This is a genomic window from Brevibacillus sp. 7WMA2 (assembly GCF_010748895.1).
GTDB lineage: Bacteria > Bacillota > Bacilli > Brevibacillales > Brevibacillaceae > Brevibacillus_B > Brevibacillus_B halotolerans.
Map to the genome: position 1 here is coordinate 2,502,501 of NZ_CP048799.1, position 57,671 is coordinate 2,560,171.

Genomic DNA, 57,671 nt, shown 5'->3' on the forward strand with positions numbered 1-57,671 from the left:
TTAATAACCCTGATATTTTACTCTCTAAATATAAATGGCGCTTTATTTTTCGGAATGATTCTTACTGGTTTAATCGCCTTTCTAACCGGTCAGCTTCAATTTACAAACGGTTTTGTCTCTATGCCGACTCTTCCTGAGGGAATCCTAGTCTCCAATCCTGTAACGGCCTTTGGAGAAGTCATCGAGTATGGTCTATATTCAGTAGTATTCTCTTTTTTACTAGTGACGCTATTTGATACGACTGGTACAGTACTTGGCGTAGCTGAACAAGCAGGACTAATGAAAGGTAACAAGCTTCCAAGAGCTGAACGTGCCCTACTATCAGATTCTGTCGCTACTCTATTCGGTTCCATGTTAGGAACATCGCCAACTTCTGCTTATGTAGAATCTGCATCTGGTGTTGCTGCTGGCGGTCGCACCGGGCTTACTGCCGTGTTTATTGCTCTGTTGCTAGGAATTGGCGCTTTTTTTGGTCCACTAATTAGCGCCGTATCAGGATTGTCTGCCATCACCGCTCCTTCGCTCATTATCGTTGGCTCCTTGATGGTTGGCAGTGTCCGCCACATTAATTGGGAACTACCAGATGAAGCTTTTCCTGCTTTCTTGGTTTTGTTAAGCATGCCGCTTACCTCCAGTATCGCTACTGGGATCTCACTAGGGTTTATTACATACCCACTGATGAAAATTTTAAGAGGCAAATGGCGCCAGGTGCATCCTTTAGTCTATCTCTTTGGCGTTTTATTTGCTATTCAACTGATCGCTGTTCCTCATTAATAGAAGCAAAAATAAAGACAAAAAAAGAAGTCAGGATTAATTCTGACTTCTTTTTTTGTAGATGCCATACTTACAGCCTGCATAGGAGCGATCCAGCAATCTAAAGATTTGGCAGCCACTGTATTCTTATTTTTGTATACCCCATTCATTTTGGAAAATTAATTCCTGCAAATTACGTCGTTTCTCCCATTGAAGAACTTCCAATAGCGGGCGATCAGGATATTCATTTGTATAGCCTAATGAAAGCAAGGCTACTGGCTCAATGTGCGGAGGTATTCCCAAGATTTCACGGACATCCGCTTTCTTATAAAAGCTAACCCATCCAAGGGCAATTCCTTCTGCACAGCTAGCCAGCCACATATTTTGAATCGCGCATGCCACTGACAAGACATCTGTCTCTGGAATCGAATTGCGACCAAGGACATGGGCCCCTCCCCTAGTCGGATCATTTGTAATACAGATAGTCAGAGGAGCTTCTTTTAGCCCTTGAACCTTGATTCCCATAAATTGATCACTGCGGTCTGTACCTTCATAATGAATAGCCAGCGCGCGTCGTTCTTTGTCTGCAGCATAAGCTAGCTTATCCTTTATTTCTTGATCTGTGACCATAATAAAATTCCATGGTTGCATAAAACCCACAGAAGGTGCATGATGCCCCGCTTCTAAAATTCGTTGAATAGCATCTTCAGGCAATGGTGTATCCAAAAAACTACGAATATCCCGTCTCCCTTCAATCGCTTTATACACGCCTTGTTTTTCTTGTTCAGTAAATTGAAGCATTTTGCTTATCTCCTTAGATGTTTTTTTGTTCAAGTTACCCATTGTTAGAAAACAGTTGGAAGTCGAGCCTCATCAAGCAGTGTTTTATTCCTCTTCTAATCGTACAAAAAATCTCCCACCAACAGTAGGAGATTTTTTGTGACATTTTTTATTTTCCGTAAGAACCGTTAGCAAATGTACTAGGGTCCCACCACTTATAACCAGCGGCTGGAGCTGCCCAAGGCTCTTTTTGTGGTTCGATTGTTTGGGACGGAATTTCATTTTCTGGACCAGTTGTAATGAGAGGAGTCGCCGTATCCAGCTTTAAGCCTTGTACCTGCTGAAGGTTTTCGTAATTCTCTTGTTTTGCTAGCCAATTGATTAGGTTAATAAGTAGCACAGCATCGTCTTGTTCTTTGAATCCGTCATAGGTTTTCTTCTTTTGGCCATTCTCTTCACGCAAATACTTCGGGGTAGCATCTTCTACCGGAGAAGAGTCACCGATAAAAGCAGCCTTTCCTTTTCCAAGCTTAGCGATAGCTACATACGGGCCTTCCTCCACTCCACCGCCTTTATATACACCTTTATCAACAGAATGGGCCCATTTTGCATTTGTTTTTGGCAAATAAACGATTCCCTTTGCTTTTTTCGGCTCAACAATGGCAAGTGTGCTACCCGCGTGCATTGCCACGCTGGATACGCCCTCTGTAATTCCCAACGCCTGAGCAGGACTCACAATGTTGGTTGCATTTATGTCTCCAAGCGCATTGTAGCGGAACCGGATACCAAAGTTGTCAGCCAGCCAATCAGAGCTTGCTACCCCTTGCATAGCTTCCGAGTTACGCTCCTCCTCGCTCATTCCCTTAGCTGGATCAGCCCACGCTCCACGACGATATCCGTTCATCACTTCCGAGGCATCCCAACGATTCTTGTTACGATCCGCATTGTAGTGATCCCCGATAAAGAAGATGCTACCGCCATTTTTTACAAATTCAATCATTGCTGCTTGTTCAGATACCTTATAAGGAATGTTGGCCTCTCCAATTACAAACACGGTATATTCTTTCAGATCGTCATAGACAATCGGTGTTGATTTGCGTAATTCCTTCACATCATAGCCGGCTTGAGCGATCGCATTCGCAAAGTCAGAGAAGCCTCCATCAATAACCCAGTCTGCCGCTCCTGCTGTTTGTCCATGCGTATTGTCAAATAACACCTTTTTACCCAGAGGGGTACCTTTTGCAGAGATAAACGGAGCCGGATCGTGAGGACCTTCAGCCCAGACTGAGCTCGTGAATAACGTGGAAGCTGCTAGTGTTACAACTAGAGCGCCCTTCCAAAGCTTTTTAGCTACCAAATAAGATGAACGAAACATCGTAGACCCCTCCTTATTCTTATGGCACAAGTTGAATATGTGTATAGGTGGCAATTCCTTTTTTGCTAAAATACGCTTTATCATGCAAAACACCGGTGATTTTCACTTTTTTACCGGCTGCATTTGCTACGGCATATGGTCCATTGCGGTCTGCATTCGCAAATTTTACGATAAGCGCATCTGTAGTTTCGTCCCCTGGCTGATCAGCAAGATAAATACCATAGCCTGCAAATTGGGCATTTGGCTCTACCGTCTGTACATAAGCTTCGAGTGTAATTGTCGTTCCTTGTGGCAGGGCTAGGGCTTGAGCTACTGTCAGTCCCGCTCCCTCCTTGGTTACCTCCAAGCTTAAACGTACTTTTTGCGCATATCCTTCGACTGTTCCTTCAAAGCTGAATGTACCTTCACTGCTTGTATCTGCTACATTCGGATTCCAGCTATCTACTGGTACCTGCTGTTTGGTCCCATCGCTCATGGAAGCCAATACAGTTGTAGGTAAGGTGTAATTGGCTCCTTGTCTCACAGAAGCAGTAATATCGCCAACATTAATAATGCTTGGTGCCCCTGTTGATTCCGTTACCAATACATAAGCTGCTTCACTTTGATAATTAGTCGTTGGATTGCTAGCAATGACTTCGAGTACAGTTCCTACTGACTGTGCTGGAATTTTTACACCGAAAGCTCCTACCTGATCTGCCTTGTCAGTCCCTACTAACGTCGATCCTGTACGAACATGAATGTCTGTTCCAAGCTTAGCTGTACCTGTTATATGCGAGTCTGTCACTGTAATTGGATGAACAAGAGGTACATCTCCCAAAGGAAGTACTCTAATCGAAAATGCTTTCTGTGACTGGGCAGACCCTAACTTGATTGAAGCGATTAGCACAATATCAGTTACCTTGGAAACAGCCGATCTGTTTACATGTCCATTATCAAGCTCTACGATGGCTGAATGGGCTTGGTCCTGCAAGCTCCATTGGATCGCAACATGGTTTGCACCCATTTTTGGTAGAGACACGCTTGTTGCCGTACCATCATAGGTAACCTTCAAGCTAGCTTTCACTGCCTCTACTGCTTCCTCGTCCGTGATTGTTTGGGCAGGTACAGTGAGCAAGAACACTTTCGTATCCATGCTAGTCCCCTTTTTCAGAGTAGCTGTTAAGGTTACTTTTGCATCTGCCGAACCTTTTGCTGGACGAATTACTTTTCCCTGCTCCGAAATAATGGCTGGTTGATCGGATACCCAGGTAATTGTCGAGCCATAAGCACCGTTGGTAGGCAAAGTCAGATCAGTCCGGGCTGTGCCACTCTCATCCCCTACAAAAAGAGCTGCTTTATCCGCTGCCACCCGATCTGCATCGGTAAGTCCACTGCGTAAAATAACAATATCTTTTACAGATCGTGGATAAACCTGAGCCGAGCCTTTAAAAATAGAAGCTATTCCAGTTACATCCACCACATCTTTTTCACGTAATTCCGGCAGGCTAACCCCATACTTCCCTAAAAAAACTTCAATCGAGCCCGTCGAGGTCTCCGCTACAAGCTTACTAGGAGTGACCTGTGAAACCGTTGCTTCCGCCAAGCGAATCAGCATTCCTTGCTTCTTGATTAGCTGGCTTGCCTCTACAGAAATAGCTTGAGGTTCATTGACCGTACCTGTGATCGAGAATTCGGCTTGCATAATTTCTACTTCTCCGTTGTACGTATCTTTCAAGCCTTTTGTAATGGTAATCACATCTCCTGGCTTCACCTGTGTTTGTGTAGTAGGTTGGAATACCAGAATACCTGCTTTGTCATCTTGAATATAAAAGCTATTCCGACTGTCCGAGACTGTACTTACTACCCCTGTAGCTGTTACGATCGGGGTTTTGTCTGGCAATTGCCGTATGGTTGACAAGCCATGCTTTTCTTCAGTAGGCGCTAACGTATAACCAGCTTGTTCAGCCTCTTGTGTGCTGTTAAAGAACACACGATTTTCTACAGCAACCTTTTGAAATTCAAGAGGCTGTACATAGAATTTTGTACCAGCATCCCCAACAGGACTGCTTAGTACCTTTTTCTGTTCACGAGCCCGGAATTCAAACGGCAATTCACTCAATGGGTCTTGGGCATTCCAAATTCCAATTCCTGCTTGCTTCGCTTCCTTGACGGTTTTCGCGTATTGCTTAAATGTCTCATCCTTGACTGGCCAGATGATATACATGCTGGCATATCCGTCTTTCACCATTTCCAAATTAACGTTACGGCCATCTGGAAGAATTACTTCTGCTAAAAGGCGACCGTATGCATCAATAGGTGTAGAAGCTGGTTTAATCGTAATCGAATCTCCTGGAGCTATTAATTTTTTTAGATGCTGTTTGGCACGTTCGCCATGAGCTTTTTGGTTTTTATCTTTACTGCTATTGTCCGTACCGTTGTATACCTGGGTATAGTCAAAATTAGGATCTTTTATATGATAGGTTTCCGCCGTATCCATATTGACAAATCGAACCGTATCTACCCCAAGAACTGGCTGAGATAAATGAATCGTATCGCCATCCACCACATCCTTCACAATGGAAGGGTAAGCTTCTTTTGGCTGAGGGGTTGGCAGTTGATCCTGTAACAGGAGCAAATCCGTTTGTTTACGCGGAAGTATTTGATACAGATCATTATATTGTGCTAAAACACCCTCTACCTGATACCACTTACCTGCCGTAAGCTGTGCTACGTCAATGCTCTCTTTCATAACACGGACTGTCATGCCTTGGAAATGCTCATCAATCATCCGTAGGTTATAGCCACCGCCTGATTCACTGCTTGGAACAGATAGTAAGAATGCCTGCGAGGAGATTAGCATTCCTTCATATTTTTCTGCTAGTGCCGCTTGGTTTAATTGGGCTACTGTCAAGAATTTTGCCTCAGGCACCTGATTCCCCGTACTTACCACGACGATATCTTCTGATGTTTCCGGAATGATTTCTGTCAAATTTTTATAAACAACAATCTTTCCTGTTACTTGAACCAAATCTCCCTCTTTTAGATCTGGATAACTGGTCCATTTACTTGCAAACAAATTAATCCCTGCTGTCTCATCCTGTATATACGTAGACAGCTTTCCACCGCCAAGCGAGGCGTTATCCGCCGTGACGATCCCTTGAAGCGTTACGACTTCATTTACTCGTTGTTTCAAGTCTGCAATGGAAGCGATACTAGCCGCTAATGACTCCGAAACAACTGTCTCTGTTAACAGGTTACCGGCTGTATTTTGAATCGTATTGGCTTGTAAACGTATCTTATTATCGTTTCCACGCAGCCCTTGAGCCAATGTAACGATTAATGACTGTCCTTTAATGGAAACAAGATCGCCTTCCGTAAGAGAAATGAAGTCACTGCCATTCCTAGCTATTTGGATCGCGTCGCGCAGTGCTTCTTCAGAAACCGCCAAGGCAATTTCGTCATCAAAACGTAAGGTAATTCGCTTATTGTCTTCATCTAACTTCGCATCCAAATACACAGGTGCTTTCGTGTTTTTGGAATCTTTGAAATTTATGGAAAATTCTGGTGAAACTAAGTGAGAAAGAGCGCCAAATACCATATCATGCTTCACAATTACGTACACATGATCAACGCTGTCTTTCGCCTCATGTTTCACTGCTTTTCCCAAGAAAGTGATTCTAAGTCGATCCTCGCTCTCCAGCTTAGCTGTGTAGCTGAGTCCCTCTGGTAATCCTTTGACTTGTACGCTTGATTTCAAAAACAGAGGCAAAAACTTGGCATGATGAAGCTCCACTAGAAGTGAGTCAGAAATCCCCCCATCATTAGCATCCGATTCATGTAAGCTACTAACGGACAAGCTTAGTGATGGGCCAGGCTTCTTTACAAGGACTGGGAACAGTGCTATCCGATGATCCACTTCCGCTTGGATAACGGCTAGCCCAATTGCTTTAGCTGTAACAACACCCTCCTCATTCACTGAAGCGACTCGTCTATCAGAAGAACTCCAATTTACAGCTTTACCTTCCATCTCTCTTCCGCGGATATCATATGCAATCGCTTTCAAAGTTAGGCTTCCATCTAAAGCAGAATCGATTTCTAGGATATTATCGTCTGCTAGGTTTTCTATCTTTACAGCAAACACTTTGCTAGAAGTAGCCTGTACCAGAAATGATTTTGCTGTTTTTTTCGAGCCGTACGCATCCACGCGTACAGTTACCCGTTTATCCAGCTCTCCACCTTTGATTGGTTCAAATTGGATACGAGCGGTTTTACTTGATTCATCCCAAGCGAAATCAGTTGCTTCTAGTGAAGACCATCCTTCTAATAGGCCCCCTTTGACTGAAAGCTGAAAATCCTCTGGTTCTGGTGTATCCTCTGGAATGTCAGATAACGTAATGGTTACCTCTCCATTGACCGCAGATATATCCTGCACTTTTAGCTTCTTTTGTTTTACACGCTGAGTCACGTCTTGTGGTGCTAATGCTTCTTGTGGTGCTAATGCTTCTTGAACTTCCGATGTTTCTGCCGCTTGTACAACTACAGGTAGGCTAAATGAACATACCATACAGAGAATCATGAAAACATTCAACCATTTTAGATACCTTTTTCGCTGCGACAATTCAGTCACTCCTTTTTACGTAATTTTTTGAAAAAGAACGAAAATGAGACCTGCCAGTATATTCCCTATTTCAGAAAAATAGGAAAAAGTATTCTGGCATTTTCACTATATGGTAGAGTTTCAATTTTTACATGATCATTTAGTAGGATTTTTTCAAGAAATGCAACTTTTATGATCACTCTCACTGTTAGTATAAAATAATGATGTGAATTTTAGACTAAGCTTATACTAGATAATTGTAAAAATATTCTAATTTATTTTCCGTAAATTTTACAATTGGTTCAGGTAAGACTGGCTAACTATTACTCTCAAGAATATAGACTGCCTCTTTGTTATAGAGTTTGCCTGTTTTTTCGGAATTTTTTAATTGGGTGTAAATTAAATCTGTTCGATGATGAACACAGAAAAGGAATGCACTACGCTCTTTAACAGCCGGGTGATATAGTTAAAGGGGAATGGAATCCGTGCCTTACGTGATAAATGATCACTGATTTGTTTTAGCAGATATGCCTGTCTTCCTTACTCCTTTAAGGCAAAAATAGTTCATTTTAATCGCAGTTGATCTACAGCATGTACAAATCGTGTAGTATGAAATCACACTCTCATATAGCTCAACAGTAAAGCAGTCCGTTTTCACTCAACATCGACTGGACCCATCAGATAAATGCATTTTACTTAACAGGGTGGTTCACTACGCAAGGGTATTATCTTCTAAGCTTTATAAAAGAAGCGATTTCCCTCATAAGATAGACAGTTACGCGGAAAAATGTGAAGCTTTTCCCGGGAAAGGATGATTGGTACATCATGAAAATCAACGTATATTACGACTACTTGGAAAATCGGTTAGCCCCCCTCTGGTATGTCATTACCTTTCGGGAAACCGAGCTTGATTGGAACAAGGAGCGAGCTTATATACCGATCACAGCCCCTTTTCAAAGAAAGGATGCAGAAGACTTCGATCCAGACTTATTAGGGCTTACAGTCACGTTAGGAGAATTAATGGTTCATCCTAAGAAGCCCGGCAAGTTCGGGATTAATCTCAAAGCTCTGAAGGAACAGGCTGAACGGCATGGGGTTGATCATCAGGAGATTAGACAGTTCGTACTTCAGGTCGGGGATATAGAAGAGGTGTTGCAAATGAGTTTCATACGTGATAATAACAAAGGCGCTACTCGTTAAAAGAAGCGCCTTTGTTTCTTATTTATTTGATTTTCGAATCCATTCCAGTACGCTATCTCGCAGGTTTTTCGTATATTTTTGGCCTGGCTTTTTCGCATCAAACCCATTTAGATACTTGATGGCTTCATCAATATATTTATTGGCATCCTTTTCATAATCACGGATGTCTTCTAAATCATCTTCATCAGAGCTTTCTAGCCAATCCTCAAAAGTGCGTAATGATTTTTGTTTATATTTTACTGCATCATTGAGCAGTTCAATAACGTCATCCATTCTACGTCTGTCACTTTTGCTTACTTTATCACCAATTTCATCAGATAAAGCCTCCATCCGATCTCTCATAATTTCGATCGGAACTGTAGCATACGTGTATGTCTGCTTTAGCATTCCCACATTAGGAGTGACGTTTTGATTTAATTTACTGTAGATCGCTTTATTTAACGTATCCGTTGTCTTTTTCATCTGGGATGCTAGCGAGGCAATGTTCTGTATATCCTGAAGCATCATGCCTGAATGATAACTCTTTGATTCGTAGGGAATGCTTTGCATTAAGGTGTTTAGAACATCTTTATTCCCCATTACGCGTTGGGCTTCCTGAGTAAGAGCCGAGGAACCCCCTGTTCCCCCAAAGAACAGATGTGTGACAAAAGAGGCATCATCCTTCATGTAAGCTAATTTACGCAAATTTTGCAACGGTTCAACCGGAATATATACCTTGCCGTCTATTACAATTCCACGCTCGTTAATGGGGGAACGATCTACCGTCAAGGCTACCTTTTGGTAGTTTCCCTCTTGCCCATATGGACTCACTACTTGAGTTGCCGCGAAAACGGTTGTGCCTCCAATCGCAAGCAATGCGGCAGATAAGGCAACTAACTTCAATCCTTTCATACAACGTCCTCCCCTGTGATTAGCAGAAAACCTTCCTTGTAACCAGAATGGCCAGGAAGGTTTTCGCTTTTATTTCATCCAGTTCCTACTTGACTTCAGCAACAGCTGGAATCAGTTTTTGCATTGCCATGACACGAGCCATTAAGATCGCTGCATCACCGCGAAGCATGTTAGCTTTTGGCTCAAATATATAGCCTTGTTTCGGGTCATTCGGATCTACTGGAGAACCGATGATCAGTTTTTTCTTGGCGATTTCCACTACAGCAGGAGCTGCATATCGATCAACCAATGGTGCATCCTTGAACAATTTTGTTAAGTTTGCAGTTGTTTTTGCTGCATTGGTTTCCGTTTTTAATTTCAACGCACGCGCTAAAATAACGGCAACCTCTTCACGAGTAATTTTACTATTTGGTTCGAAAATCTTTGGTTCTTTACCGCGAACGATTCCCAAACGCGCTGCTGTTTCAATGTGACGGTAGTCGTACTTCTGAGTACCATTGTAATCAAACGGTACATCCACAAACGACTGACTTGGCGGCTTTTCTACTAATGGAAGCTGCAAGGCACGCACGATCATCGCTGTAAATTCACCACGTGTCGTTTCTGTATCTGGCTTAAATTCCACTTCGTTATCCGCTTTAATAACTCCTTTAGCAAACATTGCTTCTACTTGGTTGCGTGCATATTGATGAGTCACAACATCTACAAAGGAATCGTTTAGCTTAGCTACTACATAATAGCCAAACTTGTCAAATGGAACAGTGATCGTTTTCTTGCTCACATTCACCTTACCGCCAAGATTTTCCCAGAAGAACTTGTTCGGGTCATATCTCATTACGGTTAGATGATTAGCTGCATCCGAAACAACATTCGCATCGTATGCAAGCTCTAGCGTACCGCGTTTGTTTGGTACAAGCACACGATTTACAGGAACATCGTTAAAGTTATACAGCTTCAGACTATCTGTTAACGCACGTGGCATGATTGGCAGCATACCATATGGATACGGATCATAGTCTTCCTTTGTACCTGGATCATCAGCTAAACCTGCATCCATCCAGAATACATTCGATGCTTTTACAAAATGTGTATCAAAGGAATGCTCGAAATCACGACCCAAGTCCTTAATCACATCATCAAAGTTTTTCGGTCTTTCTTGTAGATAATCAAAACGGTCAACAACGCCATCCTCTTTGTTAGCAATTCCGTATAGGATGTTATGGGCCTTGAAGACTTGACCTCTCAAATTCTCTGGTACGTTATAATCGTAGCGAACCAGATACGTATCTTTCGGGAATGTCAGGTTTAACTGCTTTTCGAAAATATTCGTTTTCGCAGTCATTGGTGCCATATGTTGCGCGCCTGGGATAGTACTTAGTGCATAGAATACCTCGAACGAATCATTTACGACATCGCCGTTAGCACTCTTCACCGTAAAGCTAATTTTGTTCGCCTTGTTAGGTTTTAGATCTGTAATGACCGCTCTAAAGGCGTTCGGGTAATCAATTTTCCCGTCCATATCGCCGTCGTAGTCTACTTTTGTCGCAACATTATTTTTGCCGAATGTAATGCTGTCCGCACCTGGTGCATCAATGATTACTTCAACAAAGTTTTGATTCAAGGTAGCTTGACGCGGCAAAATAGGACGAACAATGTCGTACATTAAGCCTGGCGCACGAACTTCCAAACGAGAAGTTGATTTGGAAGAGCCGTTTACCCCGTTATTGTAAACGGTAAAGGTATAAACTAGTTTTGAACCATCTTTAGGTAATTCAATGTTGGAAAGAATGAAGGTAAAGTATTTTTTGTCCTTCAAATACTTCACTTCCAAATTGTCGACCTCTTGGCTTCCCCAAGTGTCTTTTCCATCAATTAACAATTTGTTTTTACCTAAAATCCATTTTTTATCATACTTATCATCAGAAGACTTGATTTCAAGTACATATTTCGGCTCATTACCAGCCTCAATATCTTTCTTCATATCGTTAAGTCTTCCTTCGATAGCGGAAGTTGAATCTGGCAGATCAATAAAATCAAAGGTACCAAAGACATTCATTTTCTTTTCTTTGGTTGTATACACTCCGTCTTTACCAGTAAAGCGGTTGTCCTTAGAAGGCTTCTCTGTTGCATAAGGATAAATTCCTTCTGTGCCGCCTTTTGGAACTTCAGGGTAGTTGTTGGATAGTAACGAAATTTTGTACGTTTTTTCGTACAGAACGTTACCTTTTTTGTATCTGAAAACCAAGGTGTTTTGACCTTCAATAAAATTAACCTTTGTACCGGGTTTCATTTTAAAGTGATAGTTGTCACCTTTTGGCTCTAATGGAATATCGCTGTTATTCAAAGTCAGCTTGATCGTACCGTTTGTATAGCTAGCTGCCTCAAGCTCCACATTGCTAACAGTACCCTCAAATTCTCCCATGCTAGTAACAAGCTTTTTCTCGTAGTCAGTAATCGTTGGATCATAATCAAAAACCTGACCGTCTTTGATCTTGGCAAATTCTTGAACTGGTCCAGAAGCTGATGTAATTTGTAGAGAATATTCATCTTTACCATTTGAGCTTTCAACCTCAAACTCTAGCTTTTGCGTTCCATTAACTGGAAGTTCCCTAATGGTGAACCAGAGACGTTCACCGCGAACGGTTCCAGTAGCAGGACTAACGGTAACAGGAATCTTGCCACCGCCTTGTCCAATCGCATGAACGGTGATTTTGTTTACCGTACCTGTATTTTTCGTTAGCAGAGCGATAGAGAATGGCAATTTATTAATGGTAGTATTCGCATCAAATTTATTGCCTTCTTCATTTCCAGCCGGTATTTTGTCCGATTGGATATACTCTGCACCTGTAATTTGGAACTTGCTGTCATCCTTGATGGTGTAGCCAAAATCGCTGTTTGTATCGTATACGCTAGAAGACTCTTTATTTGACTGCACTGGATTAAATCCATCCATCGCCACCGTATAGCGTTTCCCAATCTCAAATGGGAATACTGCTGGTGCTCCTGGCTTTGGTGCTGCTGGATCATCAGGTGGATTTCCATCAAGTAACTTATCACCTTTAAAGCTATAGCGGTAATGATGATACTCAGCACCGTCTGGCTGCTTGGTTAACTCTGCATCCTTGAACGTGATATTCGCCTTTGCAGTACCAGATAGGCTGCCTTCAAAGAAGCGAACCTTCATGATTTCTACTGTACTTGCAGCTGGAGTAAAATTACTGTCTACAGGGATCATCAAATCACCTGAGAAGGTAAAGTCAGCAGCATTTGGTGTACCTTTAGACAAGAGCATTGGAAAATCTTTTAAATCATACTCAGTTGCTGAGCCATTTACGGATACCTTTGTATCAAAAAAAGTAGCCGTTCCGTCAAAGTAAATAACTTCTCGTTTGGATTCAATAACCTGATCTTTATTGGTCAATTTGAATGTAAGGACGTTCTTTCCTTTTTTCAAATTCAACTGACTGATAATAAAGTAGTTATCTGCTGATTCATTTACAAATGCTGAACGTGACTCTCCGTCGCTTTCCACGATTACCTTTGTAACGTTAGGAGCGTTCCCCTCAATTGTAAAAATGCCACTACCACTTGTAAAACGCTGTGTTACAACTGTTGCACTTTGTTCATTCAAAGGTAGCTTTTGTGCACCTGATTTGAACTGTAGGTTATACAAAAGCGGCGTATCAATATAGTTCACTTTAAACGAAGAAGTTATCTCGGAAGCACCATTCTTCCCGCGAAACGTAATTGTATTTTCACCTGGGAACAATTCAATGTTTGCAACACGAATCCGTCTTCCGTCATCTGAAACGATAACTCCCGTTGTCTTCTGTGGACCTTCTTTTCCGTTTTTCGGTGTTACCGTATAACTAATGCCTATGGAAGAAACCTGATTTAAAGATCCCTCAAGAGATAGATATTTGTCATTAACAATCTCAGGGAGATTTTCAAATATAAAGTTATTCCCGCTACCAGCTGCACCTGCGCCCATCGGATAAAACGGGATCACGGTCAGCATCATGACTAAGGCCAACAGTGCATGCAATATCCTTCTGGTCATTCGTTCCCCTCCTCTAATTTTACTGTGTGTTTCTCCTCAAAGAAAAACATACCCATTTCTTTATATCGGTAAGAACGTTGTAAATATTAAGGTTTTTAGCTTTATTTTTGACAGAGAAAAACTTTTATCTTCCATAATTTATTCCAATAATAGCATCCAACCATAGAAAGCAATCCTTTGCTGCCTACATATACCTCACCAGCATGAAAGCATTCATCGTAACATGTAGTACGTCTCATGCGTATCAAATCCCGTTTTCCTTTTAAGTGGATATCTGACTTCTTATGACAAGAAAACATAACCAATCTGTAACTGATCGTTGACATCATGCGATAGATTATTTACTTTAAACATAAGATTTCAAACAGAAGCGACTTTCTGAACATTAAAAAAAGACTTAGGGTCATCGTGTCGTCTAAGACGGTCTCAGCAGAATTTGGCTGTTGTCGTGTTTTATGTAGGTCGTATTAGCACAGCCCCGTACTATCTGCTTGCGTGGTTGTCCTAGATCTAGTAACTCCCCTCGCTTAGCTTAGTGCATTCTAGCACTTCTTACAAATGCTAGCCGGAGCAAAAATGAAGCCTTATCGGTATTGATGGTAAGATCAGACAAAGCACGAAACATCAGATGATGAACAAACTCAGGAGGAACTCTCAACTATGAATCTACTTTGGCCTTATTTGATCATTTTCCTGTTTGCCGCTACTCCCATGTTTGAGGTTATAGCAATGATTCCGATTGGAATTTTTGCTGGGCTGAATCCCCTTTTAGTTTCCTTGGTAGCGCTAGTGGGTAATGCCATTACTGTTTTTCTACTTATTTTACTAATGGAAAAAGTACAAATATGGTTACAGAAAAAACGTGGTGACAAGGAACCAAGCAAACGTCAGCAGCGTGCAAGGCACCTCTTTAAAAAGTATGGATTGCCTGGGCTAAGTATTTTAGGCCCTGCTCTAGTCGGAAGTCATCTTACTGCGATAATGGGAATGTCTTTTGGGGCAACCCGACAAAAAATGTTGTTGTGGATTGGGATTAGTATTGTTGCATGGACGGGGCTTGCTATGGTCATTGGATACTTTGGAGCTGATCTTATGAATATAGGTGAGCAGAATGGATTTTTGATGCGAATGCTACAAAAATAGTTCGTTACATAACGATTGCTCTACAAATCAAAAAGCCTGGGGAATATCATCTTCCGCAGGCTTTTGACTATAGTGCTTAATCAAAGCATCTTTTTCCATTTACATAATAGCTATTCGTCTCAAACACACTAAAAGCTATCTCTACTTCCGGTATACCCTGCGCCAAAACGTGTCTGGACACACATTCCGCAAAACGATCCCTTACCTCTGTTCCTCGCTCAAACCAATACACGTGGATAAAAGGATAGGTCTCTACTTGCTTTCCTTCAAAGATAGAGACCGTCGGTATGCACTCCATGATAAAATTATCTGTTCCACAGTCACAAATCTCTGCTAGCTCGCAAAGCAAAGACTCGCTCATGTTGCATGCCTGTTCGGTGGAAATCCCACGCAATAATAATTGAGGCATGTTTATTCCCCCTTTTTGCTGTTACTTCCCGTCTGCTATAAAAGCAAGGAATACTGCGCTATCGTTAATTTCGGCTTACAGCTTTTCTACACGGAAAGTATGTGTAAAGACAAATTGCTCCCCCGGCTCTAGACCACGAGCACCTGTCTGCTCTGCTGCTACATCTAAATTAAAAGCATCTGTGACAGCCGTGTATGGCTCAAGAGACACACTGTTATTCCAGCTTGGTTGGAAGACTAGCATGAATGGGAATTGATCTCCAAATTCATAAACAATTTTATGACTTTCTTGCTGGTCAATCAGTTCGCAACTGGTGGTTCCATTCCCTACTGTAACAAAAGCATGATCTCGTCCTTTTGGCATGTCAGGATAGGCTAGCCCCTTGGTTAATTGCTGACACAAATCAGTTGAGGTCGGTGAACCATCTACGAACCCTTCCTCATTTACGGGCCACTCTAGTTTTGAAGAAACCTGCATGATTGTTTGCTGTTCGTGCCCCTGCTTCACATGGAAATAAGGATGGAATCCTAACATAAACGGAGCCGCCACTGCGCTCTCGTTCTTCACTTCCCCTTCCAGACGTAGAACGCCATCTTGTAAAACATAGGTAAAGCGAAACACCAGACGTGCCTGAAATGCCTCCAATAAATCAGGGTGATCGGCAAAATCAAACTCGGATACGACGAACGCACCACGATCAGCTTTTGCACCGCGATCTATCACGTTCCAAGCGCGTACACGTAATTCTCCGTGAGAATGATGCTCCCCTTTGTTTAATCCGAGTTGATATTTCTTTCCGTTAAAGGAAAAGCTTCCATGTCTAATTTTATTGGGCGGAAACAAAATCGGATTTCCAAAACGGGCAGAAGCATCCCTGATCATGGAAATTTTTTCAGGTGATACAAATACCTCTTGATTATTCACTGAAAAACGAAATAAATTATTTCCAAGCCCTGGCACTAGATGAGCTTCCGCTGGATATTCTGCATCAGTTAGGACATATGTTATGTAATCGTCTACTTTTCGTTCCGCTAATTGATATCTTGTCATGACAATCTCCTTTCCCTCTTACCGCATCATAATTGAGCAATGTCTCATTTACATGATTCATGCATGTTCTTTCATTTTGTAGTGTAACGCAATCCGAAATTGAAACACAAGCAAATGCGCTTAATGAACCCATTCTCTAAAAGGAATTGTTAGCTGGAAACCACATGATTTCATATGGTACGATTTCCGATAGAGAACTTGTGTAAAAAGACAGGAGGGAATGACGGCATGGGTTACACTACTTATGCCACATTGCTTTATCAGATAGATAAAGATCATGTGCAAACGATTGTAAAGCAGCATAACATCAAATCCTTTCTTTATCCAATAAACCAAAATTGGACCGCAGTCATGCTAGCTGAGGAAGAAGAGGGAAGTGATGAATTCGCTGCTTACATCTCGGAAATTACGGGGCAACTCAGTATCTATGTGGTTCATTTGCCCGATGACGCTTGGGGATTTTCCAGCTATGTGAACGGTGAAGCTTTGGTTTCTTTGTTCGTTCCTTATAATGATTTCACTCCTGAGAGGCATTTGGAAGGTACCTTATCGGCTTTGTCTGATTGGGTGGCATGCTCGACAAGCTTTGAGAGGTTTCTGAACTACATGCTATTACATGAACAAGAGCAGAACACACATGAAAAAGCTAGGGCGCTCTTTCTTCAAGCCTTCGATATAACTGGTGTGGAAGGCTGTTCCTACGCATTCTTATCTAGCCAAACAGCTCAATTTCTGCAACAGCATCGCATCCTTGTAAATAAGTGTCGGCGTTCACCTGTTCGAGTAAACAAAATGGTCAGGGCTTGCTTGCAGGAGCAATTGCTTAAAGCTGGTTTTATTCTGTCTGAAGCCGTCTTTCCCCCAACTGAAGCAGTTGCAAAAACAGGTAGCAGAGCCCTCGAACAGTTTGCTTTTTATTGTACAACTCCTGCTATCACGAATACCGGCTTGCTCTTATCGTTTCATAAAAGGCAACGGAGGTTCACTGCTTCATTGCAACATGAGAGCTACGGCAGTATTGATCTATGGACCTGGTCTGAAGGAAAATGGGGTCGCACACACGGCGTAGCCCAATGGAGGAGCTATGCAGATGAACAAGAGCTGTCGGAATGTTTATATGAGGTGCTCCATTTATTTTTGGAATATGGTCCCGCTTTCTTCCAGCAAATCGATGGTAATCTGGAGCTATTTTCATCCCGTGATCTCTTGATCGAGATTGCAGATCCACCTTTGGCAGCTCGCGGATTCGTACGTGAATCAACCAAAGAACAAACCCGTTATGCAAATGATCAATATGAAATATCATTTACGCATGCATCCTACCCGCGCCAGCTATTTGGACGCTTTCGTCATGTAGCGGGGCCAACAGTTTGGCATAATCTTCATCCATTTTGGCTCGATCAATGCTATTATTGTAAAAAAGCAGAATTTATTTACCTTTTAGAGCACATGCTTCAGACCTTTGAGCGTCAAACAACCTAAGTGCTATCTATAAGTAATACACATTTCTTACATACAAAGGTGGTTCTTTTTATGCAGGCTTGGTTGCTTTTTGCATTATTATCTGCCCTGATGGCAGCATTGGTATCTATTTTCGGAAAAATTGGGTTAAGTCAAGTAGATGCAAATACGGCAACTGCTATTCGAGCTGTTATTATGGCTTTATTTTTACTTGGTGTGGTTCTTTTTGAAGGAAAATGGAGTGCCTTTGGCGAAGTTATTGCCAACAAAAAGGCTCTTTCCTTCATCGTGCTAAGCGGTGTAGCTGGAGCATTATCATGGTTATTTTACTTTGTGGCCTTAAAATATGGAAAGGTCGCTCAGGTTGGGCCCATTGATAAATTAAGTGTCGTGCTGGCTGTTGGTTTAGCTTTTGTATTTCTTGGCGAACGCGTTAGCCTCATTGGCGGTATCGGCATTGGACTAATTGCCGTTGGAACTTTATTAGTGGCCTTTGGTTCGTAGCCATACCTTGTTAATGCCTGATGTTTGTCAGGCCTTTCTTTTATCACCTAACAGAACGTATATTCCTATCCCCTTTCGCAATGAAAAAAAGCGATCTTGGCTGGCTAGCACAAGATCGCTACCGAGTACGAAGCGCCTCAGTTTTTTAGCTCATACTTTCTCCACGCGGCCACTGCGTATAAGCCACAGATGCAAGAAATACTCGGTTAGACCGAAAAAAACAGCGAAAAAGAAAATACCATCCATCCCCATTTTTGTTCCACTAAAGATAAATTTAGTAAAGAAGACGACAACCAAACACATGAGCATATCAAGAAAAGTCGTTAACCATAATGTACCTGGCTGCAAAAACATTACTTCCATTAACTGACCAAGGAGTGCTACCACTACACCTGCTACTACAGGTTCCCACCAATAAGGATAATAAATGCCACCATACACATTATCTAGTAGCAGGAATAAAAAAGGAGTCAGAATTAGCTTTATCCAGAATCCACTCAACGTTTTCATACCTCCTCTATCTACTTTCATAGCCTTGTTATAAACAAATTTAAGGATTGTATACCTTATTTGGGCTACTTTTTGGTAAAAATCTGTGAGGAAAGAAGGGGTCAACTCATGAGCACTTTATTTCAAGATAGTATGCATTACGTCACTATCGGCGAAATCATTCGCAATTATCGGCAACAAGCCAACCTTTCAATCACACAGCTTGCCTACATGACTGGGATTAGTAAGGGCGTCATCTCCAAAATTGAAAATGCTGATACGAAGCGTCCAGAATTAAAAACATTAAAACCCCTCGTCGAACACCTGCACATCCCCTATGCAGAAATTATCGAAGCGTATTTATTGGTGGAACCACGGCTTGAAATAGTTGAGGAGCTGTTGGAGGATGCCCTCCTCATTGGCAATATACAGCTCGTGCGCAAAGTTGCACTTAGTTATTTAAAGTCTCCTCAGGAAGAGACCGACCGCCTGCTCAATAGGTTATATGAACAAACTCAACAAGTAAAAGACAGTGTGTTAAAACAAACGCTGTACGATCTCATGGCTCAGTATGCGAGAGACCACGGCTTGCTACAGCATTTGGCTCAGCTTTTTCTTCAATTATATGTAATGGCACAACAAAAAGAAGCGGACTTCGAATCCGCCTTTTACCTAGGAAAAAACGTTTTATTTTATGCTGATCTCCTGCCTGCTGAGCAACAAATCCAGCTATACCAGCACATTAGCATGCATGCCTATCTATTAGGCCGCTACGACGAATCCATCTTGTATAGTAAGGAGCTATTGCAGATTGCTCAACGCAAGCCTGCTGACACGATAGATGCTTACCGCACCTTATTTTATTCATCGTATGCATTGGAGGATTTCCAGGGAGCAAAAGAGGCTTTTATTTGCTATAGTCAAATCTCCCGCACTTCCTCCTCTGAGCATTACAGACTAATGAGAGCATTGCTTGAGTATCGAATAGGTAATAAAGCAACCGCTATTCGGCAGTTTAAAAAATGTCTAACGCATGCTAGCCGTAAAACCATTCTCGCAGTGGTCAATCAGCTCATGGAGATATACTTAGATTATGGCCACATTTCGAATATTTCCTCTTTACTTGAGGATAAAGATCTTTGGAGCATCCAACCCGAAACTTATCTTGAAAAAAGAAGCTACGGTCATTTTTATCGTTTACTAGGTCAATATTATCAGCAGTTAGGTAAGTTTTTGCAAGCGGAACAAAGTTATCTACACAGTCTCATCTGCTATGGCGATTACCATCCACAGGGCAAGCAAGAGTCCCTTAATCGACTGCTGTATCTTTATCAGCACCGCTAAGCGTAATGACTCGAAATCCATAATCAGTCTGCTGGCTTCCTGTTTCCTGGAAAATCTGTTCTCCCGCTCGTCTGATTCGTTCCTGGCCTAGCTCACAAATGGTTCGGTAGCCTTGATGATAAGCTGTAGAAGTAGCTGGTATGGCTTCTGGTAGCTGAATCATGATAAATTTACGTTTTCCCCCATCTTCTGCATTAAGCTGCATAACAGCATGGGCGGTAGTAGAAGACCCTGCAAAAAAATCTAAAACAATGGATTCTTTTTGCGTGACAATCTCCAGCACCTTTTTCATTAAGCGTTCGTCCTTTGGAAAGGGAAAAAGTTGACCATCCATGAGCTTTCGCAAGCGTTTCATCGCCCTTCTGCCATCATGATAAAACACGCTGTATGGAACCTGATGCTCTGTGTCATGGAGATATCGCTTTATACAGGGGATCGTTGTTTCATCTATACCAAAATGGATCAAATCTGCCTGTAGGAATTCTTTCATGCGTTGTTCGGTATAAGCCCAGCCTCTCGCCGGAACCTTAACAGGCTTTTTAGTAACGGGATGCAAGACATCATAGACAGGTCCCCCACCGCCCGGCCAAGAGATGTCTCCTGGAAAGTAAACTCCTTTTTCATCAATTGCGGCATAATGGCTGTGCTGCTTAGAGGGGTGGTTCTCTGGCAATGTGCGAAACCATTTTTTTAATTCCCGACTCGCCTCACGATATTGTCCGTTATATTTTTTGGCAAGATGCTTACCTTGCTTGTAAATTTCCGCCAGACCTGTTTTTTTCTCACGCCAAACTTTTCTGTGTTGTTGCAGATAGCTTACATTTTTTCCATATACCAAAATAAATTCATGCGAGATCGATATAAACTTGGCGTCATTTTTTCTGCCTCCGCTCCAAATAAACTCACCTACATAATTTTGCTCACCATAAAGCTCATCACAGATAAGGCGCAGATTTGCAAATTCCTTTGAATCAATACTAATGAGGATAACGCCATCCTCTGTCAGTAGCTGTCGTGCAATTGCCAAGCGGGGATACATCATCGTAAGCCAATCGTTATGCATGTTTTCTCGCCATTGCTGATCAAATGCAGAAGAGTGTTTATGCAGGATTTTGCTCTTCATTTTCCTGTGGTAGTTATCTTTATAAATGAAGTTTTTACCGGTATTATAAGGTGGGTCTATGTAGATGCATTGTATTTTACCTGTATGTGTGCTACATAGAAGTCGCAATCCATCTAAATTGTCCCCTTCTATATACAGATTTTCTGTTTCACTGGCATTTTTAGAACATGCTACATTAAGTGTGGGAGTGGGGAACGCTGGTTTCAGTGATGCCTCTTGTATTGCAGTCCTCTTACTCGGCCAAAACAACCCGTATCTATCATCGCGTAAGGTATCCTCGCCAAACAGCTTTAACCATTCACTCCTTACCAGAATTCCTTGATGAAACAAGCTCGGGAAATGCTCATTTAGCTTTTTGCGATTCTCTTTTTGCCACTCAAGTAGGTCTTGCTTTCGTTCCTCCAATTACTCGACACCTCCACTGTAATAGGAAACCTACTTCTATTACGTTCTCTGGATACATATTCGTCATTTTCAAATTTTTTCCTTTCCAGAAACTAAGTCTAAAAGAAGAGGCTAGAGTATGAGGATTAGCTGTCTACTTGGATTAAAATTCCTTCTTAAATGGATTGCGGAAGCTGATAGTTCGAGGGTTTTTCATCAAAAAAAGGCTGCTCTCCCGCTTAGGAAAACAGCCTCTCTATTGTCACAGAGCGATTAAATTGTATAAACCTTTCGACTTGGTAACTCCAGACAGTGTAATTTACCTCCGTAAACACAGCCTCCGTCAATGCCGATAATTTTATTTTTACCAAAATAAACATCTGTACTGCCATCTGCATGTAAATAGTTTGTAGATGTATGTCCAAAAATGACAGTCTTCTCTCCCGCATATCCATTATGAAATTCTTCACGTATCCAGAGCATTTCCTGCTCGTCCATTTCGTCCAAAGATTTGTCTGGATGCACCCCTGCATGAATGAAGATGTATTCCTCTGTCTCATAATAGAGCGGTAATTGTTCTAAAAATCGAATGTCCTCTAGGAGCTGGGCGGGTAATTCCAGCTTAATCCCCGGCGCATCCTTCTTAGGTAATATTTTAGGTGGTTCATTTGAGCCTGGTTCTGGTCTGATCACTTGTTGAAAGGCTTCTTCTTCTGTTAAAGGCAATTCCAATCCATAGAGGCGCAATGTTGTAGGCGCATTGTTACGAATCCACCTGCCCATCCAAAATTCATTGGCAATAGTTAAGGCCTTGATCATCATATCCTCATGATTTCCTTTTAAGGCAATAGCTCCTGCCTGAGTCAGTTCCTTTACTTTCGCGATAACTCCCTTGGAATTGGGGCCACGATCTACGTAATCGCCTAACAAGATGAGCTGATCCTTGTCTGCATGGTAATTCGCTTTCGCTAATAATTGTTCCATTTTATCCAATTCTCCGTGAATATCGCTCATTACCAGTGTACGTTTCATGCTGTCTCACTTCCTTTATCTGTCTACGGTATGGGGAGTTTTTGTTTCCATTATATTACCTTACATGAGCTAAAAGAGGGTGACAAGGTTTATTCAGAAAAGAGGTAACTTTCTCAAAACAAAAATACCAACAAAAGAAGCATACAAGCAGACGAAGCTTTTTAGATGTCATCCCCGATTACAATAGTAGCAGTGCCGGCTTACTCCAGCCCTTCTAAAAAGCAAAAAGTCGGGATATTCGCTGTCTGTAGCTTGCGACCATGCTCATCTTGAAACTCATTTCGTCCCCTTGAACGAACCCGTGTGTAATATTCATAAGGGTTTATTACGGAAAAATCACCCTGTAGCACTCCAGGGAATGCTTTATTAACTGAATATTCCTGGCTCTTGTAGGCCTGCAATGCCTTCCCCTTGTGAGCCTTATAGTTTGAAATATCTACTTTTGCTGTGATAGGGAACGTTGCTTGTGGAGGACGCTCCTTACAATGATCGTAATAATGGGGAATGGAGACATAATACAAATCAGGATATTCCTGTTGGGGTAGTTGTTCTTCATAACGTTTCACCGCTGTTTCTACCGCATGAGAAAGCGCAATATGATCGGGATGACCTGTAACGCCATCTGGTGGAAAGGTGATGATGATCTGAGGGTTAATAGACAGGAGCGTCTGAAGTACGCGTTCGGTGAGCATGCTTTGGTCCATCTGAGCCAGCCCGCCGTCTGGAAAGCGATATAACAGCAATTCGGCTACTCCCAAGACGCTGAGGGCACTGCTTAATTCGTGCTCACGCAAGACAGCCAGCTGCTTTTGACAGGTGATCGAATAGGGTCCGCACTTTCCTTTATCTCCTGAAGTAGCTGTCACCAAATAAATTAGCTGTCCTAATTCGCTGTATTTTGCCATGGTTCCTGCGCAGGCAAACGATTCATCATCGGGATGTGGAAAAAGAAACAGCAGACGCCTTACTTGAGCATTCTCTCTTGCTTTCCGCATGCTACTCCCTCCCTTTGTGCCCTGAATTTATTAGGTTGACAGTAGAGGCTTAAGAACTACTCATGGCAAAAAGCCCCATAGCAATTACTCCTTGAATGGGTTCTTGCTCATTATCGTCCACGATTGCTTGCGGAGCATATTCACTAATTGATTGAATAAGCCTTTGTCTTACGAGTGGCTCATGCTTCAGCACGCCTCCTTGTAAAATAACCTGACAAGCTAACTCTTGTAAGTCAAGCTGATCCATGACTGTTTTTATACCTGCAAACAATTCATCTGTAGCTCTTTCTAAAATCCGGTGTGCTGTTTGATCTCCTTGGTGCGCTGCTCTACTTACAAGGCGGGATAGTTCACCTACTCTGTCCACTGAATACGTTTTTTCATTATAGACCCAGTGAAAAAGCTGTTCTACATCTTCTATTTGCAAATAGGTAAGGACTTCCTCTGCAAGCAATGTAGCATCCGAGCGTCCATCTGATGCTTGAAATATAGCCGTTAACGCTTGTTTGCCGATCCAATAGCCACTGCCTTCATCACCTACTAGATGTCCCCAGCCGCCAACTCTGCTTCTCTTTCCATCCTTACCTATCCCACAAACAATGGACCCCGTGCCGGCAATGGCCAATATGCCAGGCTTACCACGTGTGGCACCTAGAAGGGCAGCAACACAATCGTTTTCAACAATTAGCTTCTTTATTTGAATGTTCAAATCAAATAGCACTTGGTTCACTAGCTTTACTATGAGAGCTCGATCATAGGAAGTATCTAGACCAGCTATGCCAAAAACAGCGCAGTCTACTTGTAGTGGAGCATTTATTTGAGAATGATTCTGTACCTGTGTAGGCATGGCTTCATTGATTGCTCTTTGAATCGCCAATTTCAACTCATATGTAGCTGACTCCACTCCCTTTCCATGATAGTTACATGATCCAGCCACTCCTGTTCCCAGTACCTGCTGGTTGTAATTCACGAACATCGCCAAGCTTTTTGTACCTCCTCCATCTACCGCAAGAAGAGGAATATGCCATTGGTTCATGTGTTATCACTCCATGTTGACAAGATTTCATCCAATTGTGACAAGGCGGATTGACAACGCAATGCTGCTGTCTGCCACCAGTTGTGCATCAGCTCCTGTGTTGATTTTCGCGTTTCAATCATGCGCATCATTTCTCTGGGGCTAGGACCACCCGGTAAAGAACGGATGGTGACAAAATGTACAGGATCAAGCGCTTCAGCAAGCTCTGCCTCAGTAAGTACCACTTCTCTATGAATCACATGTTGGGCTGCCTCATTTACCATGTGAAGTGTTATTTGATCGGCTGTTATTTTCTGCTTGATCGCCTGTTGTACCACATCGCTGACAATACGATGCGAGGTTCTAAAAGATAGCTTATCTGTACGTACTAATGTATCCGCTAATTCTGTCACTGTGGCAAAGCTTCCCTTAACACGTGCCGAGAGCACCTCTTTATTGATTTGCATCGTTGTAATGACAGCAATTAGTAAATGATACATGTTATCTAAAATGGACAAGCTTTTCCATACATACGGCTGCATGTCATCTTCTGTATCCACAATATCACCAAACGGTGTGTTATGCATCATCGAAAGCACTGTATTAGTCGTGCCTACGCAGCTGGATAATAAGGAACGCATATGCTCCAAGGAAACGGGATTGCGCTTTTGCGGCATAATGGAGCTGACTTGCACATAGGGATCGGCCACTCTCACAGCGTTACATTCTTGCGTGCACCACAGCAGAAAATCCTGCACCGATCGCCCAAGATTAATCGCCGCTAATTGAACTGCCAGCATCGCCTCGCCAAGATAATCTGCACCGCTAATGGCATCGTAGGAATTTTCCACCATTTCATCAAAGCCTAATAATTCTTGCATGTGAGCACGACTGATCGTAAAGCCCGAGGTGGTCAGTGCCGCCGCGCCCATTGGACTTTTATTACAATTGTCATAAGCAGAGCGTAGTCGGCGCAGATCGCGTTCCAGAGAATCTGCCATCGCCATTACATAGTGAGCAAGGGTGGTTGGTTGTGCCTGTTGAGTATGTGTGTAACCAAGCATGATAGTATCGATGTGCTCTTCGGCTACTTGCAGTAAATATTCATGCAGAAGCACTCCCGTTGAATAAGTCGCAAGTAGCTTCTCCCTTAGCACCATTCGATACATGCAAATACCCATATCATTGCGGCTACGAGCCAAATGTAAATTGCCGGCAATGTCACCTGCTAGTTCTAGCAATTGATTTTCCACCTGAAAAAATAAGTCCTCATATTCACCTGTGTAACCAGACTTTCGCAAAGCGTCTACATCTAGCTTCTGTAATGCATCTGCGATTTGTCTTGCTTCCTCCTTAGAAAGCAATCCCTGCTCTTTTAACATGATTAGGTGGGCCTTATTGATAGCCAGCATGGGAGCTAATAGGTGGGCTTTTGCCTCTTCATAAGCTGGCTCCAAAACCACCTTGGCATAGGTTTTCCCTGGGAAGCTTGTTCCTTCCTGATTGTACATTCTCGCTTGTCGAGCTTGAAATTTCATGCGGGATGCCTCCTTGTCTATTTTTATGGACCTTGCCTTCCATACATCCGTGCAGAGGGTCCCTGTAAGATGGAGACCCCTCACGGATGTAGCTAAATAGACTGCCTTATTGCTTCAAACTGATCATATTAACAAACATGCGAATGGCTCCTGGGACTAAATTGGGTATTTGTCGATACCAGACCAAGGAGCTGTACGTGTAGGTTCCTTTGCCATATTTGGCAGTTAAATAGGTACCTGTGAACTCCTTCTCATTAGGATCACCATGGCTTATCAGCTCTGTGTACTCCTTCCCCCAAGCAGACGAATTGTAGGCAGAACGATCCTGAACCCAGTCCTTCCAGTCCTGTGCAGTTATTTTGTTGGGAGTTGTAAATAAAGGGTGTGCGGGTTGTAACATGGTCACCTTGGAATTTTCATCAGTAACACGCCACTTTATCAGCGGTTGCCCAATGGTAATGGGATAAGGAGCCAGATCAGGTGTCCATTTATCCTCCGGTTTATGGTACTGAACGATTAGATTACCGCCATTTTCAACGTATTGGAGTAGACGTTTATTACTTGTGATCAGCTCTGGTCGGAATCCGTACGCACGTATCCCCAGCACAATTGTGTCATATTGCTGTAAATCACCTGATTCTACTGCCTTTGCATCCAAATTAACCACGTTTATCCCTACTTGCCGCAGATAGTGGTCGATTTGATCAAATCCACTAGAGATATATCCTACCTTTCTATTTTTTTCTAGCTTCAGATCAAAAGCTTGAATGGCAAGGGTAGCAGGATGGATGTAATAGGTGGTTCCAATGTGTGGATATGTAATGACCTGCACATTTTCATGACTCCCTAATCCTGTTGCACTAGCTTTTGCTGTAATCTCGTAGGTACCGTTTTTTACTTTTGGGGACGGGGTTACGCGAAACGAAATACTTTTCGTTTCCCCTTTGTGAGCAAAGGTGAGTTTACTTGAAGCTGGCTTAACAGTCCAGCCCGCTGGCAACATAAGCGAAATCGTTGGCTCGCTAGCACCTGGTGTATAGTTTTTTACCGTAACTTGAATGGGAATCTCTAGGTTTTGCTGTAGGGTGTTTAACACGGTAGCATTCGGATTAAGCGATAGGGAAAATGGTGGCAAAATCCCCACTGTAGATTGCGGTACAGCATGTAATGTCGCGTCCTCTCCAAAAGCATTGTAGGTTATATCGCTAGAGAGGATGGGTAAGCGGTACGGATGGAATTTGTCCGCATCTTTTGGGATATGTACGTCATATGTCACTGATACTCTCTGATTGTAGCTCACCTGCCCAAACGTTGTAGGTCCTGTGGGTTTTACCTTCCATCCATCTGGTGTCCTCAGCGTTATCCTTACATTTTTAATAGCGACCTGGCTGCCATTATATGCTGTGACTGTTACTTTGGCTGTTTGCCCGGGGATCAGCTCATTGCCAGAGGATGTTACTTTACCCACGAGTGACAAGGCCTTTGCACTCGCTTTATCTAATTGATGCTCTTTTATCTGTAATCGGTGAAGCACATCCACCCTGCTTTCTGCAGTTAGATCAGCGGACTTAGCCTCCCTGATCGTGTCTGTTACATTCTTTTTCATACGATGAATGCTCTTTGCTACCTGTAAGAAATCTGGATAGGCATGGAGAATCTGTGCTGCATCGTTTTGCAGCTGGTGAATTTTTTGGGATAAACGACTTGCTTTCTTCTGCTGAGCCAGCTCTTTTGCCCACTCCTCAAAGGTAAAGGAGATTCCCTCAAACAGGTCTGCTTCCTTTTGCTTAATGGGCCCAACTGATTTTGCTAGCTTGTAGTACACAAAGTCCGGCCCTTCGTCATAGTGTCGACCCATGCCCTGGCTTTTGTGCATGAAACGTGATTCTTCTCCCAACTGCTTGTAAGAAGCTCCGTATCGTTGATCGTAATCCCCTATTGGAATTCGAACCGTATAATCCTTAGCATTTGCTGGTAGATATAGCTTTTTCACCTGCCAGGGTGATAATCCTGCTTTTATTTGTTCAGGAAATATAGATGGGTTGGCGGCATCTTCAAACGCTCTCACTGTAATCACATTCATTGCCCGATGATGACCATGAGTAGACTCTTCATTGAGAAAGGCAGGAATCACGATGTCTGGACGCACCTGACGAATATGGCGAATCAAGCGTTCATAGGTGTGTTGTTCACCCCATTTTTCTAAGGTTTCATCAGGACTTTTCGAGAAGCCAAAGTCATAAATAGGATCATTGATTTGTTCACTGAGATTGATTAGATTTACGTTGCTAATTTTGGATGCCTCTTGTAATTCCCGCGTACGAATGATTCCTAACGAATGACCAAGCTCGTCGCCAATCTCATTTTGCCCACCTTCTCCACGATTAGCGATAAGGCTGGTTGTCTCTATTCCTCTGCCTAAACTAAGATAGGCAAGCGTAGCACTGTGCTCGTCATCTGGATGTGCGCCCGTATTCATCGCACTAGCCACTGTAGTTACCGGCAGAATTGCTTTCCATAAGTCAACAATCCCCCGATCAGCATGGACGGTCTGTACAGCAGACAGCATGACGAATGAGGTAATCACAGCTAGGCTGGTGAGTCCTGCACAGCATGTAACGAACATTCGATGAGATAGCATTCTATTTCTCACTGGATTTCCCCCTTATATGAGGTCATGTTTATGGAAAAGAAACACGCTAAGGATGCTTTTTCATGAAAAGCCTATGTGGATTTCATTCTTCAAAACAGCCTCCTATTGGCTATTATTGCTTCTCATCCGTCTCCTTAGCCCTAAACTGCTGAGCCAGCTTGATCCTTCGTCCATTTTGTAGTAAGAAACAAAACGATGATAATGAACACGATCTGCAAAACACCATATGCGCAAGCTGTACCAAATTCAAAAGAATACATGCGCTTATATATCTCTACAGAAATTGGCGTGCTGTTGGTCGTAAACAGCAGGATAGAAGCCACAAATTCCCCGATTCCTTGCACAAAGGCAAGTAACGTCCCTGCTAAAATACCACGTAACGCCATAGGAAATACGACACGTCGAAAGCTATACCACCAGGAAGCTCCCAGATTACGTGCCGCTTCCTCTACGGAATGATCAGTCTGCATCAATGTAGCTGAAGTAGATCGAAAGACTAACGGTAGGTGACGTACAAAATAAGCCAAGGGTAAAATCCAGATCGTTCCCACCAAAACCTGATAAAAACCAAATAGATGCGGCTGGCTAAAAGCAGCCAATAGGTTAACACCCACAACGGTGCCAGGCAATGCCCATGGCAGCATAATCAGGATATCTAGTAAAGCTTTCCCTCTGAATTTCAGACGAATCATAGCATAAGCTGCCGCTACTCCAAAGATCACATTGCCAAGGGTAGCAAAAAAACTCATCTCAAAGCTTGTAAAAATCGGCCTCCATGTCTTACTATCTGTAAACAAGTCAAGATAATGAGAAAACGTATAAGCTGGCGGTAATATCTGTACTGTCCAGCTAGCATCTACTGAGAAGGATAAGAGCACAAGCACAAGGATCGGCAGCAGAAGAATAACAACACCAATCGTAGAGAGCACCATTGCTGTATACCGACCTGCCTTACTTTTGACCTCTGTACGATGTACGCTAATCCCTTTGCTCTGATTCTGATAATTACGCACACCTTGATACCAGCGCATCAATAACAAAAACAAGATAGAGACGATCGATAATATCGTAGATTGTGTTGCTGCCATCTCCAGATTGCCGTTGGTGCGAGATAAATAGATTTGCATCGTCATAGTGCGATCAATTCCAAAGATAAGCGGAGCCGTATAGGAGGCCATCGCAATCATAAATACCAGCAAGGATGACGCTACAATGGCTGGCGTTAGCATAGGCAAAATGACACGCTTCCAGACGACGAATCGAGTAGCGCCAAGATTGGCTGCTGCTTCTTCAAAAGAAGGATCTAATCCTTTCAATGCAGCCGTGATGGTCATATAAAAATACGTGTACATCGTAAAAGTATGAACAATCAGTACGCCCCAAATGCCTTTTAGTGAAAAAGGTACCTGCTGAAGCTGAAAGAATGCTTGTAAGCCTCGGGGAATAATTCCGCTTTCTCCATATAAAAAAGTAAAGGAAAGCACCCCAATCAAAGGGGGGAGTGCCATCGGAACCATGGCTAGTACAGACAGAATTTTACGCCCTGGAAAATCATAGCGTTCTAATAGAAATGCTAGACTTACTCCTACGATGCCACATGCAATCACACTAAGCACCGAGATGTATAAGCTGGTCCAAAGAGCTTCCAGATTTGCCGTATGCTCCAAGCTAAAAAAATGAGCATAATTAGCAAGTGTAAACTGTTTATCTATTCTCAGACTTTGCAGAAAGGTCTGCCCTAACGGATAAATAACATAGGCAAGCAGGATAAGAAATAAAGGAGAAACTAGCACGTAGACAAAAGAGTTGGAGTTCAAAAGCTTAAGGTGGCGATGTGTAGTGATTTGGGGTACATGCTCAGTTTGCGATGCTTTCGGCCGAGTATCCATCTAGTACCTCCCCTATCCGTCAAGAAAACTAGGTGAAAAGCTAAACTGCTTGCTCGCGGAGCCTGTAAAACGGCACGAATTCATTAGTCAGGCTCTCTTTTAGAAATAAAATAAACATTGGCTTTCGGAATAACTAAGGTAACCATTTCTTTGCGCTGTTTGATTGGATTGCCCGCATGGATAGACAAGACTCTCAACGTTTGTTTATCACCGACTTTACAAACATATGTCACACTAGCCCCAGTAAATTCAGAGAGGCTGATTTGACCATGCCATTGGTTCGGTTCGTAGACATGTCGTTGTTCAGGATTGATATCCCGAGCTCTTTGCTGATCATTTACAATCTGTACAGCTTCTGGACGAATACAGAGAGAGACCTTGGCACCCACTTTGATCCCCTCGCTATTTGATGCATAATCACGATACCCTATTACAAGTAAGTCAGGCTCTACTTGCACAGTAGCTTCCTCTCCATTTATCTGGACAACCTCGCCTTCCCATACATTTGTTTCTCCGATAAAAGAAGCAACAAACGGAGTAGACGGTCGATTATAAATATCTTCTGGTATACCGATCTGTTGCACTTCTCCATTTTGCATCACCATGATGCGATCAGACATCGACATTGCTTCAGCCTGATCATGGGTCACATAGATGGTGGTAATACCCAGTTCCAATTGCAGCCGTTTTATCTCGATGCGTGTCTCTTCTCGCAACTTCGCATCCAGGTTGGACAATGGTTCGTCTAATAAGAGAATGGAGGGTTCTATAACTAAAGCTCTTGCCAGAGCCACACGCTGTTGTTGTCCCCCAGATAATTGATCCATTCGCCTATTTCCAAATCCGTCCAAACGTAGAAGTCTCTGTGTCTGCTCTACTTTTTCTTTGATCTGCGCTTTAGTAAGCTTGCGTACCTGCAAACCAAAGGCTATATTTTCAAACACTGTCATATGAGGGAACAGAGCATAATTTTGAAACACCATACCTGTATTTCGTTTGTGTGGCGGAACGTATGTCATATCAGCATTCATAAATAAAATACGCCCCTTGGTGGGATAGTAAAAACCCGCGATCATGCGTAAAATAGTAGTTTTCCCGCATCCGCTTGGTCCAAGGAATGTGAAAAATTCCCCCTGTTTAATCTCAATGTGAACGTTTTCGACCCCTTTTGAGCTACCAAAAGATTTCGTTACATGCTCTAACGTGACCCCACTCAACTCTGTTCCTCCTCTCATGTCATACAGCATGCAGAACAAAAGGTCGTCACTCATTTCTGTATTACTTCTAGTAACTATTTGTAGCCCTTTCCTTTTATATTTTCATCCCAATATTGCATCCACTCTTTTTCTTTATCTGCTAGGACCTGCCAATCCATCTCCAATGGTTTTAGCTCAATAGCTTGTAGCCAGGTCGGTAGATTTTCTTTGCTACTAGTGGAGAGGGCGGGAATTTGATAGAACTTCTCCGCCAGTTCAATTCGGAGTTTTTCATCATATAAGAAGTCATAGAATTTCTTAGCCGGGGCTATGTTTTTCGTACCCTTTACAATCGCCACGCCATCTACTAGAATGGGGGCGCCGCTAGCTGGATAAATGTAGTCAAACGGTTGCTTTTTGGCTTCCTTTTGAATCAGGATATCCTGTAAATTCCATAAAGAAATGGCTGCCTCTTGTCGGGCTAGCTTTATATATAAGCTGGTAGGGTCTTGTGCATATTCCTTTGTATTGGCGTCTAATTTCGCCAGCCATTCATAACCCTTTTCCGGAGCTGCTGCCCCCTGTCGATACATCATAGCCGAATAGATTGTGCGCATTGTACCTGATTTTAAAACGCCACGAATAATAATTTTATCCTTATATTTCGGATCAAGTAGATCGTCCCAGTCCTTTGGCGCTTCTGCCTTTGGGAGCATTTGTGGATTGTACATAATGACCTCAGGCAGTAGCATTTCCCCATACCAGCGATCTTGTGCGTCTTTATACATGGCTGGAATCTGATCACCAAAGGAAGGTTTGTAGCTCTCCAGCAATCCTTCCAAAGCGGCAGTCCGTAAGCTCGATTGTGTGCCTCCCCACCAAAAATCGGCCTGAGGATTGCTCTTTTCTCCTCGAATTCGCTCTAGGATTTCCTGCGCCCCAATTGTTAAAACATCCACTTTTATATCAGGATGAGTAGCTTCAAATTTCGGAATAACGTAGTCTACAACGCTCTTATCCCGTCCCGTGTAAATTACTAGCTGCTGTTGGGAGCCCTGCTTTGTCACCGCCCCCCTTGTTGGAGCCGAAGCATCTGTCCCTGCTTGAGAAGAACAGCCTACAAGCGAGATTAGTACCACTCCCATTAGAATTAGCTTTATCCAGCTTTTGCTTTTATCCACTACCCATTTTTTGATTTTTAGCATGCGATCTGCTCCTTTCACCACCTGCTATGTTAAACCTCCTCTTTCATTGTCCAACAGGTTCAGATATTTTTCCTGATCAAAATTAGCTTGCAAGTCTGTTCAGATTTAAACATGCCGATCAAACAGACTGTTTATTCTCCACATTTCCTAGGTAACTTACCTGTTATCGAAAATAATGCTGATTCATCAACTGATGATTCGTCATGATCACTAACAAATTATGGATGAGGCAGGTGAATTATGCTTGATTTTTACTAAAATGCAATGACTTTCATTTTGCCTAAAAATAGTAAAACGCTCCATCATTCTGCCAGCCCTAGTATTTTCCCAACAAAAAATCGCAAGCAACTGCCTGCGATTTCCATCATTGGATTGTTTTCTTCTTTTGTCATAGGGGACTTTATCTTTTTTTAATCGGAATATAAATCAAAATGATAGAGTCTTTGTCTGCTATATGAGTAAATTCCGTCCCATATACCTCAAAATTGTCTCGTGCATCAAGCTCATAATCAACACAAGCAAACCATGTCCCCCAGATATAGTCGTAGGTGGTTCTAAGCTCACTGCCGGTCCCTTGATGACGAAAAACAGCATACTCCCCAGGCTGAATCGTGTGAGCAACCATCCCTTTTGGAACCTCTACAATCTCCTTTACCTCTATAGCTGCTATTCCATAAAAGGCAGTTAGCTCGGTCAACTGCTGGAGGGAAAGGGGCATCTCAGCCGTGCAAATTCCGTATCTTATATCAGGATTGCAAATCATTTGCTTTTCCCCTATCTCCCTTTCTCGTAGGAAATAGCGTTGCCATATTTGTTTAAACTGATTTTGATGCAGATTATTACTATCCTTCACACCAATAACGAAACGCTCTGTCTCAATCCGTTCAAAGCTGGGCTGTAGACTGATCTGTTGCAAGCGATGCTTTAAGCGCTTATCGACAAGTGGCATTTTTTGTAGAGAAATCGGCTGTCGCCTTTGTTTGCGAAAAAAATACGGTGACGTACCAAACTGCTTCTTAAAGGAACGACTAAATGAAGCCTGAGAATCAAACTGGTAGTCTAGTGAAATTTCGAAAATAGATCGCTCTGTTTGTAAAAGGCAGATGGCCGCTTCTGTAAGTCTTCGCTTCCGAATATAATCACCGATTGTCTCACCCGTGCATTCGTAAAAGATTCGATGAAAGTGATAGTACGAGAAGTTTACTAGGCGGGCCACCTCATCTGCCTGTAAGGGCTTATCGAGATGCTGTTCTATGTAGTCAATGGCCGTTTCAATTTCTTTGCCATAGGATGCCAAGCCTCGTTCTCCTCTCAACCACATTATTTTTTCTTCTACCAAAATTGAGCTGGAACAATCCCTTGCGGAAGAGCTACCTCAATGTCTGAAAAAGCAAGCTTTTCCCCCACAGACAACGTATGCCAGCCGTTGTGAAGCGGGGAGCCATAGCAGACCTCTATCGTTTTTGCTGTTACGTCAAAGAGCATGGAGCGCAGCGTCCCAAAATACTCCTGATAGTAATGCGTGCTTAAGCCCTGTGGATATTCCCGGTTCATTAAAGCGAGCAAATCTGCTTTCTCTAATCGCTCATCGCCTTGAAGTACACTCTCTACTAGCTGTTGACGAATGAGCGAGTTATGCATGCGGTGTGTAGATAGATGCTCCAATTCTGAAAATAACACATGGTTGGTAGCAATCAGGTAAGAAGTGTCGCTCTTCTTTCCTATTTTCGTACTCGCGATTTCACCATCCATCATTTCGACCAAAGCCGCGTCTTCACTGGGATCTGCTACTAACAGGTTCACGTTTGATACGATGGGCATTTCACGCAATCGCTGTAACGCTTCGTCTACATTGCGACAATGCTCCAATATGGCTCGAATCGCCGTCCAGAATTGCAGACCCTCTCCCTTTGGAGAACGCAAGCCTGGATGAATTCCTACTGGCAGACCGCAGGATGACATTGTGATGCAGAGTCCCTGATCGTTCATACCCTCATGTCGTCCAAATGATAAGCCGCTAAAGCCCGTATGTGCATACGTTCCCTGTACGCGAGTTGAGCATAGTGTCATGTCGTCTAGGTCAGGGGTAAATTCGTAATTTCGCAAAACATACAGATGGCCATCCCGCATCTTATTAGGAAGTACGACAGAGTGACTGCATCCCGACACAATACAGCTTTCATGTAGATAACGCAAACGATTCATTGGCATCTTCGCTTGGCTACAGAAGGCTTCAAGCTCCTCCCAAATACCCGGAGAATACTGCTGAAGCATCTGCTGCTGACTCCAAAGGCGCTGATCTGAAATTGCATCTGTCTTCTCTACAAAATAAACCTGATATAAGTACGGGATATGGCGTAGCATCTCAGCTTGCTGCTCACCAACCTCTTTATTTGTACCTTCTAGATACGTGAAGTAGCCTTGTCTGGTTTGCATAACATTTCCTCCTCATATGTAACATGTGATGTATTGTCATTATAGCGAGGAGGAAATAAAAAAATTTGATACTTTTTGCTGTTTACTTCAAGCTCATAATCACATTGCGTTCCTGAAACCCAAGCTTTTCATATAGCGCCTTTGCTCGATTAGCTACATAAACATTTAGTCTGATTTCAGCATATCCCTGTTTTTTTAGCCTCTGAATGGCCCCTTCCATTAGTGGTTTCGCATATCCCTTTCCACGTGACTCGGGCATGACATAGAGCTCGAAAATATAACCGAGCTCTTTATTCGTAAACTGCTCGGTGATGCTACCCGCTAGTACCCAGCCAACGATTTGCTCGTTCTGCTTGCCTACCAGATACCAAGCCCCTTTCTCCAGCAATTGGTGAATGGGTTCCTCGATGCTTTCGAAATCCACGTTAATATAACCCAGGGTTCCTTCTTGTAGTGCTTGGGGTGTCTTTTCATATAAAAATTTCATATCCTCTTTTGATGCCATTTTGATTTCCATGTTAGCTGTCTCCTTTGCTTTTCAGAAAATGATGCATGCCTTATTCCTTTGGTAAAACAACTAGAATGAACGTAGCAATCGGCCCTCCTAGCAAGGACAAGAGAAACCAGATAAGTCCCGATCGATTTTTCCCTTGTGCAAGCCCAGCATTAATGAGAGCGAGCGTTCCCCACCCTACTATGTACTCGTTATTCATTCGATTCAGCCCTCTTTCCATCGATTAAAATCTTGCTCACTTACAAATCCGAACCTGTAAACATTTCTATTGTAACAAATTTTCTGCAAATAATAAAAAAACAGCGTTATTTGTGTAAAAACAGGCTACTTACGTAAGATCAAATAGTCTAGTTCCGGCACTATTTCTACATGATTTACCACTTCAGCGACGTTATCTTCTCGAATTTTTTGAAAAATACGTGATCTGAATCACACCTTTCGTCCATTTGTTTCGATAGATTTACTATTGTAGGAAATCAGAACGAAAGATGAGTTGATACGCTTATGACTACTCCTATATACAAACCACAGTTGGACATGACAGATTGGACTAAATCAGATCAGGATAAATACAACAAGCTGACCTCGATCATCGATCCACATCTACACTCTTTTGTTGCTGAGCATGCCATGCTGGAAAATCTGATGGATAAGGTACGAGAAGGTTACGATTTAGAAGTATATCGCCTCGCTCTACAAGAGATAAAAGAGGAGCTGGAGCATCACTTTTTATATGAGGAAACATTCATTTTAGGCAAGCTACAGAACCATATCGCTGAAACAGAAGTAGGCCCTATCGCAAAATTAGTACAGGACCATGTGATCATTCGTAAACATTATAACGAAGCGAAGGAGCTGTTTGAGCAAGAGCAAGTAAAGGAATGCAGTGAATTGTTACTGCAAAAAATGAACTTCTTAGCTTACCTATTGAAAAAGCATATTGAGAAAGAAGATCATTATATTTTTCCATTGGTAAGCCTTGTGCTATCAGAGGAAGAAAAGAAAGCAATAGCCGAAGAAGTGCGTCTTGCTGATTTACAAAGACAAATCTAGTCTAGGTATCATTTCTATTGGTACGAAAAATGAAATAATCTCTATAAGCAAAAGCATGTTCACTCTTACTCGTAAGCTGTGAGCATGCTTTTGCTTCTTCATATGGCACTATGGTAAGCTGATTATAGGAAAAAGCTACAAGGAAAGCGATTCTTTGCATACCGAATATGAGTAAGAAATCAATTGGCTACGAAGGATTTCCCTTCCTCAGACAGTTCACATAAATTTTTTCCACCTATCATTTTTTGTAGAAATGGAGAATGTACATTGAAAATAGACCGCTTACTTTCCATCATTATTATTTTGCTAAACCGTAATCTCGTACAAGCGAAGGATTTAGCTGAGCAATTTGAGGTGTCTATTCGGACCATTTATCGTGATATTGAAACGATTAATCAAGCGGGTATTCCGATCGTTACCTATCAGGGTGCAAACGGAGGTATTGGTCTTGCTGAAGGGTATCGACTCGATCGTCAATTGCTGACGAATAATGATCTCGCCACAATCGTCACCTCGTTACAAAGTATCTCGACCATGGATAAAAGTGAGAGTCATCAGTTTTTAGTGGAAAAAATTAATAGCATTATTCCACATGCTCAAAAGGAACAATTTCAATGGAAAACGCAGCAATTTCTCGTTGATCTCTCCCCTTGGGGGCAAAATGAAAGATTGGAAGAATCTATTTTAACGGTTAAACAAGCTATTGAAGCAAATAAATTGCTACGCTTCGTCTATTCTAATGCACGAGGGGAACAGAGTGACCGAATTGTTGAGCCTCATATTCTGCTTGTAAAGGGGCGTTCCTGGTACTTGTACGGGTTCTGTCAAAACAAGCTCGATTTTCGCTTGTTTAAGCTATATCGCATGAAGAAGCTTACTGTGCTTGATACAACTTTTATCAGGCGAAATATTCAAGCTGACGAGCTCCCATGGGTACAGAAATGGAATGATTCTGCTACGATGGTTCATCTGGTCTTACGTTTTGCCCCAGATTCTCGTCATATAGCGGAAGAGTGGTTTGGTGTAGAGGAATTGTTTGAGCAAGAGGGAGGATCTGTAACCGTATCCGCCAGTTTTCCCGAGGATAATTGGCTTTACGGCTTTATTCTTAGTTTTGGGCCCTCCGTAGAGGTAATAGAGCCCGAATCGATTAAAGCTAAAATAAAAACATTAGCAGCCGCCATTGTTGAAAAATATGTATAAAAATGATTCCTGGAAACCTGACAGAGAGTTGTCAGGTTTTGCTTCTTATACTGTTAGTAAACCAAGAAGGAGTGATAGAAATGACCATTACCTTTTGCCAAAGCTGCAGCATGCCGCTTCATGAAGAAGTGCTAGGTACAGAGAAGGACAACAGCAAATCACAGGAATTCTGCTCATACTGCTATGATCAGGGAACGTTTACTGCACCCGACTGCACAATGGAACAAATGATAGAAATATGTATTCCTCACATGGTAGGAGATGGAATGAGTGAACAACAGGCCCGTACCATGTTAACAGGACTATTCCCTCAATTAAAACGTTGGGCACAGGAAAATCACACAGCTAGTTCCCAGCACCCCCTTGAGGAACCTAGACTCGTTCGTCTTGAAGAGTTCACGATTGCGGGAATTTCTGCCCGTACAACCAATGCTCGTGAGCTCTCTGGAAATGGTGTCATCAGTGGGCTGTGGAATCGGTATTTCTCTGAAAATATTGCGAAACAGCTAGCTCAGCATAGTCTATCCCAGAAGATCTATGGTGTATATGCAGAGTACGAGAATGGAGCTATTGGGGAATATACCAGTTTCATTGGGAATAGAGTAGCGGACAAGTCGGCGATTGCTAGTCCAAGCATCACTACAATCACGCTACCCGCCGCTCAATACGCTGTCTTCACTTCCAGACGTGGTCCTTTATCTGAGGTGGTCATAGAGGCTTGGCAATTCATCTGGGCATGGTCTATGAATAGTGAGCTTTCCCGCACCTTCACAGGCGATTTTGAACACTACGATGAGCGAGCTAGCAATCCCAATGACGCCATTGTTGAAATATATATAGCAGTTGAGGCTCCTGGCCAATAAAATCTCAAGCAGACACGTGAGTAGCTTTCCTGCTCATTCGTGCCTGCTTTTTTACTTTGGTCTCATTCTGCCTCCTTTCGAATAATGCCGTGACTAGTTCCGATTAATACCTCTTTCCCTGCTTGATTGTAATAGACAAACGATAACGCTACCTTGTCAAAGTCCTCCATGGGTGTAATCTCTTTAATGGTTACCTCACAGGTGATCGTATCCTCCGTAAACACCGGACGCAAAAATTCGTTGTTAAACTCCCTCGCAATGTAATGGAGATCGCCGCCTATTTTGGTTCCAATGCTTGCAGTTAATAAACCATGCACCATAAGTCTACCTTGTTCATCACGCTCCATATGATGCCTGCCTTTATCCCCCGTAATCTCTGCAAAATGGAGCGTTTCTTCCTCTGTAAAGGTTCTTGTCCATGTTAATATATCTCCTGGTTTCATAACGTACCTCCTCCTTTATAGCCTGTTACTACATGAGACAGGTCAGGCCGATTACGCCAGAGCCGCTCTACCTTATCAGCCCCGTATTCTCGTGTGACCTCTTCAATCATGATGTCGTGTCTTACATATTCGGTGGCTACAAGTACAAGTGCTGGATTCCTTGTTTTAATAGCCCATGGCACACCACGTTCATTAAAGTTGGCTATAATAACCTCTTCCCCATCTCTTGCTGCAATCGTTAATTGTCCTCCCATTCGCTCTTGTACAACCTCTGGTGACATATAGTTATGGGGAAAGGTGTAGCCAAGACTAACTCCCTCAGCACCAAACACTATCGAAAATACCGAAATATTCCGATTGACTGCCTGTTGAATTTGCTCATATAGTTCGCCTACCTGTGGCTCCCAAATGGATAACCACAGCTCACTTTTCGCCTGATATATCGTATCTGACAGCTCTTGTATCACGTGATCATACCCACTCAGATGCATAATCACATCAATAGCAGGATCTTTCTCCAATGTTTCTAACGAATGCTCCAGATAATGAATCGTTTCCTCCATATTATTTCTTAAACGCTCCAGCATCTGTTTAGCAGGAACAGGCGCATATTTAACTGGGTCAGTCGGTACCAAATAAGCGGCTCCTCTGTCGATTAATTTGCCTAATACTTCATAAATCATCGAACGCGGAACCCCTGAACGTTTGCTCACTTCATATCCAGTAGCCGGCGCTTGCTGTATCAAACTAACATAGGCCTTGCTCTCATATTGGGAAAATCCCAGCTTGTGTAGCTGACTATAGATCGTCTCCACTGCTTCGCCTCCCTTTGCGCAAAGGTAAAAGTGATAGTCACAATACTTATTAGAAGTTATAACCTTGTTTTCCTGTTTAAAAGGAGGAAAAATAAATCTACCGGCATAAAATTGATTACATTCATCCTAGTAGGAAAGCGGATAAAATTCCTTGTTGAAGGAATAGTATTGCTCCCCTTTTATTTGTGGAAGATTCTTTATTCAATACAGGTTAATACATGTAGGATTTGTCCTGATTGTACAAAAGCCTTCCTGATCATGGGAAGTTTTTTCTGGTCGTACAAAAGGCTTTCTAAATCATAGAAGTTTTTCCGGTCGTATAAAAGCCTTTCTAATCATAGAAAGTTTTTTCCATTGTACAAAAGCCTTTCTAATCATAGAAGTTTTTCCATCGTACAAAAGCCTTTCTAATCATAGAAGTTTCTCCATCGCACAAAAGCCTTTCTAATCATAGAAGTTTTTCCATCGCACAAAAGCCTTTCTAATCATAGAAGTTTTTCCGGTTGTACAAAAGCCTTCCTACCCATAGAAAGTTTTTTTCCAGTCGCACAACACTCCTCCTGCTCATGCAAAATTCTGGATGGTACAAAAAAGCCTCCTTTCATCTACCGGTAACAACTCTTTGATTCCCGTTTAGAAAAAGAGGCTTTTTTGCCTTATAAAGATTTATTTGAGTACACCAGAAAGTAAAGCGGCAAATGCCTTTGCTCCTTCTGGCTCCAGATGAACACCATCTCGTGAGAAATAAGAGTCTTTCCCAGCACTTGCCGTGTACCAATCTACTAGTAGAGTATTGGGATGACTGTTCGCTACCTCTGCCAGTGTAGCGTTTACTACACTCTCCCACGGACGTGGAACACGAGTATTGACGAGAATAATCTGTTTTTCATCTCCAAGCGATTTTAATAAGCTCTCCAATTGGATCTTGGTAAACGCTCCGTTTGTCCCAAGCTCAAGAACAACCCGATTTCCAAGCTTCCCTCTCTTTTTATATTGGGCTACTAGCTCAGGAGTTTGACGCAATTGTCTACCAACTTTGGCATCGATCGTGATCCCTGGCAGTAGCTTTTGCAGGTGTGGAGCTACGTCTAGCATAACGGAATCTCCAAACACGGTGATGCCTTTACCAGCTTTCGTAGAAGGAGTAGCCTTCTCTTCCGTATCTGCCTGAGAAGGCTTCTCTGCTTTTGAGCTGTTTTCTTTCGATTGATGAGCAGTAGAATCATCTTTATCTGTCTCTCGAGCAGAGGAGCCGCTTTCGTTTTCCTTAGAGGATTTTGTTTGCTCAGCTTCATCGCCCTCTGTTGTGGTTTCAGATTGTTTTTCCTCTGACTTTGCCGGCTTCTGCTCTCCATCAGTAGCAGATTGTGCAGCATTATGTTTTCCGCTTGTGTCTTGTTTTGCCAGCTCCTGCTGTGAAGAGTTATTTTTTTGTGTTGATGATGCTGTTGTTTTTGTTTTGTCTGCTTCTTTTATCTTTTCCTCAGTTCTATCAGGCGTTTCTCCTAAAGCGGCATCTTCTTTTTTCGGTATAAACAAATTAGCTTCCTCAGCATTCGGTTGTTCAATCTGCTGCTTCGACTCAGTATTTACCGTACTAGCTACTGGAATAGAGCTGGCTGTCACATTCCCTCCCCATCCTGCTATCGCAATGCAAGTGGAGCTAAAAACCAAAATAGCAACCATAGAAACAACCCAACGACCAAACAAAACAAATCTCCAGCGCCCATCTTGCATTTTGCGGTATTTTGCAGGCTTTGCAAATGAACCGCGGCGAATTGGTTCCTCAACCAAGCGCAAGGATAAACCAGCAAGCGCAATGGTTGCTCCTATTTGAAATATGGCCTTAGGAATGTCAGTTCCATTGGTATGTATGGCGGGCGTACTCAGGACAATAATCGGGTAGTGCCATAAATACATTCCATACGAACGAACACCGATCCAACGCAGCGGCTTAGCTCCCATCAGCTTACCAAAGCTACTCGCTGGATGAGCAATCACTGCTACGACTACTGCTGTAGCAATCGACAACAATACAAGACCGCCTTGATACAAAAAGTCCTCATATTGATTGGTATACCAAATCATCCAAAGAATGGTTGCCAGTCCTGCTATCCCTAAAACCTCAAGCGTAATGCGTGCAGGAAGTGAAACCGTTTCAGAAAGCCTAGAGCTGGGCCAGACCATTGCAAGTGCCGCTCCAATCAATAGACCAAACGCTCTCGTATCTGTTCCATAATAAATACGACTCGGGTCAACACCTGGCTCATATAATAGAGCCATTGCGAAAGCGGATACAACCACTCCAGCTAGCGTTAAACATAGCAGCTTGCCTCGACGTGGCGTATTGCGCAGCCCCAAGAGTAATAATAAGGGCCAAATAAGATAAAATTGCTCCTCAACTGCCAAAGACCAGAAATGACCAAAAGGTGAAGCTGGACCAAAGCTTTCAAAGTAAGAAACCTCGTGAAAAACCAACCACCAGTTGCTTACATAGAGAAGCGCTGCTACAATTTCTCCTCGCAATGCCTGTAGCTGAGCTCGATCAAATAGCGCTAACCAAACCACTACTGCTATCAGCATGACTATCATAGCCGGTAGCAATCGTTTCGCTCGACGGATCCAAAAATCCTTTAAATCAATTTTTCCTCTCTGTTTCCACTGTGATATCAATATATCCGTAATCAGGTATCCAGATAGTACGAAAAAAACTCCAACACCCAGCAAGCCTCCTGGTGCCCAATTGACATTGAGGTGATAAAGAATGACAGCAAATACGGCAAGGGCGCGTAAGCCATCTAGTCCCGGCATATAACGGCCATGACCTTGAAGCGGTTTAGGCATTACGTCCACCCCCAATGCCGTACCGTTTTTCCTTCATTGCGGATGTGTTGATTTGTGTTGTTTTTGGCGTTATGTTATTCGCTTTTTCTATCCATTCTCTACTTCTGTCTACGATCTTACCTGTCCAGATGCCCATGATGCACACTACCCTTTCACTATCCAAATCATACTGGTTTCTGATCTCTTACTTCATTTCGTTCGTTGTATTCAGCGTCTTCATTCGCCTTATGTAGACAAAAACAGCACTCATATGTAGACAAACAAACAGCCAAAAACCAACAAAAAAATGGTTCTCTATATGATGGGCCTACGCTATTCTGATGCCCCATTCCCTCCTGATCAAACAACAATAACTACCATGATTATAAGACGCTCTTACCAGTAAATCGTTACAAAAAATTTACGATTTTACATTTTTACAAATGCAGTGTTTTCTCCTCAAAACGGAAATAAAAACAGAGTATTCCCCTAACAATTCGACAAGTGACAAGAAACCCCAAGAATTGATTATGTAGATTTTTTCTTCACTTGTAAATAGTTGTTTACTGGAGATTTTATTTGCATAAAAATTAATTTTATCCTTTTGTGGAATTTAAATGCTTTTGACGCTTTTAGATTTTTTTATGTGATTTATTACTCCTCCTAATGCTCGGTGTGTCATCTCCTTGTAGATTGTAAAAAAGCCACACTAGGGGTACTCTTCTTCAAAACTAAAAGTCAGAAAATGGACCCCCCCAGGATAGTAACTGTTTGAGCAAAGAAGCATTGATCTGGTTTACTCCATTTAACAACTGAGTTTCTTTGATAAAAGCTCTCCACGAATCAACAGCGGATCGATGCACCTCCTTAATCAACAGGGAAATCTAGCATGGCTATTTGATCTTTATTTTCAGCAGCATCTTTCTGATAGGCTACTTTGAATACGATCATTCTGGATGTCCAACTATTTCCTATGTAATTTTTCTATGTAGAAGCAATGATCATGGTAGGGAAACGATTATTTTGGTACTTTTCATTTACAATATAGAAACCGAGGTTTTTCTTGTCTCTTAGAAGTTAGATCCTGAATTAATTTATAATAGGAAAAAGAAGACTGATCTTTTTACATTCCTACAGAAAGGATTTTGTCTCATGCTTCAATCATTTCCACCTGTTATTAACAAATCCTGTACAATCATAATCCTTGGCAGTATGCCCGGCGCCGTCTCATTACGTAAACATGAGTATTACGGAAATCTACGTAATCATTTTTGGCCCATTATGTATGAACTATTTCATGAGCCTATTGCAGAATCATATGAACAACGTCTAGCATTTTTATTAAATAAAAGGATTGCCCTCTGGGATGTTATACAAAATTGCGAGCGGGAAGGCAGTCTCGACTCAGCGATCAAATATGAGAAGATTAATGATTTTGACAGCTTATATGAACAATATCCAGCTATCCAAGCTGTCTTATTTAATGGAACAAAAGCATATCAAAGCTATAAAAAATATCGCGGATTTTCTGACGGTCGTCTCTATTTGACATTGCCTTCAACAAGTCCTACACCTAGTCGTTACATAAAAAACATGCAGGACAAGCTTGGAAAGTGGCAAATCGTACTGGAGCTGTTGGGTGAAAGAAAAGACGAGTAGAAACGAAGAAATAATTTATGTGTCTCATGTAGTTGAAATGTGGAAGGTAAATGAACATAACTTTGCTATTACAGTATATTGAATTTGCGGATTGACTGGTGGAATGACTAGCATAATCGCTTAGAATATTCTTCGCGAAAAGGATGGGGAAGTAGGCCATAGCTGTTACTGCTATCAAGCATGGCGAATATGTTTCGGTATTTACGTGAATTAACCTGCCCTTATTCTTCTTTCGGTATAAAGTTAGGAAGCAGTTATACAATAAATCTACAGTGATAAAACCTGGACAAGCAGAGTGCTTTAGCATCCTATCTTCATCTGTCTCCCACGCTCCACTCCCAACGGTTACAGCCTTTAAACTGACCTGTATGCTGCCAACCTGTCTTAGAAAAGTAGGTATTTAAACTGGCATGAATTGGACAAAGCACCTCGATAGGATACTCACCGAGGTATTGTAGCATGGTATACAATACTCCCTTGCCCCGATAGTTCTTGGCCACTGCAAATTGATAAAGTGAGATGGTTTGGGTAGACTTTTTAGGATAAAATCGAAGTGCTGCTACAATCATATCTCCATCAAGCGCCACAAGTATTTGAGTCATCAAGGGATGTGCTTGTCTTATGTGCATAAGTACCTCGCGATAGTGGATGATACGCCATATCAGAATGTATGTTCTTATTTTTATTTTACAAAAGATAAAGGATAGATGCAAGTTTTTCAGAAGGGCTAACTTCTTTCGTCCTGAACAAAACATACTTACTTTTAGTACTAATCGTACCTGTAACAAAACAAAAAACCTCCCAGCTTACAAAATTGCTGGAAGGCTTAGGTTAACTCAATTCATGATGATAAAAAAATTATATAGAGTGCATAAATACTATTGTTGCTTTGCTTGTCTATTATTTAAAAGTACAGCAAGGATAGTCACGACAGCCGAAACCCCGTTCGCAATGGCATTCACCTGATCGTCTGTAATGATTTGGTAGCCTAGTGTATCGGCTAGTAGCTTTATGGAACCGATTATTCCAGCAACTAGTAGTGGTATATTTCCCTGTTCCTTCACTTACGCACCTGCTTTCAGATACTTTGCCATATTTTTAATCAATTGAGCAGCATACTCACCAGCCACCGTTCTAGTAGAGACGGCATTCTGTTTCCAATAGTCAGGAGAGGTAATGATCTTTGCCTGAACAAGAGCATCCACAGCTAATTCAAAATCGTCGTTAGGCGCTTCTACAGCAGGAGAGTACGGATGGCCAATATGACCGCAAAAAGCCTTGATCACTGCTTCAGCATAGCGTTTCCAATTATTTTTTAGTTTTTGCGAATCTATAGCATGATCAATAAATCCATATTCCATAATGATCGTGTCTACTGCACCTGTTTCACGATGCATAAAATAATAGTCTCGCCCATCAGCACCTACTCGTGTGTAGACTCTACGGAATTTTTGTCCCTCGGCAGCTACGGCTTGTGCTAGAGCATTTGCTAGCCTATTGGTAGTAAAGATAGAATGAATCGCTTCCACACCTTCCCCGCCACCTGAGTTGATGTGGTTGGAAATACAGTAGGTGGCCCCGCTTTGTTTGACGAGCGTAGTGCGCTGAGATGGGGTAAGTGTGGTATCTGTCGTCCGAGTGATCGCAGCAGGAAGGTTTAACTCTCTGCACCTTTGTAGCTGGTACAAGCTAATTTGTAGCGTCAGATCCTTCTCCTGCATCTGATTCCCAATTGCTCCCGGATCAGCTCCCCCATGCCCTGCATCAATTATTAAAATCGGCTTTGCCATATGCCTATCCTCCTTTTATTCTACCTTTTCTTTTAATTCTTGCAGTTCCATTTCCAACCCCGATAGACTTCGTTCAATCTGCTGTAGGGTTGATGTATTTCGCTCCAATTGAATCACCATGCGTTCATTGTGTTCCATCAGCTTTGCTTCCCGTGTTTGAGCTTGTTTAACCAAAAGAGCCTCGCGATCTCTCCCCTCTTTTTTGGTAGAGAATAACAGCCAGACAAATAGAGCAGCAAACGGACCTTGCTGAAGCAACGCGTTCATTACGCTCTCTTCCATGCCATTTTTCCCTCCTTGGCAGGTTTTGTGTAAAAGAAAAGGCATCTTCATGATTGAAGATGCCCGAAGATGCCCGGAATGTGTGAGTTTTTTCTAATTGATGAAAACAAAAACGCCTCACTCAACATGAGCAGGCGTTCCTTTATTCCTCGTTTTGTTTCGCTAGATACTCGGCTACAGGAATTTGATAATCTTTTGGGAGCGAGTCGATGGTACGTCGTTTCGCTTTAACAAGCAAGCCATAAACGGGAATCATGTATTCTCTGACCATTTCTATTCACCCCCTTTCCATTCTTCAATCGCTTGCTCAAGAGCAGTCATTTTTTCATAAAGCTGTGCAATCGCTTCATAGGCTATTACCAGCTCTAAAGACATTTCCTTTTGCTCACGGTCAGCTTGGATCTTAGATAATGCTTTTGGTTTAGTCAGGATCAATCGAATGCACCTCCGAATCCTCTTACGATAACTGGCTCAGTTGCTGTTCCTTTGGTGAATGAAAAGCGTACGCTAACGCCCCATTTTTCTGCTGTTTTTTCCTTGTTGGTGAAGATGAAGCCTCGGTTGAATTTGACATGGTTGCTCGCGTCTTCCCATGTCGGCAACTCGTCGAATGCGTTGTTACATACCTCGGCTTTGTAATCGGCACCGGCAGGAATTGTCGCGTCAATTGTCACTAGGATGCGTTTGGCAGCTATGTCGGTACCGAATGGGTTCCTTAAAGCAAACGCTATCTTGTCGGCTGATCGTCGGAAGGTATACGATCGAGTCGAGGTCATCCCTTTGCTGTCAGTTGCCTCGATTGTAAGGGTGTGTACCGCTGTCAAGGAGAGGCGTAACCATGTGTCCAGTGGGATTGTTGCAGTGTTTTCTTTGCTGTCAGTTCCAGCGAACGTGCGGATCACTTTGCCGTTGATTTTTTCTGTGATGGTAAATGCGTCACCCTCTGGCTCTGTGACGGTGTATGTTTTCGACGGGATAGCGTTTAATACACCGAGGTCTACGTTTTGACCATTGATAACAGGAGGGCGATTGTGGACAACTCGGAACTTGCGGGTCACCTCGGTGGATTTACCGCCTTGGTCGTCTTCTGCCCAGATAGTTAGCGTATGATCGGTGTTTTCGGCTAGGTTAGAGCCTGTGAGATCGGTGGTACCGTCATAGAGACGTTTGGCTCGGAATGTTAGGGTTTTGGCAAAAGAAATAGGCGTGCTGCCGTTGGATACTCCGGATTGCAACGCCCTTGTGGTGCCGTTGTTGATGCGGTATTTTATTGTGACTACGTTGTCTTTGTCGGTGTCGGAGGCGGTGCCTTGGATGTTTAACGTAGCGTTTTCGGTTAGGGTTTGGTTGTCGGTTGGGGACGTGAGTACGATAGTCGGATTAGAGTTATCGGAATACTCGATAGTTACCGTATATTGATAATAATAGGCAAAGGTTCTCGTATCACTTCCAGGTTTAGTTACTTTACCACGATATTTTTGCGTATATTGATAAATCCACACTGCGGCCCCAGGTGAAAGATTGACTTTATCTGGGCTTCCATCCTTACTGAGATTTCCGCTATAACCACCACTATTATAGGAAATGCTACTTGGAAAAGAATAGTTTGGATTACTCGTAATATTTTCCTGAGTAGTAGTTACCTCTTTACTATCAGGCGGTGTATAGGAGCCACCTGTTTGAACCCCTCGTGTATAGGAGCCACTTGATAAATTAAAAGTTACGATCGAACCATTTACTGTATAAGATACGTTTCCAGTGTTAACTTTTACAGACTTAATACTATTTAAACCTGGTATGGTTAAGGTCTGGGTCTGGGAACTATATGAAAGTTCATTAAATTGTTTTTCAAGTTTTTTTATAACAGCCACTATACCACCAACCTTTTGTTAGCCTCGTCATACCAGCCATCTGTTAGTATGATATCGTTTAAGGTAGCAAAATTCTCAAAAAACACATTGTCCGTAAAATTATTAAACACCGCATCTTTTATCGTCTTCACATCAATCTGCAAAGCAGAAATAGCCACTGTGTGCTGTTCCAGTAGCTTGTGGGCATCGTCTATTCCTTTTTCCCACCTATTGATATCTGTTTCCGTGACAGGATCATCATAGTTCCAATCTAGCTTAGGATTATAGGGCATCAGTCGTTGGCTCCTCTCACTTCAAATTCAAACCGAAATTCTAATGATTGATCACTTAACACATCTACATTAGCCGTTCTTTCCGTAATAAGATTGCCTGCCTCATCTAGTAGTTTTAAGGAAGATACGTTCGTGACTCCGCTCACCGGCTCCGTTATGACTACAAGCTTTCTTCCCTCTCTTTTGGCAGACCTCAATTGCACCGTTTGATTATTTACGATCAGACTTGCGGCACGAGTTGCTAAGTCCTCCGCAACTCGTACCAAATAAGCTTTATCCATCAAATCACCACCTCATCTTGATCTTTAAGAGCAGTCATACCAGCTCGAAACTCATGTACCCTGTGGTAACGTTTCTGATTGATTGTAATTCTTTCATGAAACACAATCTCGTCTGACACTGCCAACTGCGGCATGAACACATGTGGGACTCGCTTTCGCTTATGAATATCATGCACCCACGAGGCTACGTCATAAATTGACCATAGGGGAACCGAGATATAGAAATAGCCTGTATCTGGGTTTTCCTCTATGAGAACGTGATCAGCTGCCTGTTCTTTGATAAAAAGTCTCGTAATACTCTCTGCCAACGCTGGCGTAAAGGGCAAACGCTCCCGATACTTTGCCATGACACGTGCACGCCGCGTCTCATAGGAATCACCTTGCTTGGGAGTAACCTGAAACATATCCTCCCAATATGGCAGTCCCCATGTAGCTGTTGTGATTATCATTTGCCACTCTAAGTCTAGCTTGCGAGCCTGTTGGTACTCTCTCTCAGCTTCTCCTGCCTCAAAATGATGCACCGCCGCCTGATTCTCATACCAATAGGGTGGCAGCATCGTCCGATATTTTTCTGGAATCATCGTCATGGCGTACTCACCTTCACATTTTTCACAATCGGTATAGTTGAAAAGGTAAGATCAATATTTTCCTGAGAATTATTTAGCAAAACATTCCGATAATCTATCACACCAGTTACCTTAAACAAGCGATAGATTTCAGAATAAAGGATCTTTTTACTCTGTTTATTGATATATTCCACAATGTCAGCTTGTATTTGCTGTTTTATTTCATCTACAGATGCAGAGGATTCCCACTCCAACAAATCTCCACTGACTGTTACTTCCAATGCTTTTGCTGCCTGAACCACTAGCTTGTCGTTTAAACTATGCTTATTTGGCTGTGCTAGATGCTTTGTTACAGCTTCTACTAAAGCTTCATCGGCAGGTTGCCCTTTTTGGTCGGTTAACGCAATATGCACTGTGTTTGGTGCTTCACCCCAGATAAACAACTCTCCTACATTGGGCACTTCTTTTACCCAGCGTCTGTAATCGTACTCAGCCCCTGATCCCTCCTCTTCCCCAGCCTTAGCAATCAAGCGTTGGCGATACAGGTCATCTGGCTCAGCTGTTTTTCTCTTCACTCCTAAAAACACTCCCCAGGCGTCCAAAAATTCCCCGTCTGCCCACGGTAGATACCATTGCAAAAAGCGATATTCATCCAATTGTTGTTGCTCAGATATTTCTAGTGCGAGTGGGTAGTGAAAATCGTAAAAAATTTCGCCTTCTTCTGGGGAAGGTGGCGTCTCACCACGGGCCTGAGCAAGTTCACTCGCTCGATTATACATCCGTTGGTAAATCTCTTCGGCTGTTTCGCGTAACAGCGGCATGTCTGGTTTTTTTACTTCTGGCATCTCTATCACCGCCTTTGTAATTGGAGAGCCGATTTTTCGGCTCTCCTATCAAAAAACGCCTACTCATCACATATGAGAGGCGCTCCTTACTTTTTATTAACTTGATCTGCTAAAAACTCCGCCACCGGTAGCCTGTATGCTTCAGGCAGAGTTTTTGTTGTATTTTTCACTGGTTCGATTGCCCATTCGCCTGACTTTACTAGGTATGCATAGACCGGGATCATATATGGTTTTACCATATTTTATTCCTCCCCTTTTAGCTGTTTTATTTCTGCTTGTAGCACTGTGTTTTCTTCTTTTAATTCCTGATACTGCCCTTCCAAGGATGCAATAGCATCTAATGCAGCTATCACTTCGGGAGAGATCATATCCTCCTTTAGCTGCTCCTGTAACAAATCCGTAATCCTTAACGCCTTCATATTTATCACTCCTTATTAATCAAAGGAAAGTCCAAATCCATCGCATTCAATTTCCCCTAAGCTGTCATTAGCGTTTATAGTTATCCTGACATCCAATGCCCAGCCATCAGCACTTTTTGTTTTATTTTTAAAGGCGTGGTATTTCCCTTGGGTATATGCTTCGGTAATATTCTCCCATGCCGGCTCCTCATCTAATGCGTTGTTGCAAGCTTCCATTTTCAGAGATGCTGGAAGTTTCCCATCTGTGGGAAGTTTTACTTTTGCTCGAAACACCATTCTTTCAGCTGCTAGACTTGTCGTTATGGGCTTCTTCAATTGAAACTGAAGAACATTGCCAACTTTTATACTTCGGGCGGTTGACCAGATTCCCTGAGCTCCAGTGGTTGCATCGACGGGGGCCATTCTCCAGAAATAGGCTAAGCCTTCTTGAAGGTCGGATTGTATGGTGTATCGAACTGAACCACCTTCATAGCTTGAGGTAACACCCTCTTCAGTGATAGCTTGATAGTCCTCATTTAATAGTTTGGCTTCCCATCCTTGGATATCTTTGTTGCTTCTGAATGTTTGTACGTTTTTTGTAAAGTCAGCATCCTCCGCAAGCTGAATCATGAAATGCTGGTTATCTTTTTCCAGATCATTTCCGATTACAGCTTCAAAGCTCGGCTTAGTACCCGTTCTTCGTGTGTCCTCTGGGCCGATTATTATTAATCCACTAGGAGGGGGGTTCATTACAAAGTATTGTCTTTGGATGTTTTCGTTCTCTAAACCTGAACTATCAAATACATGTATTTGATGATAATAAAACGTATTTTTTTCAATGATTCCAGGCGGCAGAGTGAAAGTAGATTGACTTGAGTTTACTTTCTCAGTGTCATGAACTACGCTATCGTCTAGTGCTTTTTTAATCAGTACACGATACGCACTCTGTGTATCTTCCTTGTTCGGGTCTGTATACTTCCATGTAATAGTTGGGGTCTGTGTAGTAATGATAGCAGGTGACTCCAAGGTACCAGCAGGTGATACATTGATTGGATAATCCGGTGGTGCATTTTTTTCTATCGTAAATGGATTTGAAAGGCTATAGTCGCTTGCGATTCCTGTATATTCACCAGTTGCTTTTACATAAGCACGTACTCGATAAACTGCTTTAGTTGATATAAACTCTTCCCTCATAATATGGTTGCAAAAAGTTATTGAATGATCTTTTGTAACCTCTGTAAAGTTGGTTCCATCTTTTGAAAAATCCAATGAATAGTATATTTTAGTTGGATTTGGTTTTCCTACTGATTGAGCTGGAGCTGATACAGGTGCCCATTCAACCTTCAGCGAAGGCCCTACTTTTACTACAGTAGGAACAGCTTTAAAAACAGGTTTTTCAGGTGGATTAGCAAGAACAGTCTGCATCGGTATTTCAGTTACACCTGCTGGATTAAAGACAAGTAGTTGAATTTCCACATCTGTGTTTTGATGATTAAGGGTATACCCAGAAGGGGTTGATACCGATAAACTAGCATCAAAATTATTAGAAGTTATAAATTGATAGGAATCTGAATCCGAGATACTTTCGGTTCCGTCACTCTTTTTGTAAACTACTTTTACTTTTATGCCCACTCTTTCATCTTTTCGCAATTCCCTATTCAAGATCGGGTTAATTATTCTTACTCTATGAAATGTATCGCTTGTTCTCGTTATCGTAGTTGTGACGGCCAATACTCTCAAATCTGTGCTAGGAGCTATTACCTTACCTTCTTCTACCAATTCAATAGATAGAGTTGCATTACCTTGATGTACTCCTTGTCTACTGGAAATGAATCCTTCATGGTTTACAGTAAATGCCGTTCCGTTTATACCTGTTGGAGGAGTATCATCTCTTGAGAAAATCCCTTCACCATAAACAGGATCAACTGAATAGACTAAATTCTTATCCTCTGGGTGTTCACGCTGGAATCGTGGAGGTACTTTATCGAAGGCAGTTAACGAATAAAATAGCTTATTATAACGACCATGTTTTGTTAAAAGCGAATCAATAGATCCATCTTCACCGTGTCTCCTGTGTACCGAATTTCTAGTTGTGTAGTAGCATGAGTCATAACCTCCATTTCCACCCCTTGCAATCAATAATGGGAATCCTGTAACGGCATCGAACACTCCTGCTATTCCACCGTGTCCTCCTGTCGTTTTGTCTACACCTCTGTCACCATTGCGCTGCCATTCAAAATATGAGTTTTTGGCGTTTTTTCCTTTTTCCCCTACTACGACTTTCAATTCTTGACCTGCAGTAAGGTAAATGTCACCTGTAACCTCAGACCCTTTTCCTCCCAGTGAGTATACTCCTTCACTATTTTGAGTACCTACCCCTCCTGAAGCTCCCATTGCCACAACTCGATACCGCCCTGTTTTCGGAACTGTCCACGTCTGAACAGCTCCCGTATAATTCCATGTAGGCATTTTGTTTACTCCTTTCTATTCGTTACGCAAGATATAGCTTTCGATTATCCTTATCATATTTTCCTTTTTGCAGAGTAACGTCATCGATCGTCTCAAACGTTTCTATAAACAAGTTAGCAGTCACACCGTTTAGAGTTGCTTGTGTCCACATTTCGAGTTCCAGCGCAATATCAACCATGTTAATGCGAATAGTCCGTAGTGCGTCTTTGTTCAGTTGTCCGTTATCCTGTATTGTCCCTAACGCCCGCTCAATCTGCTCCGTATTTGTAAGACACGCTGCCTCCGTATTCGCAATCCTCTTCAAGAAAGATTCATTCGCCAATTGCGGGGTAAAATACGTAGGGTTAGATAGGTCCTCACTGACAAGCTGAATCTTACCTGTTAATTTACTGACCTCGCCTTGGTACTCCATTAGCAAACCTCCTCCCAGTCATAGTAGAATTCCTCATTGGGTCCAATCGTTTTTAGCCCAAATGTCTGAATCGCTAAGGCCTTTCCTGATTCATCTACTAAAGCCGCCTCGCTGAAGGCATTCCCAGGTATCTTGTCGTGTGTCAATGTAAGGGAGAATCTCACAATGCCGTCCCCTGGATAGGAATGAGCCTCGATAGGAATAACGATGACCCTTTTAAATAAATCCACCTGTTTAGCAGTCAATGCTTTATCCTTTACGGGGTTGCTGGGATCATGCCCCCCTGTGCCAAAGGCTAAGCCGGCTACTTTAGGAAATGCCGCATCTCCCGCGAAAGCCTTTGCCATACTGTTTCTACCGTGCAACGTGGTTAGCTGTGCCACTACACAATCACCATCCTTTTTATACAAACACCGTCTTTGCGGCGTACTTGAATTTTTGATTTATGGGAGCCGCCAAAATGTTCAATCTGTAGGGGAGTAGCCCCGATTCCTTGGATTGCCCAGGAGCCATCTATAGGCAAGATATTTATGGGATAGCATTCATTTTCTGTCCAATCTGGTGATGCTACCTTATGGTTAATTCGTGTTATTTTGACGTTAATCCGCTCTCTTACTGAAATTCTTCCGCCTTGAAAACTCATTTTCCCGTCTACCGGGACTGTTCCGTCGATGGGAAATGAATTAGGTCCTGGAAATAACACGCTTTGTACCAGTCGCATTGGGAGCTTGCTTTGATGATGAAAATCCCCTTGCATAGCAAGTGTTACGCGCAGGCTGGAGCGAACCCCTGCTAATCCGATCGGCCAGCCATGGATTGGGTTACTGTACGGGAAATAAAAAGGCGTCCCGAAGTAGTGACGCTTTACGTATCCATATCGCATGCGATGTAGGATTTCTTTACCTGTGGACGACCATGTTCCATCGATAGGAGCCATCCCGTCTATTGGCAGTAAAAAAGGACCGGGAAACTTCGAACGAGATAAAACCCTGCTGCGACTCTGATGTCTAATGGGCCAAACGAATAGATCAAAAAGTGTAACATTTGCTTTTTTAACATGTACGGGTCGAATTGCCTCGAAGTCGTCAAGCAATTGGGTTACTTGAACTGGCCGTGTGTTTTTGAAATGGAATTTTATTTCTTTTTGCAGAAAATCCTCTTCAATCTCTGTAAGATCCCCTGCTTCTTTGCCAATTGAGCGAAGTGTTTCGAGCGTAAAAGGGAGGCTGGACAGTCGTTTTCGTATGATATTCAGCCGTCTTTCCTCATGGCCTCCCACTTGGATTTCGTTAAAATAAATCCAGTCCCAAATATCCAAGCTGTAGGTAGCCTGCGGTAAAATAAATTGACGACCTATGTCTTGAATCTTCTCTCTTTGAAATGCGCTTTCTTGACCTGTTGCCGAAAAATGAATCTCTGCTACATCGTTTTCATACCAATAGGGAGGCAGTCGTTCACGGTACATAAATGGAATCATGTTAGAACCTCCAGAATCACATGAAAGACGGCTTTTTGCGGTTTTGTAATATTGCTGGTACCGCCATTTAACGTGTAATCAGCGTAATCGGTAACGCCATCAATCCAAAAAAGCGCACCCATTTTCTGATACACAATGGTGTTACGCTTTCTTACATAGTCCTGTATTCGTTTTTTTAGCAGGAGTATCGTTTGATCGCGTTTTGTATCATCCGCCATACTGAGTCTGACTTTGACCTCAATGTCGAAAATGTCGGCAGAATGACACTGTAGATCGTGACCAGCTACTCGCTTTTTTTCAAGCAATCCTCTAATCCTGCCCGCAAATTCAGAAGTGACCGGCACCCCATCAAGATCCACTAGGTACAGGTCTACCGATACGTCACTGCGTTCATGCTCAACGGCAACAGCTCCACCTACTCCTTCTAACGCGAGTGCCCAGCTAACATAATCTTCAGTGCGTCCGTTTCCTTCTGTCGTTCGTTTTTTATCGATAATACGTTTCCGATAATCCTCGTCACTTTCACCTAACTTTTTTTCAACACCCTCTGCGATGCCGTGCGCCTCCAGGAATTCACCATCTGCCCACACAACAAAGCCCTGAAGAAAAGCGTATTCTAATAATAGCTGCTGATCAGCTATTTCTTCTGCTAAAGGGTACCAAAAATCATAAAAAACCTCCCCTTCTTCTGTTGCTGGAGGAGTCTGGCCTTTCGCCTGAGCATAAGCTAGGGCGCGATTAACGATTCGTTGATAAATTTCATCTGGAGATTCTCTAAGGACGGGCATTTGCGGCTGCTCTAACGTTTCCAAATATCTACCACCACCTTAGTCTTTCCCCGTACCCCTTCAATCTCTAGTCTCAGACCTATTCGATTCTCCTGATATCGAATATCCATAACCTCTGCTCGCTCAATCTCTGAATGAGCCTCCAGCGCATCCTCCATATCCCGCTTAATCAGGGCTAACGGTACATGCTTAGGGAGCTTTCCAATATGCTCAAAAAAATCTACCCCAATCCGATCACTGTAAATCGCATATTGAAATCGTTTGGTATGCAGGATTTTTTTCGCAATCTCTTCCAAATACTCAGCATAATTACTAGTCTTTACATGGCGACCATCTGTTCCTTTGATAAATTGAAACGTAGTCCAATCCAATTTATAAGTCCAGGGTATCGGGGAAGGAGTATCTGTTAACTCTCGATTACTTTCTAAAGTAGGAAACATTTATTTCACCTCACCCAGCACCAGATATTGCCCCGAAGAACATCTCATTAGAGCATAGGTAGCCCCTAGTTGAGGCTCTGTAAATAGCTCATCTTTAAAGAATACTAGATCATCCTCTACCTCTTTTAGGGGCGTTGGGTCCTGATCTAGTTTAATGACCACCGGGGCATAATTTTGTAGCGTGCCAAATTCGATCTGCGTATCACTAATGCCACTTCTTGCTTGGGTAAACAATCTATTAATCGCTTGTTGCATCCTATCCTCTCCATTCCAATTGTAAGTCCATCACAAATTCCCTGTTTTTCCATCGGGTATTGCAGGAGGTTACGATCCAACTGCTTTGTTGACCATTTATCTCCTGAATTTTCACCAGCCAGCCTGCCCGCAATCTAGCAATGAGTGAATTTGTGTGACGAACGGTTATGGAGCGTGTTCGCGGTATTTTAGCTAACGTAGCAAGCTGTTTGGACGCCAAAGAGGCGAGATTCTTCTCCTCGCCTGCATCAATGATTTTTTGCATCCGCCCGATCTTTTTCATCAAATCATGATGTTCCCTCGTGACTCTGCCTGCTACCCGATCTCCTTCATAGCGTTCTACTGTTACAGCCGTGTACACCTCCTCCAAGCTTTCCCCAGTAGAGCTAGCCTCCAGCATAGTAGCCTGAAACACGGGGACATAGGGATTATTTCCCTCTGCTAGCACAATCAGCTTATCCCGTTGGTGCTGGATAAAATAGCGAAGTCCTGTCCGTTCAAAGGCTCTCTCCGCTATATCTGTAAACAACGAGGTATACGGCTGGGAAGGGAGCCGTTCCTTTACCGTAAATCCAAAGGCTGGGCATTGAAACGAAATGCCTGCTCCCTGGATAATCCTCTCCAGCTCCTTCCCTGCATCCCCTTTCAAAT

56 protein-coding genes (2 of these 56 cut by a window edge) are annotated in these 57,671 nt (G+C 42.6%); 10 read left to right on the forward strand and 46 right to left on the reverse strand.

All coding sequences use genetic code 11. From position 1 onward, the window contains the following. A protein-coding gene (locus GOP56_RS10055; protein ID WP_163245474.1) for an NCS2 family permease crosses the window boundary here: on the forward strand, positions 1-774 show its 3' portion. 528 nt of this gene lie to the left of the window's left edge; 774 of the gene's 1,302 nt are visible here — the last part of the coding sequence; its start codon lies beyond the left edge, outside the window; its stop codon occupies positions 772-774. A 126-nt stretch (positions 775-900) separates the two neighbouring features. On the opposite strand, the gene bluB is transcribed toward GOP56_RS10055, so the two are convergent. From bluB to GOP56_RS10070, 3 genes are all read right to left on the reverse strand, one after another. Next, entirely contained in the window at positions 901-1,554 is a 654-nt protein-coding gene (gene bluB, locus GOP56_RS10060) for a 5,6-dimethylbenzimidazole synthase (RefSeq protein WP_003336585.1), read from the reverse strand. 148 nt (positions 1,555-1,702) lie between these two features. After that, a complete protein-coding gene (locus GOP56_RS10065; protein ID WP_101668788.1) occupies positions 1,703-2,908 on the reverse strand; it encodes a DNA-binding protein in 1,206 nt (401 codons plus the stop codon). 19 nt (positions 2,909-2,927) lie between these two features. Continuing rightward, entirely contained in the window at positions 2,928-7,505 is a 4,578-nt protein-coding gene (locus tag GOP56_RS10070) for an immunoglobulin-like domain-containing protein (RefSeq protein WP_163245475.1), read from the reverse strand. Between the two features lie 804 nt (positions 7,506-8,309). On the opposite strand from GOP56_RS10070, the gene GOP56_RS10075 reads away from it, so the two are divergent. Further along, positions 8,310-8,684: a hypothetical protein gene (locus GOP56_RS10075; RefSeq protein ID WP_254068681.1), complete on the forward strand. Its 375-nt coding sequence runs from the start codon at positions 8,310-8,312 to the stop codon at positions 8,682-8,684. Between the two features lie 18 nt (positions 8,685-8,702). On the opposite strand, the gene GOP56_RS10080 is transcribed toward GOP56_RS10075, so the two are convergent. Both GOP56_RS10080 and GOP56_RS10085 read right to left on the reverse strand, forming a co-directional pair. Further along, positions 8,703-9,575 (reverse strand): hypothetical protein, encoded by an 873-nt coding sequence (locus tag GOP56_RS10080; protein WP_003336580.1) that lies wholly within the window; start codon positions 9,573-9,575, stop codon positions 8,703-8,705. An 85-nt stretch (positions 9,576-9,660) separates the two neighbouring features. Further along, positions 9,661-13,635 carry an S-layer homology domain-containing protein gene (locus GOP56_RS10085; protein ID WP_163245477.1) on the reverse strand — a complete coding sequence of 1,325 codons (3,975 nt, stop codon included), beginning with the start codon at positions 13,633-13,635 and terminating at the stop codon, positions 9,661-9,663. A gap of 660 nt (positions 13,636-14,295) precedes the next feature. On the opposite strand from GOP56_RS10085, the gene GOP56_RS10090 reads away from it, so the two are divergent. Next, positions 14,296-14,778 (forward strand): small multi-drug export protein, encoded by a 483-nt coding sequence (locus GOP56_RS10090; RefSeq protein ID WP_163245478.1) that lies wholly within the window; start codon positions 14,296-14,298, stop codon positions 14,776-14,778. A gap of 76 nt (positions 14,779-14,854) precedes the next feature. Here GOP56_RS10090 and GOP56_RS10095 read toward each other — a convergent pair whose 3' ends face one another. Both GOP56_RS10095 and GOP56_RS10100 read right to left on the reverse strand, forming a co-directional pair. Next, on the reverse strand, positions 14,855-15,187 hold the full coding sequence (locus GOP56_RS10095) for a DUF1904 family protein (protein WP_163245479.1): 333 nt from the start codon (positions 15,185-15,187) through the stop codon (positions 14,855-14,857). A gap of 75 nt (positions 15,188-15,262) precedes the next feature. After that, a complete protein-coding gene (locus GOP56_RS10100; protein ID WP_163245480.1) occupies positions 15,263-16,237 on the reverse strand; it encodes an aldose 1-epimerase in 975 nt (324 codons plus the stop codon). 228 nt (positions 16,238-16,465) lie between these two features. On the opposite strand from GOP56_RS10100, the gene GOP56_RS10105 reads away from it, so the two are divergent. Further along, on the forward strand, positions 16,466-17,719 hold the full coding sequence (locus tag GOP56_RS10105; RefSeq protein ID WP_163245481.1) for a hypothetical protein: 1,254 nt from the start codon (positions 16,466-16,468) through the stop codon (positions 17,717-17,719). 51 nt (positions 17,720-17,770) lie between these two features. After that, on the forward strand, positions 17,771-18,202 hold the full coding sequence (locus tag GOP56_RS10110) for an EamA family transporter (protein WP_003336572.1): 432 nt from the start codon (positions 17,771-17,773) through the stop codon (positions 18,200-18,202). A gap of 150 nt (positions 18,203-18,352) precedes the next feature. On the opposite strand, the gene GOP56_RS10115 is transcribed toward GOP56_RS10110, so the two are convergent. Then, positions 18,353-18,712 carry a hypothetical protein gene (locus GOP56_RS10115; RefSeq protein WP_163245482.1) on the reverse strand — a complete coding sequence of 120 codons (360 nt, stop codon included), beginning with the start codon at positions 18,710-18,712 and terminating at the stop codon, positions 18,353-18,355. A gap of 108 nt (positions 18,713-18,820) precedes the next feature. Here GOP56_RS10115 and GOP56_RS10120 point away from each other — a divergent pair, with 108 nt between their 5' ends. Further along, positions 18,821-20,035 carry a helix-turn-helix domain-containing protein gene (locus GOP56_RS10120; RefSeq protein ID WP_163245483.1) on the forward strand — a complete coding sequence of 405 codons (1,215 nt, stop codon included), beginning with the start codon at positions 18,821-18,823 and terminating at the stop codon, positions 20,033-20,035. On the opposite strand, the gene GOP56_RS10125 is transcribed toward GOP56_RS10120, so the two are convergent. The 13 genes from GOP56_RS10125 to GOP56_RS23370 form a co-directional block, all read right to left on the reverse strand. Next, complete coding sequence (locus GOP56_RS10125; protein ID WP_163245484.1) at positions 20,001-21,563, reverse strand: site-specific DNA-methyltransferase; 1,563 nt, start codon at positions 21,561-21,563, stop codon at positions 20,001-20,003. The two genes, GOP56_RS10120 and GOP56_RS10125, sit on opposite strands and share 35 nt — an antisense overlap. Positions 21,564-21,815: 252 nt before the next feature. After that, a complete protein-coding gene (locus GOP56_RS10130) occupies positions 21,816-22,574 on the reverse strand; it encodes a metallophosphoesterase family protein (protein WP_163245485.1) in 759 nt (252 codons plus the stop codon). Positions 22,575-22,774: 200 nt separating this feature from the next. Further along, complete coding sequence (locus GOP56_RS10135; protein ID WP_163245486.1) at positions 22,775-23,569, reverse strand: PIG-L deacetylase family protein; 795 nt, start codon at positions 23,567-23,569, stop codon at positions 22,775-22,777. A gap of 49 nt (positions 23,570-23,618) precedes the next feature. Beyond that, positions 23,619-24,605 carry an N-acetylglucosamine kinase gene (locus tag GOP56_RS10140; protein WP_163245487.1) on the reverse strand — a complete coding sequence of 329 codons (987 nt, stop codon included), beginning with the start codon at positions 24,603-24,605 and terminating at the stop codon, positions 23,619-23,621. After that, positions 24,602-26,122: an argininosuccinate lyase gene (gene argH, locus GOP56_RS10145; RefSeq protein ID WP_163245488.1), complete on the reverse strand. Its 1,521-nt coding sequence runs from the start codon at positions 26,120-26,122 to the stop codon at positions 24,602-24,604. Before argH ends, GOP56_RS10140 begins: the two co-directional genes overlap by 4 nt. A gap of 106 nt (positions 26,123-26,228) precedes the next feature. Next, positions 26,229-28,763 carry an NEW3 domain-containing protein gene (locus GOP56_RS10150; protein ID WP_371807992.1) on the reverse strand — a complete coding sequence of 845 codons (2,535 nt, stop codon included), beginning with the start codon at positions 28,761-28,763 and terminating at the stop codon, positions 26,229-26,231. Positions 28,764-28,915: 152 nt separating this feature from the next. Next, positions 28,916-30,664 (reverse strand): ABC transporter permease, encoded by a 1,749-nt coding sequence (locus GOP56_RS10155; protein WP_254068682.1) that lies wholly within the window; start codon positions 30,662-30,664, stop codon positions 28,916-28,918. A gap of 83 nt (positions 30,665-30,747) precedes the next feature. Then, entirely contained in the window at positions 30,748-31,881 is a 1,134-nt protein-coding gene (locus tag GOP56_RS10160) for an ABC transporter ATP-binding protein (protein WP_163245489.1), read from the reverse strand. A gap of 74 nt (positions 31,882-31,955) precedes the next feature. Further along, positions 31,956-33,065, reverse strand: coding sequence for an extracellular solute-binding protein (locus tag GOP56_RS10165; RefSeq protein ID WP_163245490.1), 1,110 nt, complete (start codon positions 33,063-33,065; stop codon positions 31,956-31,958). A 400-nt stretch (positions 33,066-33,465) separates the two neighbouring features. Beyond that, the gene (locus GOP56_RS10170) at positions 33,466-34,362 is read right to left on the reverse strand and encodes a helix-turn-helix domain-containing protein (protein WP_163245491.1); all 897 of its coding nucleotides are present in this window, start codon (positions 34,360-34,362) and stop codon (positions 33,466-33,468) included. A gap of 35 nt (positions 34,363-34,397) precedes the next feature. Continuing rightward, on the reverse strand, positions 34,398-35,501 hold the full coding sequence (locus GOP56_RS10175) for a C45 family autoproteolytic acyltransferase/hydrolase (protein ID WP_163245492.1): 1,104 nt from the start codon (positions 35,499-35,501) through the stop codon (positions 34,398-34,400). An 82-nt stretch (positions 35,502-35,583) separates the two neighbouring features. Continuing rightward, positions 35,584-36,018 (reverse strand): GNAT family N-acetyltransferase, encoded by a 435-nt coding sequence (locus tag GOP56_RS10180; RefSeq protein WP_163245493.1) that lies wholly within the window; start codon positions 36,016-36,018, stop codon positions 35,584-35,586. Positions 36,019-36,058: 40 nt separating this feature from the next. Continuing rightward, positions 36,059-36,214: a hypothetical protein gene (locus GOP56_RS23370; protein WP_003339682.1), complete on the reverse strand. Its 156-nt coding sequence runs from the start codon at positions 36,212-36,214 to the stop codon at positions 36,059-36,061. A gap of 305 nt (positions 36,215-36,519) precedes the next feature. On the opposite strand from GOP56_RS23370, the gene GOP56_RS10185 reads away from it, so the two are divergent. From GOP56_RS10185 to GOP56_RS10195, 3 genes are all read left to right on the forward strand, one after another. Further along, on the forward strand, positions 36,520-37,068 hold the full coding sequence (locus tag GOP56_RS10185; protein WP_163245494.1) for a hemerythrin domain-containing protein: 549 nt from the start codon (positions 36,520-36,522) through the stop codon (positions 37,066-37,068). Positions 37,069-37,335: 267 nt separating this feature from the next. Continuing rightward, positions 37,336-38,271, forward strand: coding sequence for a helix-turn-helix transcriptional regulator (locus GOP56_RS10190; protein WP_163245495.1), 936 nt, complete (start codon positions 37,336-37,338; stop codon positions 38,269-38,271). 80 nt (positions 38,272-38,351) lie between these two features. Beyond that, on the forward strand, positions 38,352-39,134 hold the full coding sequence (locus GOP56_RS10195) for a zinc ribbon domain-containing protein (RefSeq protein WP_163245496.1): 783 nt from the start codon (positions 38,352-38,354) through the stop codon (positions 39,132-39,134). A 62-nt stretch (positions 39,135-39,196) separates the two neighbouring features. Here GOP56_RS10195 and GOP56_RS10200 read toward each other — a convergent pair whose 3' ends face one another. The 4 genes from GOP56_RS10200 to GOP56_RS23375 all read right to left on the reverse strand — a co-directional run bounded on the left by GOP56_RS10200 (position 39,197) and on the right by GOP56_RS23375 (position 43,372). Next, positions 39,197-39,577 (reverse strand): hotdog family protein, encoded by a 381-nt coding sequence (locus tag GOP56_RS10200; RefSeq protein WP_163245497.1) that lies wholly within the window; start codon positions 39,575-39,577, stop codon positions 39,197-39,199. Then, positions 39,574-40,392: a TrmB family transcriptional regulator gene (locus GOP56_RS10205; protein ID WP_003339696.1), complete on the reverse strand. Its 819-nt coding sequence runs from the start codon at positions 40,390-40,392 to the stop codon at positions 39,574-39,576. The genes GOP56_RS10200 and GOP56_RS10205 overlap by 4 nt, the downstream gene beginning before the upstream one ends. 666 nt (positions 40,393-41,058) lie before the next feature. Continuing rightward, a complete protein-coding gene (locus GOP56_RS10210; protein ID WP_163245498.1) occupies positions 41,059-43,236 on the reverse strand; it encodes an acyltransferase family protein in 2,178 nt (725 codons plus the stop codon). Further along, on the reverse strand, positions 43,229-43,372 hold the full coding sequence (locus tag GOP56_RS23375) for a hypothetical protein (RefSeq protein WP_174250665.1): 144 nt from the start codon (positions 43,370-43,372) through the stop codon (positions 43,229-43,231). The genes GOP56_RS10210 and GOP56_RS23375 overlap by 8 nt, the downstream gene beginning before the upstream one ends. 995 nt (positions 43,373-44,367) lie before the next feature. On the opposite strand from GOP56_RS23375, the gene GOP56_RS10215 reads away from it, so the two are divergent. Next, positions 44,368-44,874: a DNA-deoxyinosine glycosylase gene (locus GOP56_RS10215; RefSeq protein ID WP_163245499.1), complete on the forward strand. Its 507-nt coding sequence runs from the start codon at positions 44,368-44,370 to the stop codon at positions 44,872-44,874. Between the two features lie 314 nt (positions 44,875-45,188). Here GOP56_RS10215 and GOP56_RS10220 read toward each other — a convergent pair whose 3' ends face one another. From GOP56_RS10220 to GOP56_RS10305, 21 genes are all read right to left on the reverse strand, one after another. Beyond that, positions 45,189-45,503 carry a GNAT family N-acetyltransferase gene (locus GOP56_RS10220; RefSeq protein ID WP_254068683.1) on the reverse strand — a complete coding sequence of 105 codons (315 nt, stop codon included), beginning with the start codon at positions 45,501-45,503 and terminating at the stop codon, positions 45,189-45,191. 249 nt (positions 45,504-45,752) lie between these two features. Then, positions 45,753-45,938, reverse strand: coding sequence for a hypothetical protein (locus tag GOP56_RS10225; protein ID WP_003336542.1), 186 nt, complete (start codon positions 45,936-45,938; stop codon positions 45,753-45,755). Next, the gene (locus GOP56_RS10230; RefSeq protein ID WP_163245501.1) at positions 45,939-46,664 is read right to left on the reverse strand and encodes an N-acetylmuramoyl-L-alanine amidase; all 726 of its coding nucleotides are present in this window, start codon (positions 46,662-46,664) and stop codon (positions 45,939-45,941) included. 15 nt (positions 46,665-46,679) lie between these two features. Then, positions 46,680-46,946: a BhlA/UviB family holin-like peptide gene (locus GOP56_RS10235; RefSeq protein WP_003336539.1), complete on the reverse strand. Its 267-nt coding sequence runs from the start codon at positions 46,944-46,946 to the stop codon at positions 46,680-46,682. 142 nt (positions 46,947-47,088) lie between these two features. Further along, positions 47,089-47,217, reverse strand: coding sequence for a CD1375 family protein (locus GOP56_RS23915; protein WP_003336538.1), 129 nt, complete (start codon positions 47,215-47,217; stop codon positions 47,089-47,091). A 2-nt stretch (positions 47,218-47,219) separates the two neighbouring features. Further along, positions 47,220-47,381: a hypothetical protein gene (locus GOP56_RS23380; RefSeq protein ID WP_174250666.1), complete on the reverse strand. Its 162-nt coding sequence runs from the start codon at positions 47,379-47,381 to the stop codon at positions 47,220-47,222. Continuing rightward, complete coding sequence (locus GOP56_RS10240; protein WP_163245502.1) at positions 47,378-48,817, reverse strand: Ig-like domain-containing protein; 1,440 nt, start codon at positions 48,815-48,817, stop codon at positions 47,378-47,380. The genes GOP56_RS23380 and GOP56_RS10240 overlap by 4 nt, the downstream gene beginning before the upstream one ends. Beyond that, complete coding sequence (locus tag GOP56_RS10245) at positions 48,817-49,089, reverse strand: hypothetical protein (RefSeq protein ID WP_096887423.1); 273 nt, start codon at positions 49,087-49,089, stop codon at positions 48,817-48,819. The genes GOP56_RS10240 and GOP56_RS10245 overlap by 1 nt, the downstream gene beginning before the upstream one ends. Then, entirely contained in the window at positions 49,089-49,370 is a 282-nt protein-coding gene (locus tag GOP56_RS10250; RefSeq protein ID WP_163245503.1) for a hypothetical protein, read from the reverse strand. The genes GOP56_RS10245 and GOP56_RS10250 overlap by 1 nt, the downstream gene beginning before the upstream one ends. Continuing rightward, the gene (locus GOP56_RS10255) at positions 49,370-49,957 is read right to left on the reverse strand and encodes a putative phage tail protein (protein WP_163245504.1); all 588 of its coding nucleotides are present in this window, start codon (positions 49,955-49,957) and stop codon (positions 49,370-49,372) included. The genes GOP56_RS10250 and GOP56_RS10255 overlap by 1 nt, the downstream gene beginning before the upstream one ends. Further along, the gene (locus tag GOP56_RS10260; RefSeq protein ID WP_163245505.1) at positions 49,954-50,781 is read right to left on the reverse strand and encodes a baseplate J/gp47 family protein; all 828 of its coding nucleotides are present in this window, start codon (positions 50,779-50,781) and stop codon (positions 49,954-49,956) included. The genes GOP56_RS10255 and GOP56_RS10260 overlap by 4 nt, the downstream gene beginning before the upstream one ends. 86 nt (positions 50,782-50,867) lie before the next feature. After that, complete coding sequence (locus tag GOP56_RS23385; RefSeq protein ID WP_174250667.1) at positions 50,868-51,020, reverse strand: CD1375 family protein; 153 nt, start codon at positions 51,018-51,020, stop codon at positions 50,868-50,870. A gap of 3 nt (positions 51,021-51,023) precedes the next feature. Continuing rightward, on the reverse strand, positions 51,024-51,200 hold the full coding sequence (locus GOP56_RS10265) for a hypothetical protein (protein WP_163245506.1): 177 nt from the start codon (positions 51,198-51,200) through the stop codon (positions 51,024-51,026). 15 nt (positions 51,201-51,215) lie between these two features. Then, complete coding sequence (locus tag GOP56_RS10270; RefSeq protein ID WP_163245507.1) at positions 51,216-53,648, reverse strand: glycine rich domain-containing protein; 2,433 nt, start codon at positions 53,646-53,648, stop codon at positions 51,216-51,218. 22 nt (positions 53,649-53,670) lie between these two features. Then, the gene (locus GOP56_RS10275; RefSeq protein ID WP_163245508.1) at positions 53,671-54,060 is read right to left on the reverse strand and encodes a hypothetical protein; all 390 of its coding nucleotides are present in this window, start codon (positions 54,058-54,060) and stop codon (positions 53,671-53,673) included. Further along, positions 54,060-54,443, reverse strand: coding sequence for a hypothetical protein (locus GOP56_RS10280; RefSeq protein WP_101668816.1), 384 nt, complete (start codon positions 54,441-54,443; stop codon positions 54,060-54,062). Before GOP56_RS10280 ends, GOP56_RS10275 begins: the two co-directional genes overlap by 1 nt. Beyond that, complete coding sequence (locus tag GOP56_RS10285) at positions 54,443-55,537, reverse strand: hypothetical protein (RefSeq protein ID WP_163245509.1); 1,095 nt, start codon at positions 55,535-55,537, stop codon at positions 54,443-54,445. Before GOP56_RS10285 ends, GOP56_RS10280 begins: the two co-directional genes overlap by 1 nt. Continuing rightward, positions 55,534-56,349, reverse strand: a complete 816-nt coding sequence (locus GOP56_RS10290) for a baseplate J/gp47 family protein (RefSeq protein WP_163245510.1) — start codon at positions 56,347-56,349, stop codon at positions 55,534-55,536. The genes GOP56_RS10285 and GOP56_RS10290 overlap by 4 nt, the downstream gene beginning before the upstream one ends. Beyond that, positions 56,337-56,765 (reverse strand): DUF2634 domain-containing protein, encoded by a 429-nt coding sequence (locus GOP56_RS10295; protein ID WP_022584621.1) that lies wholly within the window; start codon positions 56,763-56,765, stop codon positions 56,337-56,339. The genes GOP56_RS10290 and GOP56_RS10295 overlap by 13 nt, the downstream gene beginning before the upstream one ends. Beyond that, positions 56,766-57,020 (reverse strand): hypothetical protein, encoded by a 255-nt coding sequence (locus tag GOP56_RS10300; protein WP_003339721.1) that lies wholly within the window; start codon positions 57,018-57,020, stop codon positions 56,766-56,768. 1 nt (position 57,021) lies between these two features. Continuing rightward, on the reverse strand, positions 57,022-57,671 hold the 3' portion of the coding sequence (locus tag GOP56_RS10305) for an XkdQ/YqbQ family protein (protein WP_163245511.1). The gene runs 298 nt beyond the window's last position; the window shows 650 of its 948 coding nt (coding positions 299-948); its start codon lies off the right edge, out of view — the gene reads right to left on this strand; the stop codon is at positions 57,022-57,024.

Coding starts and splice junctions, on each gene's coding strand:
- GOP56_RS10105 (WP_163245481.1), top strand. CDS start 16,466: ATGGGTTACACTACTTATGCCACATTGCTTTATCAGATAGATAAAGAT.
- GOP56_RS10300 (WP_003339721.1), bottom strand. CDS start 57,020: ATGCAACAAGCGATTAATAGATTGTTTACCCAAGCAAGAAGTGGCATT.
- GOP56_RS10095 (WP_163245479.1), bottom strand. CDS start 15,187: ATGCCTCAATTATTATTGCGTGGGATTTCCACCGAACAGGCATGCAAC.
- GOP56_RS10140 (WP_163245487.1), bottom strand. CDS start 24,605: ATGAACCAATGGCATATTCCTCTTCTTGCGGTAGATGGAGGAGGTACA.
- GOP56_RS10110 (WP_003336572.1), top strand. CDS start 17,771: ATGCAGGCTTGGTTGCTTTTTGCATTATTATCTGCCCTGATGGCAGCA.
- GOP56_RS10200 (WP_163245497.1), bottom strand. CDS start 39,577: ATGAAACCAGGAGATATATTAACATGGACAAGAACCTTTACAGAGGAA.
- GOP56_RS10255 (WP_163245504.1), bottom strand. CDS start 49,957: ATGACGATGATTCCAGAAAAATATCGGACGATGCTGCCACCCTATTGG.
- GOP56_RS10265 (WP_163245506.1), bottom strand. CDS start 51,200: ATGAAGGCGTTAAGGATTACGGATTTGTTACAGGAGCAGCTAAAGGAG.
- GOP56_RS10260 (WP_163245505.1), bottom strand. CDS start 50,781: ATGCCAGAAGTAAAAAAACCAGACATGCCGCTGTTACGCGAAACAGCC.
- GOP56_RS10120 (WP_163245483.1), top strand. CDS start 18,821: ATGAGCACTTTATTTCAAGATAGTATGCATTACGTCACTATCGGCGAA.
- GOP56_RS10065 (WP_101668788.1), bottom strand. CDS start 2,908: ATGTTTCGTTCATCTTATTTGGTAGCTAAAAAGCTTTGGAAGGGCGCT.
- GOP56_RS23915 (WP_003336538.1), bottom strand. CDS start 47,217: ATGGTCAGAGAATACATGATTCCCGTTTATGGCTTGCTTGTTAAAGCG.
- GOP56_RS10075 (WP_254068681.1), top strand. CDS start 8,310: ATGAAAATCAACGTATATTACGACTACTTGGAAAATCGGTTAGCCCCC.
- GOP56_RS10085 (WP_163245477.1), bottom strand. CDS start 13,635: ATGACCAGAAGGATATTGCATGCACTGTTGGCCTTAGTCATGATGCTG.
- GOP56_RS10195 (WP_163245496.1), top strand. CDS start 38,352: ATGACCATTACCTTTTGCCAAAGCTGCAGCATGCCGCTTCATGAAGAA.
- GOP56_RS10135 (WP_163245486.1), bottom strand. CDS start 23,569: ATGCGGAAAGCAAGAGAGAATGCTCAAGTAAGGCGTCTGCTGTTTCTT.
- GOP56_RS10080 (WP_003336580.1), bottom strand. CDS start 9,575: ATGAAAGGATTGAAGTTAGTTGCCTTATCTGCCGCATTGCTTGCGATT.
- GOP56_RS10250 (WP_163245503.1), bottom strand. CDS start 49,370: ATGGATAAAGCTTATTTGGTACGAGTTGCGGAGGACTTAGCAACTCGT.
- GOP56_RS10155 (WP_254068682.1), bottom strand. CDS start 30,664: ATGGATACTCGGCCGAAAGCATCGCAAACTGAGCATGTACCCCAAATC.
- bluB (WP_003336585.1), bottom strand. CDS start 1,554: ATGCTTCAATTTACTGAACAAGAAAAACAAGGCGTGTATAAAGCGATT.
- GOP56_RS10115 (WP_163245482.1), bottom strand. CDS start 18,712: ATGAAAACGTTGAGTGGATTCTGGATAAAGCTAATTCTGACTCCTTTT.
- GOP56_RS10275 (WP_163245508.1), bottom strand. CDS start 54,060: ATGGAGTACCAAGGCGAGGTCAGTAAATTAACAGGTAAGATTCAGCTT.
- GOP56_RS23370 (WP_003339682.1), bottom strand. CDS start 36,214: ATGAATAACGAGTACATAGTAGGGTGGGGAACGCTCGCTCTCATTAAT.
- GOP56_RS10245 (WP_096887423.1), bottom strand. CDS start 49,089: ATGCCCTATAATCCTAAGCTAGATTGGAACTATGATGATCCTGTCACG.
- GOP56_RS10100 (WP_163245480.1), bottom strand. CDS start 16,237: ATGACAAGATATCAATTAGCGGAACGAAAAGTAGACGATTACATAACA.
- GOP56_RS10150 (WP_371807992.1), bottom strand. CDS start 28,763: ATGCTATCTCATCGAATGTTCGTTACATGCTGTGCAGGACTCACCAGC.
- GOP56_RS10165 (WP_163245490.1), bottom strand. CDS start 33,065: ATGCTAAAAATCAAAAAATGGGTAGTGGATAAAAGCAAAAGCTGGATA.
- GOP56_RS10215 (WP_163245499.1), top strand. CDS start 44,368: ATGCTTCAATCATTTCCACCTGTTATTAACAAATCCTGTACAATCATA.
- GOP56_RS10090 (WP_163245478.1), top strand. CDS start 14,296: ATGAATCTACTTTGGCCTTATTTGATCATTTTCCTGTTTGCCGCTACT.
- GOP56_RS10175 (WP_163245492.1), bottom strand. CDS start 35,501: ATGCAAACCAGACAAGGCTACTTCACGTATCTAGAAGGTACAAATAAA.
- GOP56_RS10270 (WP_163245507.1), bottom strand. CDS start 53,648: ATGCCTACATGGAATTATACGGGAGCTGTTCAGACGTGGACAGTTCCG.
- GOP56_RS10230 (WP_163245501.1), bottom strand. CDS start 46,664: ATGGCAAAGCCGATTTTAATAATTGATGCAGGGCATGGGGGAGCTGAT.
- argH (WP_163245488.1), bottom strand. CDS start 26,122: ATGAAATTTCAAGCTCGACAAGCGAGAATGTACAATCAGGAAGGAACA.
- GOP56_RS10180 (WP_163245493.1), bottom strand. CDS start 36,018: ATGGAAATCAAAATGGCATCAAAAGAGGATATGAAATTTTTATATGAA.
- GOP56_RS23385 (WP_174250667.1), bottom strand. CDS start 51,020: ATGGTAAAACCATATATGATCCCGGTCTATGCATACCTAGTAAAGTCA.
- GOP56_RS23375 (WP_174250665.1), bottom strand. CDS start 43,372: ATGGGCATCTGGACAGGTAAGATCGTAGACAGAAGTAGAGAATGGATA.
- GOP56_RS10235 (WP_003336539.1), bottom strand. CDS start 46,946: ATGGAAGAGAGCGTAATGAACGCGTTGCTTCAGCAAGGTCCGTTTGCT.
- GOP56_RS10210 (WP_163245498.1), bottom strand. CDS start 43,236: ATGCCTAAACCGCTTCAAGGTCATGGCCGTTATATGCCGGGACTAGAT.
- GOP56_RS10185 (WP_163245494.1), top strand. CDS start 36,520: ATGACTACTCCTATATACAAACCACAGTTGGACATGACAGATTGGACT.
- GOP56_RS10295 (WP_022584621.1), bottom strand. CDS start 56,765: ATGTTTCCTACTTTAGAAAGTAATCGAGAGTTAACAGATACTCCTTCC.
- GOP56_RS10130 (WP_163245485.1), bottom strand. CDS start 22,574: ATGAAACGTACACTGGTAATGAGCGATATTCACGGAGAATTGGATAAA.
- GOP56_RS10285 (WP_163245509.1), bottom strand. CDS start 55,537: ATGATTCCATTTATGTACCGTGAACGACTGCCTCCCTATTGGTATGAA.
- GOP56_RS10220 (WP_254068683.1), bottom strand. CDS start 45,503: ATGCACATAAGACAAGCACATCCCTTGATGACTCAAATACTTGTGGCG.